This window comes from Simiduia aestuariiviva (assembly GCF_014192475.1).
GTDB lineage: Bacteria > Pseudomonadota > Gammaproteobacteria > Pseudomonadales > Cellvibrionaceae > Simiduia > Simiduia aestuariiviva.
Genome location: NZ_JACHXZ010000001.1, coordinates 693,914 through 751,584, shown reverse-complemented (window position 1 = coordinate 751,584; position 57,671 = coordinate 693,914). Strand labels below are relative to the sequence as shown.

44 protein-coding genes are annotated in these 57,671 nt (G+C 50.6%); 16 read left to right on the top strand and 28 right to left on the bottom strand.

What is annotated here, in order from left to right:
- Positions 1 to 334: 334 nt before the first annotated feature.
- Complete coding sequence (locus FHS30_RS03430; protein ID WP_183908323.1) at positions 335 to 769, top strand: nuclear transport factor 2 family protein; 435 nt, start codon at positions 335 to 337, stop codon at positions 767 to 769.
- A 16-nt stretch (positions 770 to 785) separates the two neighbouring features.
- Here the strand turns inward: FHS30_RS03430 and yfbR are convergent, their stop codons facing one another.
- Complete coding sequence (gene yfbR, locus FHS30_RS03425) at positions 786 to 1,463, bottom strand: 5'-deoxynucleotidase (RefSeq protein ID WP_183908321.1); 678 nt, start codon at positions 1,461 to 1,463, stop codon at positions 786 to 788.
- Between the two features lie 122 nt (positions 1,464 to 1,585).
- Between yfbR and FHS30_RS03420 the strand changes: the two genes are divergently transcribed.
- From FHS30_RS03420 to FHS30_RS03405, 4 genes are all read left to right on the top strand, one after another.
- Positions 1,586 to 2,791, top strand: coding sequence for an ABC transporter substrate-binding protein (locus FHS30_RS03420; protein WP_183908319.1), 1,206 nt, complete (start codon positions 1,586 to 1,588; stop codon positions 2,789 to 2,791).
- Positions 2,781 to 6,098, top strand: coding sequence for a response regulator (locus FHS30_RS03415; RefSeq protein WP_183908317.1), 3,318 nt, complete (start codon positions 2,781 to 2,783; stop codon positions 6,096 to 6,098). Before FHS30_RS03420 ends, FHS30_RS03415 begins: the two co-directional genes overlap by 11 nt.
- A 170-nt stretch (positions 6,099 to 6,268) precedes the next feature.
- Positions 6,269 to 6,736 carry an L-alanine exporter AlaE gene (alaE, locus tag FHS30_RS03410; protein ID WP_246341117.1) on the top strand — a complete coding sequence of 156 codons (468 nt, stop codon included), beginning with the start codon at positions 6,269 to 6,271 and terminating at the stop codon, positions 6,734 to 6,736.
- Positions 6,733 to 7,416 (top strand): aspartate/glutamate racemase family protein, encoded by a 684-nt coding sequence (locus FHS30_RS03405; RefSeq protein WP_183908313.1) that lies wholly within the window; start codon positions 6,733 to 6,735, stop codon positions 7,414 to 7,416. Before alaE ends, FHS30_RS03405 begins: the two co-directional genes overlap by 4 nt.
- A gap of 29 nt (positions 7,417 to 7,445) precedes the next feature.
- Here the strand turns inward: FHS30_RS03405 and FHS30_RS03400 are convergent, their stop codons facing one another.
- From FHS30_RS03400 to FHS30_RS03380, 5 genes are all read right to left on the bottom strand, one after another.
- Positions 7,446 to 8,483: a lipase secretion chaperone gene (locus FHS30_RS03400; protein WP_183908311.1), complete on the bottom strand. Its 1,038-nt coding sequence runs from the start codon at positions 8,481 to 8,483 to the stop codon at positions 7,446 to 7,448.
- Between the two features lie 91 nt (positions 8,484 to 8,574).
- Entirely contained in the window at positions 8,575 to 9,564 is a 990-nt protein-coding gene (locus tag FHS30_RS03395; protein WP_183908309.1) for a lipase family alpha/beta hydrolase, read from the bottom strand.
- 439 nt (positions 9,565 to 10,003) lie between these two features.
- Positions 10,004 to 12,283 (bottom strand): NADP-dependent malic enzyme, encoded by a 2,280-nt coding sequence (locus FHS30_RS03390; protein WP_183908307.1) that lies wholly within the window; start codon positions 12,281 to 12,283, stop codon positions 10,004 to 10,006.
- 226 nt (positions 12,284 to 12,509) lie between these two features.
- Positions 12,510 to 13,154 (bottom strand): glutathione S-transferase, encoded by a 645-nt coding sequence (locus tag FHS30_RS03385; RefSeq protein ID WP_183908305.1) that lies wholly within the window; start codon positions 13,152 to 13,154, stop codon positions 12,510 to 12,512.
- Between the two features lie 37 nt (positions 13,155 to 13,191).
- A complete protein-coding gene (locus tag FHS30_RS03380; protein WP_183908303.1) occupies positions 13,192 to 14,088 on the bottom strand; it encodes a hydrogen peroxide-inducible genes activator in 897 nt (298 codons plus the stop codon).
- Positions 14,089 to 14,250: 162 nt separating this feature from the next.
- Between FHS30_RS03380 and ahpC the strand changes: the two genes are divergently transcribed.
- The 3 genes from ahpC to FHS30_RS03365 all read left to right on the top strand — a co-directional run bounded on the left by ahpC (position 14,251) and on the right by FHS30_RS03365 (position 17,368).
- A complete protein-coding gene (gene ahpC, locus FHS30_RS03375) occupies positions 14,251 to 14,814 on the top strand; it encodes an alkyl hydroperoxide reductase subunit C (RefSeq protein ID WP_183908301.1) in 564 nt (187 codons plus the stop codon).
- A gap of 60 nt (positions 14,815 to 14,874) precedes the next feature.
- Positions 14,875 to 16,485 carry an alkyl hydroperoxide reductase subunit F gene (gene ahpF, locus FHS30_RS03370; RefSeq protein WP_183908299.1) on the top strand — a complete coding sequence of 537 codons (1,611 nt, stop codon included), beginning with the start codon at positions 14,875 to 14,877 and terminating at the stop codon, positions 16,483 to 16,485.
- A 133-nt stretch (positions 16,486 to 16,618) separates the two neighbouring features.
- Positions 16,619 to 17,368 carry a substrate-binding periplasmic protein gene (locus tag FHS30_RS03365; RefSeq protein ID WP_183908297.1) on the top strand — a complete coding sequence of 250 codons (750 nt, stop codon included), beginning with the start codon at positions 16,619 to 16,621 and terminating at the stop codon, positions 17,366 to 17,368.
- Between the two features lie 9 nt (positions 17,369 to 17,377).
- Here FHS30_RS03365 and FHS30_RS03360 read toward each other — a convergent pair whose 3' ends face one another.
- A complete protein-coding gene (locus FHS30_RS03360; RefSeq protein WP_183908295.1) occupies positions 17,378 to 18,703 on the bottom strand; it encodes a spinster family MFS transporter in 1,326 nt (441 codons plus the stop codon).
- A gap of 351 nt (positions 18,704 to 19,054) precedes the next feature.
- Between FHS30_RS03360 and FHS30_RS03355 the strand changes: the two genes are divergently transcribed.
- Together FHS30_RS03355 and FHS30_RS03350 are read left to right on the top strand one after the other, a co-directional pair.
- Complete coding sequence (locus tag FHS30_RS03355; RefSeq protein ID WP_183908293.1) at positions 19,055 to 20,914, top strand: DUF885 domain-containing protein; 1,860 nt, start codon at positions 19,055 to 19,057, stop codon at positions 20,912 to 20,914.
- 151 nt (positions 20,915 to 21,065) lie between these two features.
- A complete protein-coding gene (locus FHS30_RS03350) occupies positions 21,066 to 21,740 on the top strand; it encodes a UPF0149 family protein (RefSeq protein ID WP_183908291.1) in 675 nt (224 codons plus the stop codon).
- Positions 21,741 to 21,814: 74 nt separating this feature from the next.
- On the opposite strand, the gene FHS30_RS03345 is transcribed toward FHS30_RS03350, so the two are convergent.
- The 3 genes from FHS30_RS03345 to FHS30_RS03335 form a co-directional block, all read right to left on the bottom strand.
- On the bottom strand, positions 21,815 to 22,432 hold the full coding sequence (locus FHS30_RS03345) for a glutathione S-transferase family protein (protein WP_183908289.1): 618 nt from the start codon (positions 22,430 to 22,432) through the stop codon (positions 21,815 to 21,817).
- Positions 22,433 to 22,459: 27 nt separating this feature from the next.
- A complete protein-coding gene (locus FHS30_RS03340) occupies positions 22,460 to 23,785 on the bottom strand; it encodes an aminotransferase class V-fold PLP-dependent enzyme (protein ID WP_183908287.1) in 1,326 nt (441 codons plus the stop codon).
- A gap of 207 nt (positions 23,786 to 23,992) precedes the next feature.
- Positions 23,993 to 25,078, bottom strand: a complete 1,086-nt coding sequence (locus FHS30_RS03335) for a c-type cytochrome (protein WP_183908285.1) — start codon at positions 25,076 to 25,078, stop codon at positions 23,993 to 23,995.
- 296 nt (positions 25,079 to 25,374) lie between these two features.
- Here FHS30_RS03335 and FHS30_RS03330 point away from each other — a divergent pair, with 296 nt between their 5' ends.
- Positions 25,375 to 26,979 (top strand): ABC-F family ATPase, encoded by a 1,605-nt coding sequence (locus FHS30_RS03330; protein WP_183909226.1) that lies wholly within the window; start codon positions 25,375 to 25,377, stop codon positions 26,977 to 26,979.
- Positions 26,980 to 27,349: 370 nt separating this feature from the next.
- Here the strand turns inward: FHS30_RS03330 and FHS30_RS03325 are convergent, their stop codons facing one another.
- The 3 genes from FHS30_RS03325 to FHS30_RS03315 all read right to left on the bottom strand — a co-directional run bounded on the left by FHS30_RS03325 (position 27,350) and on the right by FHS30_RS03315 (position 32,318).
- Positions 27,350 to 30,805: a TM0106 family RecB-like putative nuclease gene (locus FHS30_RS03325; protein WP_183908283.1), complete on the bottom strand. Its 3,456-nt coding sequence runs from the start codon at positions 30,803 to 30,805 to the stop codon at positions 27,350 to 27,352.
- Positions 30,806 to 30,828: 23 nt separating this feature from the next.
- Positions 30,829 to 31,977 carry a hypothetical protein gene (locus tag FHS30_RS03320; RefSeq protein WP_183908281.1) on the bottom strand — a complete coding sequence of 383 codons (1,149 nt, stop codon included), beginning with the start codon at positions 31,975 to 31,977 and terminating at the stop codon, positions 30,829 to 30,831.
- Between the two features lie 74 nt (positions 31,978 to 32,051).
- Positions 32,052 to 32,318 carry a hypothetical protein gene (locus tag FHS30_RS03315; RefSeq protein ID WP_183908279.1) on the bottom strand — a complete coding sequence of 89 codons (267 nt, stop codon included), beginning with the start codon at positions 32,316 to 32,318 and terminating at the stop codon, positions 32,052 to 32,054.
- A 162-nt stretch (positions 32,319 to 32,480) separates the two neighbouring features.
- Between FHS30_RS03315 and FHS30_RS03310 the strand changes: the two genes are divergently transcribed.
- The gene (locus FHS30_RS03310; RefSeq protein ID WP_183908277.1) at positions 32,481 to 33,350 is read left to right on the top strand and encodes a helix-turn-helix transcriptional regulator; all 870 of its coding nucleotides are present in this window, start codon (positions 32,481 to 32,483) and stop codon (positions 33,348 to 33,350) included.
- A gap of 131 nt (positions 33,351 to 33,481) precedes the next feature.
- On the opposite strand, the gene FHS30_RS03305 is transcribed toward FHS30_RS03310, so the two are convergent.
- Together FHS30_RS03305 and FHS30_RS03300 are read right to left on the bottom strand one after the other, a co-directional pair.
- Entirely contained in the window at positions 33,482 to 34,651 is a 1,170-nt protein-coding gene (locus tag FHS30_RS03305; protein ID WP_183908275.1) for a lipase family protein, read from the bottom strand.
- Positions 34,652 to 34,676: 25 nt separating this feature from the next.
- Entirely contained in the window at positions 34,677 to 35,066 is a 390-nt protein-coding gene (locus FHS30_RS03300; protein WP_183908273.1) for a DUF6795 domain-containing protein, read from the bottom strand.
- A gap of 496 nt (positions 35,067 to 35,562) precedes the next feature.
- Here FHS30_RS03300 and FHS30_RS03295 point away from each other — a divergent pair, with 496 nt between their 5' ends.
- Positions 35,563 to 36,741, top strand: a complete 1,179-nt coding sequence (locus FHS30_RS03295) for a hypothetical protein (protein ID WP_183908270.1) — start codon at positions 35,563 to 35,565, stop codon at positions 36,739 to 36,741.
- Positions 36,742 to 36,820: 79 nt separating this feature from the next.
- Here FHS30_RS03295 and yghU read toward each other — a convergent pair whose 3' ends face one another.
- Entirely contained in the window at positions 36,821 to 37,681 is an 861-nt protein-coding gene (gene yghU, locus FHS30_RS03290; RefSeq protein ID WP_183908268.1) for a glutathione-dependent disulfide-bond oxidoreductase, read from the bottom strand.
- Between the two features lie 262 nt (positions 37,682 to 37,943).
- Here yghU and FHS30_RS03285 point away from each other — a divergent pair, with 262 nt between their 5' ends.
- Together FHS30_RS03285 and FHS30_RS03280 are read left to right on the top strand one after the other, a co-directional pair.
- On the top strand, positions 37,944 to 39,533 hold the full coding sequence (locus tag FHS30_RS03285; protein ID WP_183908266.1) for a polymorphic toxin type 46 domain-containing protein: 1,590 nt from the start codon (positions 37,944 to 37,946) through the stop codon (positions 39,531 to 39,533).
- 11 nt (positions 39,534 to 39,544) lie between these two features.
- Positions 39,545 to 39,838, top strand: a complete 294-nt coding sequence (locus FHS30_RS03280) for an immunity protein Tsi6 family protein (RefSeq protein ID WP_183908264.1) — start codon at positions 39,545 to 39,547, stop codon at positions 39,836 to 39,838.
- A 755-nt stretch (positions 39,839 to 40,593) separates the two neighbouring features.
- On the opposite strand, the gene FHS30_RS03275 is transcribed toward FHS30_RS03280, so the two are convergent.
- The 9 genes from FHS30_RS03275 to FHS30_RS03235 form a co-directional block, all read right to left on the bottom strand.
- Positions 40,594 to 41,823 (bottom strand): TMEM143 family protein, encoded by a 1,230-nt coding sequence (locus tag FHS30_RS03275; RefSeq protein WP_183908262.1) that lies wholly within the window; start codon positions 41,821 to 41,823, stop codon positions 40,594 to 40,596.
- A 113-nt stretch (positions 41,824 to 41,936) separates the two neighbouring features.
- Entirely contained in the window at positions 41,937 to 42,371 is a 435-nt protein-coding gene (trxC, locus tag FHS30_RS03270) for a thioredoxin TrxC (protein WP_183908260.1), read from the bottom strand.
- A 338-nt stretch (positions 42,372 to 42,709) separates the two neighbouring features.
- Positions 42,710 to 43,837: a 5-methylcytosine-specific restriction endonuclease system specificity protein McrC gene (gene mcrC / locus FHS30_RS03265; RefSeq protein ID WP_183908259.1), complete on the bottom strand. Its 1,128-nt coding sequence runs from the start codon at positions 43,835 to 43,837 to the stop codon at positions 42,710 to 42,712.
- Positions 43,837 to 46,296 (bottom strand): McrB family protein, encoded by a 2,460-nt coding sequence (locus FHS30_RS03260; protein ID WP_183908257.1) that lies wholly within the window; start codon positions 46,294 to 46,296, stop codon positions 43,837 to 43,839. The genes mcrC and FHS30_RS03260 overlap by 1 nt, the downstream gene beginning before the upstream one ends.
- Positions 46,297 to 46,342: 46 nt before the next feature.
- The gene (locus tag FHS30_RS03255; RefSeq protein WP_183908255.1) at positions 46,343 to 49,522 is read right to left on the bottom strand and encodes a type I restriction endonuclease subunit R; all 3,180 of its coding nucleotides are present in this window, start codon (positions 49,520 to 49,522) and stop codon (positions 46,343 to 46,345) included.
- Positions 49,519 to 50,205 carry an abortive infection family protein gene (locus tag FHS30_RS03250; RefSeq protein ID WP_183908253.1) on the bottom strand — a complete coding sequence of 229 codons (687 nt, stop codon included), beginning with the start codon at positions 50,203 to 50,205 and terminating at the stop codon, positions 49,519 to 49,521. The genes FHS30_RS03255 and FHS30_RS03250 overlap by 4 nt, the downstream gene beginning before the upstream one ends.
- Positions 50,202 to 51,605 (bottom strand): restriction endonuclease subunit S, encoded by a 1,404-nt coding sequence (locus tag FHS30_RS03245; protein WP_183908251.1) that lies wholly within the window; start codon positions 51,603 to 51,605, stop codon positions 50,202 to 50,204. Before FHS30_RS03245 ends, FHS30_RS03250 begins: the two co-directional genes overlap by 4 nt.
- A complete protein-coding gene (locus tag FHS30_RS03240) occupies positions 51,595 to 53,355 on the bottom strand; it encodes a type I restriction-modification system subunit M (RefSeq protein WP_183908249.1) in 1,761 nt (586 codons plus the stop codon). Before FHS30_RS03240 ends, FHS30_RS03245 begins: the two co-directional genes overlap by 11 nt.
- 132 nt (positions 53,356 to 53,487) lie before the next feature.
- Positions 53,488 to 53,793, bottom strand: a complete 306-nt coding sequence (locus FHS30_RS03235) for a BrxR family transcriptional regulator (protein WP_183908247.1) — start codon at positions 53,791 to 53,793, stop codon at positions 53,488 to 53,490.
- Positions 53,794 to 54,434: 641 nt separating this feature from the next.
- Between FHS30_RS03235 and FHS30_RS03230 the strand changes: the two genes are divergently transcribed.
- On the top strand, positions 54,435 to 55,493 hold the full coding sequence (locus FHS30_RS03230) for a zinc-binding dehydrogenase (RefSeq protein ID WP_183908245.1): 1,059 nt from the start codon (positions 54,435 to 54,437) through the stop codon (positions 55,491 to 55,493).
- A 392-nt stretch (positions 55,494 to 55,885) separates the two neighbouring features.
- Here the strand turns inward: FHS30_RS03230 and FHS30_RS03225 are convergent, their stop codons facing one another.
- From FHS30_RS03225 to FHS30_RS03215, 3 genes are all read right to left on the bottom strand, one after another.
- Positions 55,886 to 56,230 carry a hypothetical protein gene (locus tag FHS30_RS03225; protein ID WP_221197124.1) on the bottom strand — a complete coding sequence of 115 codons (345 nt, stop codon included), beginning with the start codon at positions 56,228 to 56,230 and terminating at the stop codon, positions 55,886 to 55,888.
- 448 nt (positions 56,231 to 56,678) lie between these two features.
- Positions 56,679 to 57,047: a helix-turn-helix domain-containing protein gene (locus tag FHS30_RS03220; RefSeq protein WP_183908243.1), complete on the bottom strand. Its 369-nt coding sequence runs from the start codon at positions 57,045 to 57,047 to the stop codon at positions 56,679 to 56,681.
- Between the two features lie 32 nt (positions 57,048 to 57,079).
- Positions 57,080 to 57,382, bottom strand: a complete 303-nt coding sequence (locus FHS30_RS03215; protein WP_183908241.1) for a type II toxin-antitoxin system HigB family toxin — start codon at positions 57,380 to 57,382, stop codon at positions 57,080 to 57,082.
- Positions 57,383 to 57,671: the final 289 nt, after the last annotated feature.

The window sequence follows — 57,671 nt, the reverse complement described above, 5'->3', positions numbered from 1 at the left end:
CTGTATTAAAACCCCGCACTAAGGTACCACTCAAGAGGACAGCGCCTGCTTATTCAGGCAATAGGATGGGAGATGAAAGGATGATTTATGCGACAGGCGGGCGCAAATTAATACTTAATCATTAATTGATGTTCGTGTTCCACATTAACTAAGACTCGTTAAGCTATTGATTTATATACATAAATACGAAAATCAGTCAAACAAGCGTTTGAAGCCAAACCTAATGCCTATAACGGCAGCCGTCGAACGCCCCACTGCATCGTGGTAGCGTATCGACGGAGCCACTACCTCTACCTCTACCTCAAATTTCATCAATCTTATAAAGCCTACTGCCATGAAAATACTGACTAGCTGTTTACTCCTATGCATGCTCGCCCTACCTGCCCATGCAGACGATCGCGCAGACCTCACCCAAATGCTCCATACATTTTTGCAGGGCGCCAGCGACGACATCGAACAACACCAACGCTTCTGGGCGGATGATCTGGTGTATACCAGCTCCAGCGGCCAGCGCTTTGGCAAGGCCAAGATACTGGCGGGCATGCAAGATACCCCAGCGACAGAACAGCAGACCAAAAGCCGCTATTGGGCTGAAGATATAGAAATTAAGCTGTATGGCACCACGGCCATCATCGCCTTTCGATTAATGGGAGAAATGACCGAGGGCGAACAGGTCCGCGTTCAGCAATATTTCAACACGGGCACCTTTCTAAAACGCGAAGGCCGCTGGCAGGCCGTGGCCTGGCAGGCCACAAAAATTCCGGAGTAACAGTGATCGAGTGGGCCTAGGCTCGCTCAGCCATCAAGGCTTGCTCCACATCGGACATTTTGGCGCCCTTGCCATCGTGGTTGAGCAACTCATCGAGCGTGAGCTGATAGCTGGGCGCAAATACCTGCAGAAAGTAGTCCACTTCAGGTAGGCCATAGGCGCCCAGACGCTCGCCGATATCCACTGCCGCTTTGCTAAATTCTTTGTTGCCCGTGGCAAGCTCTGCCTGACATTTTAAATAGGCCGACAAGGTATCTGCTGCCTTGATGAGCTGGCGGTGCTCGGCGGGCAATTGCGACTCCATCATCACCGCTGAAAAATCCGCCCGCAGCGGTTCCGGCAACAGGGCCACCAACTCTTGCTCCGCCTCGTGCTCAATAGCTTTATAGGCCGCCTGAATCGCCTTGGAGTGATACTTGATGGGCGACGGCATATCGCCAGTGATCACCTCACTGCAGTCGTGGTACATGGCCGCCGTCGCGATCGAATGGGCATCCACCTGCCCCCCGTATATGCGGTTGCGAATGACCGCCAAGGCGTGGGCGATGGTGGCCACCTCCCAGCTGTGCTCCATGACATTTTCCGCGATGGCATTGCGCTTAAGCCCCCAGCGGATAATCCAGCGAATTTTGCTGATGTAAGCGAAAAAATGGCTCTTACCAAACACTGTATATTCCTCCAGTAAAATGGACATTGTAGGCTGCTTCGCGACGCAGGAGAAGAGCCCATTTAACTTGCCTTACAATCAACCTTTGCTAGATTTAAATGGCGCTTTGCGCTTTCACTGTGGTGATCAATTCAGTAATTGGATCAAATGTGTCAAAACAACCTTCTCGACCGGACCAGAGGATCTCGCCCCGCAACCATAAATCAACACTAAAGCGACTTACCCAAGCGCTGCTGGTGGGCTTTTCGCTGACCACGCTCACCGCATTAGTGACGGCAACCTCGGTGGCCGCCAGCCAATCTGCCACCCCCTCTGGACGCACGCCGATCACCGCTGCCTACATACCCCTCGCCGACCACTACGCCGCCATCATTGCCTACGAACGTTATAGCCCCCAGATGCAACGGGCAACATTCCAAATCCGACAAATGAAAAATTGGAACTTGCTGCGCGCGCATTTTAGAGAAGGGCAATCAGACCTTGCGTTTGTTATGGCCCCCTTGGCAATGGCAATGTTTCAAGAGGACAGTAATTTCCGCTGGGTTGGATTGATGCACCGCGATGGCAATGCGCTCGCCATTAATGACGTAATGGCGAGCTGGATTGATCTGCCTACACAGCGCGAGGCGCGTAAACCAAAGGCCCAATTAGCACACTCAATTCAGCGATATCGCCAATCTACTGGGCGCGCGATTCCCGTCGCTGTGCCGCACCTTCAATCAACCCACGCCGTCGCGCTCTATCAATATCTTAAAAGTCAGGGGCTAACCTTAGCCATCACACCCAATGTCAACGCGCCAGTGCAAGTAAGGCCACTAGCACCGCCAAAATCTCCTCTTTTTCTACGTGAGAAAAGTCAACGCCAACAGCCAGCGGCCTTTGAGCAATCTTTGCCCTTTGCCGACGTTGTGGAGACCGAAGGTTTTGGCAAAATTGCCTGGTACTCAAAAGATGTACTCCCTTGGCCTAAGGGCCATGTGGAGTGCATAGCAGTGGCGTCAGATCAGGCTTTAAATGAAAAGCTTGCTGCGATACGTGAAGTCATGCATTACATTCAACGCGCAGCTCAAGATATTGAATCGGCCCGCCAACAAGGGGGCGCGGCAATGGAATCTATCATCACCGATATTCGCAAACACATCCCAGCACATTCGCCCGCAGCCATCACCGCAAGTTTAAATCCCAATTTGGCCGTTATTAATTACAACCACTTAGACATCGATAAACCGGGTCTAAAATACATTATGGATTTAGCGGTGGAGGCGGGAATTCTGACCCATGAAATAGATATAGATGCCTTTGCAATCCAACTTGGAACGGTTCCTTCCGAAGGGGAGGTAGGCGATGGAGACTAAACATATTCTAGCAACGAAGCAAAAAAAGCGCAGCTTACGACTGAAAATACTATCGGTACTTATACTATTAAGTTTGCTGCCGCTTGCATTTGTGGGCACTGTTGGCTTTCATTTTACCAGCGAAAAGCTCACTCTAGAGGCCTATGAGGCCTTGTTGCGAGAAACAAATAAGATCACGCGCTTCATCAACAATTGGTTTGACTATCGATACATGGATTTACAGCGGCAGGCGCGCATTCGGGAAAACGCCAACCTGTTAATAACACTGTCAGAAAGCCATATAGCCAGCGGTCAGTCAGTGCAACAGTTTACTCGTAGCTATGCCTGGGAAGAAATTTCGGCAATGCACAATGAGCACATTGAAAACCTAATCTTCAGCTACGACTATATCAATGATGTATATCTCATAGACTCAAGCAGCAACATCTTGTACGCCCACGGTCGCGCAAAGGATCTCGGCAGCAATTTAAAGACGGGAGTGCTCAAAGAAAGTCGGTTTGCCAAAACCGTAACGGCGACGCTAAACACGGGTGCAACTCGCTTTTCAGATTTAGAAAGGTATACGCCAAAAAATGGACAACTTCTAGGGTTTTTAGTCGCACCCTTAACTGACGACACAGGCGCACGCATTGGCGCTATTGCGCTGCAGATCCACCTCGATCGCCTCATCCAAACCTTACAGATTGATGAAAACTCACACACCAAACACCTCCTCGTCGGGCGAGACGGCTTGTTGCGCAGCCCGCTCTCTGGAGAGCTAGATTCTATCCTCAATCACACCGTAGACTCCCAACCCTTCACATTATGGCAAGCGAACGCGTTGAGCAGCGCCGCGTATGAATACACTGATGTCAACGGAAATACCGTCATAGGGGCTGGGCAGATTATTAAAACAATGGGCGTCGAATGGCTGCTTATCAGTGAGATTGATCGAACAGATGCACTAAAAGTCGTCAGCTGGCTCGGCGGATTTATTTGGATAATCTCTCTCGTCACTGCCCTGCTAGTGATAGCATCCGCGGCGTGGCTATCACAGCGGATTACTCGCCCCCTCGCAGAACTGGCAAACACTGCCCATAAAGCAGCGCAAGGAAACTCAACCGCCCGAGTTAACGTGCGCTCTAATGATGAAATCGGGCAACTCGCCACCACCTTTAATATCATGATGGACGCTCGACAACTGCACGAGGAAAAGCTAGTCCGCGCCAAACAGCACGCGGAAGCCGGAGCCAAGGCCAAGAGTGAATTCCTCGCCACCATGAGCCACGAAATTAGAACGCCCATGAATGGCGTCATTGGCATGCTGAAACTTTTATCACGAAGAAATTTAGACAACGAACAACGGCGCATGGTGCGTTTAGCTGAAAGCAGTGCCGACAGCCTGCTGTGCATTATTAATGACATACTGGATTTCTCTAAAGCCGAAGCTGGAAAAATAGACCTGGAATCAATTGACTTCGATTTACTGGCAATCATTGGCGATGTAGCCAGCCAGCTTTCCATAAAAGCAGAAGAGAAAAATTTAGAGCTCATCGTGAACCTGACCAACGTACAGCATGCAACATTGGTTGGAGATCCTGGAAGAATTTCTCAGATACTGAACAACCTAGTCAGCAATGCCATTAAGTTCACTGCCAGTGGCGACATAGTCATCTCAGCGCAAACCGAACGGCAGGGTGATTCCGTTAGGGTCGAACTGGCAGTTAAAGATTCAGGTATTGGGATAGCACCGGAACACGCAAAAAATCTATTCCAATCCTTTAGTCAAGTTGACAGTTCCACCACCCGAAAATATGGCGGCACAGGGCTCGGACTTGCCATTGTTAAAAAACTTGCAGAGGCCATGGGCGGCAGCGTTCGCGTTGAAAGTGAAGCAGGTCAAGGTAGCGTGTTTACTTGTGAATTAAACCTCGCCATCAGTGAGCACCAAGCGCGCATTGTGCCAGAAGCGACACTCCATAACCTGCGTGTACTTATTGTTGATGATAACGCCACCAATCGACTGGTATTGTGCGATCAATTGAAATCCTGGGGAATTTATACAGAAGAGGCTGCCAGTGGTGCAGCGGCGCTGGCATTACTTTCGTCAAAAATAGAAGCCGGCGAAGATCAACCCATTTTTAACATTGCCTTCATCGACATGAACATGCCCGAAATGGATGGTGCAGAGTTAGGCGAAAAATTGAAAGCAAATGAAGACTTTAAAAGTATTCGCTTAGTCATGATGACATCCCAAGGCTACCAAGGCGAACAAGCCAATTTCAAAGAAATCGGGTTTAGTGGTTATTTTCCCAAGCCGGTCAATACCCATGACTTGTTGGATACACTTTCTATTTTGGCTGAAACAGATTCACAAAGTCATGAACATGACATACTTACACAAAGTTACCTGCAAAGTTTCAAGGAGCGCTCGACGCTCCCTGCTAACAAACAAGGGATAATTTGGCCAAAATACACGCGGCTGCTCCTCGCTGAAGACAATGTCGTAAATCAGGCCGTCGCCGTTGGCATTCTCAAAGATTTAGGTTTGAACGCCACGGTCGTCGACAACGGCGAAGACGTTATCACGACATTGCAATCTGCTTCAGAACCGTTCACCGCAATTCTAATGGATTGCCAGATGCCAATTCTTGATGGTTATGAGGCGACACGGCGCATTCGCGCAGGCGCTGCTGGCACCATGAATAGCGGCATTGCCATTATCGGCTTGACAGCTAACGCCATGAAAGGCGATCGCGACAAATGCCTGACGGCGGGCATGAACGACTACCTAACCAAACCCATTGACCACAACCGCCTTCTAGCTTGCTTAAAGCTGTGGCTACAAGGTGAAAACAACTCCAAACGCGCCCCTGACGGTGAAAAAATCGATAGCCAACACGACCAGTCAAGTACTGCGGATGATCACTCAATAAACATGCATATGCCCCTTTGGGATACGGAGAAATTCTGGAAACTTTGTCGCCAAAAGCCCGACCTCGCCACTCGTTTGGTCACGCTCTTTGCAGAAGATGCCGAGCGACAACAGTTGGCAATGCACAACAACTTCAAGCAAAAGAAGCTCACCGAATTGAAAGAGCAAATTCACGCGATCAAAGGCATGGCAGGCAACGTCGCGGCTATGCGTCTCCATCAATTCTCATTTGAGTTGGAGTTATTACTTGAGCGAAGATCTACCAACGGTGACGAACAAATCATGTCCTTACGAGATCAGGACCTTAATACCTTGAGTGATTTAATCGATAAAACTGTGGAAGCCATGAGTGCATTCCAATGGCCTGCAGCGCAGGAGTCATCCAATCCATAACAGTCGGCACTGCCCGAGCGCCTGCGCCCTAGTAGATTAGGCGCTGTGGAGCGGGCTGTTTTAAATAACCCGCCCCACTTTATCGCGCAACAAATGTGCTCAAAAACTAGACAGATGGGCCACAAACAAGAATAATGCCGCCCCTTTTCGATGTCGCCCGGATTTGCCCCATGACCACCCGCACACACCGCCCTTGGCTGGCCACTGCCGTCGATGTCTGGGCCATGAATAGCTTTTCTTACCTAGTGGCACTGCCCATCGAAATCATCATTGCGGGTATGAGCTGGCGGGAACACTTGCAGGTGCGACTGGTAGCGCTGCTGCTCAACTCACTGGTGGCGCGCCCCTTTGGCCTTTGGCGCAGCTGGGTATTCCAGCGTTTTAACGCCCAAGAAACCGATGGATTCTGGAAACTCTACCTGCTGGATACGGGCGTTTTTCTGTCTTTCCAAATGCCCTTGTACGTCGGAAATATGATCTTGGGCGGTGCAGGAGCCGCCGAGATATTGAAGGCGGCAATTACGGTATCCCTGATTGCGGGATTACTGGGTCGCCCCTATGGATTTTATTTAGATTGGCTGCGGACCCGCGTAGGGTTAGCCGCTGCCACCGCGCCGGTTAAAGAGGTAATGGCATGATAAGCAACAATATCGACAGTGGTGAATTGGCAGTGGGCGTCATCGCTGGCACCTTAACGGATACCAAGTTCGGTCTTAACTATTTAGAGGCCCAACAGACTCGTGCGCTCGGCATTTCAATTTCACAAACACCGCAGGCACAGACCAATTTACAAGCACTGGATCGAGATGCGTTGACACAATTGGTGCTCAACGCCATGGATACCTTAGTGGCCGCAGGCATGAACGCCATCATGATCTATTGCAACTCGCTCAGTGGTGCCATCAATCTTGAGCGTGTGCATGCGCACAGCCAAGTAAAAGTCGTTACACCCATCGAGGTGTACCAACAACTCACTAAACAGTACCGAAACTTCGGCCTGCTCGCGGCGAATTGTCAAAGCACGGCCAATATCGAAAAAAACATTTTGGCATTCAACCCCACCGCAAAAGTCATCGGCATTGGCAACCTTCAAATTGTCGAGGACATCGAGGCCAATTTGCCGCCCGAGATGATCGTCAATTTACACGCGCTCAAGGAATTAACTAGCGCGTTGACCAAGAGTGGCGTGCAAATTTTAATTCTTGGCTGCACCCACTTTGACTATATCTTTGAAGCACTGGATAAAATTAGCAAAGACATTCGATTATTTCTGCCCTCGGAAGCCATGTTGAACATCCTGCGGCGGGAAGTTGTTTAAGCGGGGCAGCTAGGCCACCTAGGCGACGACTACAGGCCAAGCTCTATGCTATCCAATGCCGCAATGCGAACCTGCTCGGCACCAGTGAAATGGTAGCGGCGCAAATCAAATAACAACTGCGGGTCTATGGGCTTGCTAACCATCAACGGCTGCAAGTCCAACCGATAGGCCGCCACCCTCGCCCGCCACTGGGCGCGCTCTGCGTCTCGCGCTTGCAATCTCTGTGCAACGTCGTCGCCAAACGCGTCCACCCGTGCGCGATATGCATCTTCGGATTGCGCCACGAGCAGCGCATCCTGCGCCAATGTTGATTGAAGCACGCGGTTGCGCTCTGCCTCGATACCCGCTTGTGAGTGCAGGTCAATGCTCTGTAGTTTTTCAGCGCGCGCCTCTTGGCTCAAGCTGTCGTCCTGCAGCACGGCCAAGCGCGCAATTAGTGCATCCTCCGACATATCCTCCGGCCCGAACAAGGCCTCTGATTGCGCATCGGTAAAATACAATTGGCGCGCCTGCCGCTCTGCGTGCTTCATGGCGCGAATCGCTTGTAAATTGAATCCATCGGCAGCATAAAGCTGCTCATAGTCATTGCGAATCACACCTTGTTGATTGCGAAACTGTACGTAGGCCTCCAACAACGCCTCTCCCTTCGCCAGCGCATCCGCCGTCAATTGTTCCGACAATGCGTGCCGAATACGAATTAACACCAGCTCAAGCGGTTCCTCACCCAATGCTGAAAGATAGTACTCAAACAAATTTCGAAGCTGGATATCGACAATCAATTCGCCATTGCTATCGATATTGAGGAGTGAGGGGCGAGGCACATCGGCGAGGGATGCCGGCAATGTAGACAGCAATACCTCATAGGCCGCTTGCTGCTCTGATGATTTTTCAAAAACCTGCTGTAGCGCTGCGGGCTCAAGTGCACGATGAGTCGTCGAACCTGATTGCACTACCTGGTCTGGGTAAGTCACATCCGCGCGGTTATCACTCACAAAAAAAACACCGTAAATGGCGATTCCCATTAGCCAAATGGATAACAACACAAGCAACCAGGTCGATTTCATCATAATCACGCTTACGTCACGCTTTCATCACGTTTAAGGTAACACCAGAGTCACGCGTAAATCGGTGGAACAATTAAGTCCCACCGCGTGGCGCTTATAGCCCTGCAGCCTTTAATCGGCGCGCATGGGAAACATATAACTGCACGGGATTGGTGGACCACAAACCCCGCAAACCAAACAGACCATTGATTTCGTCCATATGGTTCAAGGTGTAGTCATCGCGAATCACCTGCCCCATGTGCGACGAACAACGCCCCACAAGACCATCATTCGCCTCACCTATGGATAACCACGTCAAACCTAAAAACGCATCGGTTGGGTCTAGCACATTTGAGTCAAAGGCTGGCGTATAGGTGCCGCTCCAAGAGTAGTAACGCACGCCATTGACCACGCGTGGACCATCGTTAACCGAGTAATCTTTAACATAGTTTGGCCACCACCAGGAACCTGCATTATAAGTAGGCGTTTTCTTACAGCTGCCCTGGCGCAAGCCCTGTGGAAACTGTGCATTAAATGCATGCGCGCCCGCAGTGTTTAAAGAAGCAAGCGCACCCATGGCATTTTGCTGCTGCGAGCCGTCGCCAGAAAGCGCAGCCAACAGCGCACCCACTGCGTTGCCAATGGCCAGTGCCGGCCCTTCCAATGGCGAATCTTTAATAAGATCCGCCACCGGTGAACCAAAATGCGGGGAGCCCACAGAGGTAACCGATGCCACTAGGTCTGGCCGCACAGAGGCCACATAGCGGGCGGTAGGGCCACCTTGAGAATGACCGATTAAATTAACCTTTTGGGCGCCGGTCACGGCCAACAAATCTTCCACATAGGCTAACAACTCCTCGCCTCGTGCTTCATTGCTGGCGAATGCAGTTACTTGCGGGGTATACACAGCGGTAGCGCCCACATTGCGCAATGCGCCTTTCACACCGTAAAAATAATCGGCAAGAATGCTATCAAAGCCAGATAAACCATGGACCAAAACGATCGGGTGCTGAGTGCGGCCCGAAGTGTCGGCGGCGTGTGCAGAAGAAAAAGAAATAAACGAAAAAAGTATACAGGCGAGAGACATCGATAAGATGCGCTTCATGAGGGTGTCCTTATTTTTTTGCTTTTATTATGTTTGGCACATCGCGCAGACAACGGCGCGATATGTCATTGCTCACCTCCAATACAGCCTTGGATTGACATCATCCGAATTTCCGTGGTTTACCCCATTGTGGCTGGCCAAGCACCAGCACATACATCTACACAAACCATCCACGGTGGCCGCGAGAAAGTGAAAACACCATAGTCAGCGCAACTGCGCTTTACAATCATCTGCACGCACCTATTTGTGACGCATGAGTCACTGTTACCAAAGGAAACTGTGACTTTCGAGTCATCAAAAACGCTGCCCACATCACCGGTGACAAGTAACACTATTTTCATACGCGTGTACAAACTTACACTGAAAAATAAAAAAGGGCCCACGCGGCCCTTTTCTATTTTCGCAGTCAACACTGCTATTAGTGCAGATCGCGAAAGTATTACCCGTAATTGTGAACCGGCGTGCCCGCCAAGGCGGCGATGTTGAGGAGTCCACGGGCAGTAATCGTAGGCGAAACGATGTGCGCCTTGTTACCCATGCCCATCAAAATCGGCCCCACTTCCAATCCATCGGCACACACTTTTAAAATGTTGCGTGCGGCACTGGCTGCGTCGGCATTAGCAAACACCAACACATTGGCAGGATCGGTGAAACGCGCATTGGGAAAAATGCGGTTGCGCAAGTCAGGATCTAGCGCCACGTCTAACGTCATTTCACCTTCATAACTAAAGTCCAACGCCTGCGCATCCAACAAGGCAATGGCTTCGCGCATGACTTCACCCGAGCGAGACTGCATATTGCCAAATTGCGATTGCGAACACAGTGCAATACGCGGCGTCAGTCCGAAACGGCGCACATGGCGCGCCGCGGCAATGACAATATCGGCCACCTGCGCAGGTGTAGGCTCAGGGAACACATGGGTATCGGCAATGAACAGTGGTCCCTTTTCTTGTAGCATCAGCGATAAAGCGCCCACCGGTCGCAATTTGTCAGTGCCGATAATTTGCTGCACATAATTTAAGTGCCACAAATATTGCCCGAAGGTACCGCATATCATGCTATCGGCATCGCCGCGCTGAACGGCCACCGCGGCAATGGCCGTGGCGTTGGTACGCATGATGACCTTGGCGAGATCCGGCGTCACGCCTTTGCGTTGCATGAGCTCGTGGTAGCTGGCCCAATAGTCAGCGTAGCGATCGTCGTGTTCAGGGTTAATTAATTCAAAATCGCGCCCCGGTTTAATGTGTAAACCAAAGCGCTCCAACCGGCTTTCCACCACCTCGGGGCGACCAATCAGAATCGGCTTGTGATTCATTTCTTCGGTAATGGCCTGAGCCGCGCGCAGCACTCGCTCATCTTCACCCTCGGCAAAGATAATACGCCGCACCGCACTGCGGGCGACCTCGAATACAGGACGCATGATAAGTGCCGATTTAAATACCGAGCGATTCAGCGTTTCTTTATAGGCGGCCAAGTCGTCAATGGGTCGCACTGCCACACCGGTTTCCATAGCGGCCTTTGCCACGGCACAGGCCACCGTCGCCAACAGGCGCGGGTCGAAGGGCTTGGGAATTAAATAATCGGCGCCAAATTTGAGGTTCTCGCCTTTGTAAGCGGCGGCGGCTTCAGCGCTGGTAGATGCACGCGCAAGCGCGGCAATGCCTTCGACGCAGCCGATTTCCATGGCGTCGTTAATTTCTGTGGCACCCACATCCAGCGCACCGCGAAAAATAAACGGAAAGCACAGTACGTTGTTAACTTGGTTCGGAAAGTCGGACCGGCCTGTGGCGATGATCGCATCGGGACTAACGGCACGGGCCTCGTCGGGCATAATTTCTGGTGTGGGATTGGCCAGCGCAAAAATAATTGGGCGCGCCGCCATCTGCTTAACCATGTCTGGTTTTAACACGCCCGGGCCGGATAAACCTAAAAACAAATCGGCGCCCGCGATCACGTCGTCAAGCGTGCGCAGATCACTCGCCTGGGCAAATGCCGCCTTTTGCTCGGTCATTTCTTTGCTGCGCCCCTGATAAACCAGCCCTTCAATATCACACAGCCAGATATTTTCGCGGTTCACCCCCAGCTTCACCAACATGTTCAGGCACGCTATGCCCGCGGCACCGCCACCGGTGGACACCACTTTGATGTCGCCAAAATTTTTACCTGCCACATGCAACGCATTGGTGACTGCGGCACCCACCACGATGGCCGTGCCGTGTTGGTCGTCGTGGAACACGGGAATATTCATGCGCTCGCGGCACAATTTTTCCACAACAAAGCAGTCGGGCGCTTTGATGTCCTCCAGATTGATGGCACCGAAGGTGGGTTCAAGCGCCGTCACAATATCCGCCAATTTTTCAGGATCGGATTCGTTCACTTCAATATCAAAGCAATCGATGTTGGCAAACTTTTTAAACAGTACCGCCTTGCCCTCCATGATGGGCTTAGACGCCAAGGGCCCTATGTTGCCAAGCCCCAATGCTGCTGAACCGTTGCTTACCACCGCCACAAGATTGCCGCGCGCCGTGTATTTCGCCGCCGCCGCTGGATCTGCGACAATTTCCATACACGCCTCTGCCACACCGGGAGAATAGGCGCGCGCTAAATCGCGGCCGTTAGCCAATGGTTTAGTGGCGCGAATTTCTAGCTTGCCGGGCTTTGGAAACTCATGGTAATCCAGCGCGGGATGGCGGCTGGGCGCTTGGCGATCGTCAGACATGAAAACCTCTGTATTAGCAAATGGCAGCGCTGCAGTTGGCGCTCGAACCACCCGACGGGCGGTGCGGAAAAATAGCCGTACAGAATAGCATTTACCAAGGCTCAGGCTTAGCCCTTCTATTGGGCCAATTGGCCATTTTGGGTGGGTCCAGTGGTAGTGCGCGAATCAGAAGGCATCGCGCCAGTAACCGTCGAGAGCAAGGCACCGGTTGGTGCCACGGCGCGGTTTAGCGGCCAAAAACCTCGGGCGGCGCACCGGGTACCCAAGGGGTATATTTCTTCATGCACTGTAAGAATAACGAGGCGGCAAGCCAGTGATCCAACCAGCGTCGAACATGGTGGTAGGGACTGTGATCAAACCAGGTGCGATCCACGTGCGCAAACTGACGAACAAAGGGCATAACACCCAAATCCAACCAGCTGGGGTCCGCGCCCAATAGGTATTCACCTGCGGACTGCTTAAGCTGAGCCTCAAGTCTGGCTAAAAATTGTTCGCCGCGCTCACGATAGTAAGCCGCCGACTGGTCCGGATAACGGTCCGCGTATTTATAGCGATCGAGCCAATGCTTAAACTGCTGATCGTTGTCATCCAACCAATCCTGCAAGAGCGAATCCGCTACGCGCGCCATCGGATGGTCCGGGCGCTGTGCAAAGGCCCATGCCATGATGTCTCGACTCTCATCAATCACCGCGCCATCGGGCAGTATCAGCACCGGCACAGTGCCCTTAGGTGACGCCGCCAACAGCGCCTCCGGTTTGTTGCGCAACACCACCTCGCGCAATTCCACCGCGCACTGTGTGGCCAGCAGGGCGAGCCGCGCACGCATGGCGTAAGGGCAGCGACGAAAGGAGTACAAAACGGGAAGGGTCATAGAAAAATCACACGCAATCTCAACACATTATTTACCACTAGCGAGCCATCAGCGCGCTCTTGCAGACAGCCATCAGTGCTTCGACACTGGCCAAACGCGAATAATTCGGGCGCACGATAAACGCAATTCGCCGATGAGGGCTGGGCTCTTTTAAGTGCACGGCCGATAGCTGATCATTGTGCGCTATCAGCGATTCCAGTGCCATCGCCGGCACGAGGGTGGTGCCCAGCTGCCCTATGACCATCTGGATCAGCGTGTTTAAGCTGGTTGCGCCAAACCCGTGATTTGCCGTTTGATTACCCAACTTGCACGCCTCGAGAATGTGGTCCTTTAAGCAGTGGCCTTCCTTTAACAACATCAATTTCGCTTGATCAAGTTCTCGGCTGGCAATTTCACGCTGGTTACTTTTCACCTGACTTTTGTGGGCCACCCAGTAGAAGTCTTCCTCCCAAAACTCAAATGCCAGCAGGCCTTCGTGGGGAAAGGGTAAGGCCAATACCGCGGTATCAATCTCGCCAGTGCGAACCATATCCACCAACTGGTGGGACTGCTCCTCTACCACACTGAGCGAAAACGCTGGATAGGCCGCATTCAGCTCCGACAAAATCTTCGGCAATAGATAAGGTCCGATGGTCGGGATCAAACCCACCGACATGGGGTAGCTGAGCGGCGCCTTTTGAATATCCGCCAAGCGCTCCAATTCGCGGGTTTGCTGCACAATGCCCTGCGCCCTGCGCAGCACCTCCTGGCCCAGCGGCGTCACCAGCACTCGCTTGTTATCGCGCTCAAAAATCTGCACTCCCAACTGCTTTTCCAGCTCGGTCAATGCGGTACTCAAGGCCGATTGACTGACGTGGCAAGCTTCCGCAGCCCTTTTGAAATGCAGCGTTTTTTCCACGGCCAGCGCGTAGGTCAATTGTTTCAGCGAAATCATCTAGCACTCCGGTCTTAATCGTGGGCGAATCCCAAGAAACCCATAATCAGTTTTTTAGAACATAAAGTACAATTTATTAAATTATACTAATCGATAGCCTCTACCTATAGTTGCCTCCGTTCCCAAACAAACCCTTTGAACATACCAACAAGGAGGCGCCTCATGGCCCTGATCAACACTAAAATCAAACCCTTCCAGGCTACCGCGTACAAAAACGGCGAGTTCATCGAGGTATCCGACACCGACCTGCAGGGCAAGTGGTCAATATTTTTCTTTTACCCCGCCGACTTCACCTTCGTGTGCCCCACCGAGCTCGGTGATGTAGCCGACCACTACGACGAACTGCAAAAGCGCGACGTTGAAGTCTACTCAGTCTCAACGGATACCCACTTCACGCACAAAGCGTGGCACGACTCCTCAGAGACCATCGGCAAGATCAAATACACCATGATCGGCGACCCGACCGGCACAATTACCCGCAACTTCGACGTCATGCGCGAATCCATGGGCTTGGCCGATCGTGCGACCTTCGTGGTTGATCCAGACGGCATCATTCAGGCCATGGAAATCACCGCCGAAGGCATCGGTCGCGATGCAGAAGATTTGTTGCGCAAAGTCAAAGCGGCGCAATACGTGGCCGCCAACCCTGGCCAAGTGTGCCCTGCCGCGTGGAAAGAAGGCGAAGCGACACTCGCCCCCTCTTTGGACCTGGTCGGAAAAATCTAAATCGACTTTTGGGCTTCTTCGGGAGCCCACACAATTTTCACGCAATACAGGAGCGCCACCGTGTTAACACCCGATCTTTTAAAGGCCCTTACGCAATACACTGCGTCAATGCAGAAATCCATTTCCTTCGTGTTGCAGTCCGGTGAGCACAGCAAGCGCGCCGAGTTGCTAAAGTTTCTATCCGATTTCAGCAGCGTCAGTAATAGACTTTCGGTGCAAGAGCGCGACGCCAATCTACGCAGTCCACTCACCTTCGCCCTTGAGGTAGACGGCGCAGACAGTGGTATTCAATTTTCAGGCATCCCCGGTGGCCACGAATTTAATTCTCTGGTATTGGCTGTACTGCAGGCCAGCGGTTCCGCCATAAAATTAGACGCCAGCTTGCAAAACCTGATTAAAAACGTGCAAGACACGCTGCACTTCGAAATCTTTATTAGTCTAAGCTGTCACAACTGCCCCGACGTTGTGCAGGCGCTTAATCAATTCGCACTGCTAAACGGCAACATCAGCAGCGAAATGATTGACGGCGGACTGTATCAAGATCTGATCGCGTCCCGCGACATTCAAGGTGTGCCCAGCGTTTATCTAAACGGCGAATTATTTGCCAACGGTAAAGTAGACGCCGCGCAATTAATCGAGAAACTAATCGCCCGCTATCCCTATCTGGCTAAGGCCAACAATGAGGAACAATTGCCCCTGCAAGATGTGACTGTCATCGGCGGCGGCCCCGCGGGCGTAAGTGCAGCCATTTACAGCGCGCGCAAGGGATTAAAAGTCACACTGATTGCGGATCGCATTGGTGGCCAAGTAAAAGACACCATGGATATCGAAAACCTCATTGGCACGCGAAAAACTACGGGGCCCGAGTTGTCGGGTGCCTTACAAGCACACATGCATGAGTACGACATTACCCTTAAAGAACACTTAAAAGTTAATGAGATCAGCGGTACAGAAATAAAAACCGTCACGCTTTTATCCGGCGAAACCATTCACACCAAAACCGTGATCGTAGCCACCGGTGCCAAATGGCGAGAACTGGGCATACCCGGAGAAAGGGAGAATATAGGCAAGGGCGTCGCCTACTGCCCACATTGTGACGGCCCCTTTTTCAAAGGCAAGGATGTGGCTGTTATTGGCGGTGGCAACTCGGGTATCGAAGCGGCTCTCGACTTAGCGGGCATCGCTAACTCCGTCAACGTATTCGAATTTATGCCGACACTTAAAGCCGACAAGGTATTGGTCGACAAGGCCGAAAGCAAAGCCAACATCACCATTCATCGAAACGTCGCCACTAAAGAAATAACCGCCAGTGACGGCAAGGTCAATGCACTGGTGTACACCGATCGCGGCACCCAAATAGAGCACTCGCTGCCACTACAGGGCGTTTTTGTTCAAATTGGATTGGTGCCCAACAGCGCATTTCTAGGTGACCTGGTAGAGCGCACACGCTTTGGTGAAATAGTTGTAAACGAGCGCTGCCAAACATCAGTGCAGGGCGTCTACGCCTGCGGCGACGTAACCACGGTGCCCTATAAGCAAATCGTTATCGCCATGGGGGAAGGCGCGAAAGCTTCACTGTCGGCCTTTGAGTATCTACTCAAGGAAAGCGACCGCCTAGAAACGCTCCATCAGCCTGAGGACAAGGTCGCCCCCACCGCACTTGCGTCTTAAATTGGATAATTCATTGGCCGGGCTTTGCCCGGCCCTGTCTTGCAAATAACTGTACTAAATCGGCGCCTGCCCCTTTTGCCTGCTAGTCTTAAGCTATCTCAGTTGTCACGATTTGGTTGGGACTCAAGGCCTTATGGAAAAACGCTACTTAGTGGCTATGATCGGCTGCTTGATGGTTGTAGCCAGCGCGTTTGCGGGGCCGGCACATCGACTAGACCAACTTACCTACCTGTCGGAAAACTCTCCGCCCATGAATTTTTTGGATAACGGCGAGTTCAAAGGCATTGCCGTTGACCTGTTAGAGCGGACCACCCGCGTGGCAGGCACACCCGTGCACCGCGACAAAGTAAAAATACTCCCTTGGGCCCGAGCGTATCGCGCGGCAATCAGCGGCCCAAATAAGGTCATTTTTGCCATTTACCGCACCCCCGAACGCGAAGCGCTTTTTAAGTGGGCGGGCCCGTTTGATGCCAACAGTCTGGTATTGGTGGCCAAAAAAAATCGTAAAATTAAAATCACTCAGCTCAGTCAGCTCAATAAATTTGTGGTGGGAGCCCAACGTGAAGACGCTGCCGAAATTCACCTCCGCAATCTGAGTTTAGATGAAATGGTACTCACACTAACGGTCTCACCACTACAGCTTGCGCGCATGATGCAGGCTGATCGCATCGACATATGGGCCGGCGGCGTTCACGGTATCAATGCTCACCTCGCCATGATTGGGGCCGCGCCGGAAGATTTTGAGGTGGTCGGTACGTTACACAAAGCAGACCTCTACTTTGCCTTCAGTCGCGATGTTGATGACGCCTTAGTAGATCGCTTTCAGCAATCACTTGAAAAAGTGCTTTCCCAGCAAGCAGGCGCCACCAAAGCATCGCACTGACATGAATGGTCACTTACTTTTCATATTCGCAAGTTCTATTGGGTAAGTTCGGCTCGCCAAATAAAAACACAATGCAGCGAGCGAACCACAGATCACAACCGCGCAGAGCATCGCATAGCGCAAGCCTTCTAGCCCTAGGCTTGCTCCGAACACATCGCTCAAACCACCAATAATAACTGGCCCCATCCCCAAACCAACGATATTGATCACTAAAAATAACAACGCAGATCCCATTGCTCGCATCCGATTGTCGGCCAAATTATGCGTAACCGCGATCGCAGGGCCCATGTAGCCCGTCATAATACTGCCGGGCACAATGTACATAAGCAGCGCATTCAATTTGGTTTCAATTAGCAGGGTCATCGACAACAAGGGTACGCATAACAGTAGGATGCACATGGGAATCCAGAGCGACCAACGGACATTTTTTTGACTGAGTCGGTCGGCGATAAAACCGCCAGAAAAGGTGCCCAGCGCACCACCCACACCCGCGATTAACGCTAGCCAACTACCGATTTCTCCGGTGCCCATTCCATGACTTCGCACCAGAAAGGACGGCATCCAATTTGCCAAACCGTAGCCAACAAAGCTACTCAAACCCGCACCTAAAGCCAGCCAACGCACGGTTCGAGAACCCCAAAAATGCTTAATAACCTGTAGCATAGGAATGCTGATCGCGACTGCATTTGTATCGCCTGCGCTCGACTCTCCCCCCGCCGCGCTATCCGCACCGCCACGCCGAGGCTCTGTCACCGTATACTTCAATAGTAAGGCGACCACTAACCCCGGTGCCGCCACCGCCCAAAGCGCAACGCGCCAACCGTACAGTTCATTGAGCCAGCCCCCCATCAGCAATCCGACGAGTATTCCAACATTGATCCCCAGCGAATAGGTCGCCATTGCGGTAGCCCGTCGCTCTTGAGGAAAGATATCCGAAATCATCGAATGGGCCGGTGGGCTGCAACCCGCCTCGCCGACGCCTACGCCAATGCGCGCCGCCAATAACTGCCAATAATTTTGCGCGACACCACACAACGCCGTCATCGCACTCCACAAGGTGATTGCCCACGCAATAATATTGCGCCGCTTGCCACTATCGGCCCAACGCGCAATGGGGATGCCAAACCCCACATAAAATATGGCAAAGACAAACCCGTTCAGAACGCCCAACTGGGTATCAGACAAGCCAAATTCCAGCTTAATAGGCTCCTGGAGTATCGAAATAATTTGTCGGTCGACAAAATTAAACACATAAGCCAAGGTGAGCAAGGCAAGCACATAGAGGCGGTAATTAGGATTTTGATAGCGTAATTGATTAACAGATGCACCAGGCATAGGAAGCTAGATCCCTTAGGTATTATCTAATTATTGTGATTCACGCACCATGTAGCTTCTGCACTGCAACCACGGCCACTGATTCAATTCTAGTTATATACCACAATCATTTAAGTAAGTCTGTGCAATAAGCAGCCTGCCGGCGCCTCAATATCAAATGCGTTTCGAGTGCGTAGGCCATCCATCGCAGGTGCGCCTCAGGACAATACCCGTAGCGTCACAAGGACATCGCAACCACGAGCAATGGTCAGTATTTACCCACGTGACTCGTCAGGACATCTCTATTAGGCTTGATGGCAAGAAAGCTAACCGTCTATCAAGGACGCAATTCAACAACTCGAAGGAATTGACATGGGCTCGCTAAAACTAACTTTTACCCTCACGTGTCTACTCGCCCTCGCCGGCTGTAACGACAAGGTCGCAGATAGCGCCGAGCAAACCGCCACTCCAAGTGCACAAACAACACTCGATGCGCTATATGCCAAAACCAGTGAGCGACTACTCCTAGCCAGCCCACTGCTGGCCACACTACTGGGATTGACGCCGGAAGAGGCAGGCCACTATTACGCCGACAAGTTAGACCGATATGATCCTGCGACTGAGGCAGCCCTGCGCAGCGACTTGCGTAAATTGTTGAAGGCGATTGAAGCTGTGGACACGCGCACCGCGAGCGCGCAAGTAAAAGATAACCAACAAGTGATGGCCTCTATCGTTAGATACTTTGCCGGCCATCCTGATTTTCCCATTGGCTATATCGACACTTGGATGGGCCTATCGCCATACGTGGTCAACCAAATTAATAGCCCATTGCTTAAAGTGCCGCGCTTTATGCAGATCGGTAAGCCACTTCGAAACGAACGAGATGCGCTTGACTACATCGCTCGGCTGAATCAATTCGATGCAATGGTCGACTCAGTGTTGGCCAAATTAGACGCCGATGTTAAGCGCGACTGGATCGCACCCAAAGTCACGCTACAGGGCGCGGTTAATTTCCTACATAATTTTCAAAAATCACCACCCGCCGACCATTCGCTTGTCTCCAATCTGCGCACTAAGCTCGCGGATGTTGAAAGCATAAGCGAACAACGACAACGCGAACTCGTTGATCAAGCTGTTGTCGCCATGACTAACGTGGTCTATCCCGCCTACACCAAAGCCGCCCAGCGCGTCGCCGAGCTGCTGCCAAAAGCACGTGAGGAATCCGGTATTTGGGCACAGCCCAACGGCGATGCCTACTACCAAGACGCGATCCGAATGCTGGGCGACAGCGACCTCACCGCAGAGCAAATTCACCAGTTAGGTCTGGACGAAGTCAACCGCATAAGCACCGCTATGGATCGCATTCTCCGCGCCAACGGCTACACCGAAGGTAGCGTCGGCGAGCGCATGAACACGCTCAATGAAGAACCGCGTTTTCTGTACGCCGATAGCGATGTAGGTCGAGCCGAACTGATAGCATCTCTCAATAGCTACATTGCTGATATCACTGAAAAAATGAAGCCATACTTCAACACCGTGCCACCCTATGCGGTAGAAGTGCGCGCATTTGCTAAAGAAGATCAAGAAGGTGCACCTGGCGGTCAATACAGTCCGCCCTCTGTTGATGGCAGTAAGCCCGGCATCTATTGGATTAACCTGCGAAATATGAAAGAGAACCCCAGCTATGGTTTAAAAACACTGACCTATCATGAAGCCTTGCCTGGGCACCATTTGCAAATTGCGTTAAATCTTGCTCAAGATGAACTGCCATTTTTGCGGCGTATCGCCCCCTACAACGCCTACATAGAGGGATGGGCACTGTACAGTGAGCGGGTGGCTGCCGAAATTGGCATGTATGAAACCGATCCCTTCAGTAATTTAGGCCGCCTGCAGGCGGAACTGTTTCGCGCGGTGCGTTTAGTAGTCGACACCGGCATTCACCACAAACGCTGGACTCGCGAACAGGCCATCGACTACATGGCCAAAACCACCGGTACTGCGGAGTCCGATGTGATTGCGGAAATCGAGCGCTACATGGCGTGGCCCGGACAGGCCTTAGGTTACAAATTGGGGCAACTCAAAATACTCGCATTGCGTGAAGAAGCTAAGCAGGCACTGGGTGAAAAATTTGATTTAGCAGAATTTCACGACCTTGTGCTTTTAGGCGGCGCCGTACCCATGAGCGTACTGGATGCAAAAGTGAACGCGTGGATTGTGACTAAGCAGGGCTAAGACCCAATGCGCAGGCCGTCATCTGTACCATTAACGCCCCTTTGATAGGGGCTTTTCTATTCGTATAAATACACAATCAAGAACATCTCACGCACAGATAGCTGCGCTAAATTGTGTACAATAGCCGGCAAACGCTCCAAGGGATAATCCAGTGCTCAACGAAAACCTTACCGATGCCGACTTAGCCTTCATCGATGACATGCTCGAAAAATACGGCTGCGACGATTCCATCGGCAATTTTTCCGAACTCGATGGCTTTTTGACGGCACTGGCATCTGGGCCTGACATGCTACTGCCAAGCCAGTGGATGCCATGGATTTGGGGCGACGAGGAGGATCAACCCACCTGGCAATACGAACACGAAGCCACACAATTTTTTGAAATTTTGATCAATGCCATGAATCGCAATAGCACCGCCTTGATGGACAAGCCAAGCGAATTTCAACCCATGTTTGAAAGTATTGCCGGCACTGAAGAAGGCGGCGATCAATGGTTTTTGGCACCTTGGTGCTTAGGCTATTTACGCGCAGTATTTATTAGCGACTGGCCAGACCTGCCCGAAGACTTCGATCATTGGCTTGCCTTAATTGAACAGCAAAGTTTCCAGCAACACGCGGAAGAACTGGCGGCACAGGACGAGGACGCGCAAGCAGAAATGGCCGGCGAGCTGACCATTGCAGCATTAATGCTACACCGCTATTGGTTAGAGCAACGCCTGCCTGTGGACTCGCCGACAGAAACCTTACGCAGGGGCCCGAAAGTCGGCCGCAACGACCCCTGCCCCTGTGGCAGCGGAAAAAAATTCAAACAGTGTTGCCTGCACTAGCGTTCGGGCAATTGCTTAAATCAATAAAAAGCCGCCAACTTGGCGGCTTTTTATTGACAGCTAGGCTATCAACGTTAACTTCGCGACTGATAATACCCGGCTACTTTTTCTAAATGGCTGATACGCTCAATATGCGCCGCCACCCGTGGCGCCACTTCCTGCACCAGCATTTGTGGCACGTGGTCTAACTGACCAGAACTCAGCCATTTAGCAAATACGAATACCTTTAGGTCGGCAATGGTGACGCGATTATCCGCAAAATATTCACCGCCTTGTTTAGCGAGTCGATCGTCCAACCATTTTAAGTAGGTGCTGAAAACACCCGCTACCAATTGCTCACGAGCGGTTTTCAATTCATCGCCACTCATCCCAAAGGTTGCCACGATCTTGTGGCTAACATCTTCAACCGCATCCATCACCTCATCACACAGAAGCGCTTGATAGTCATCCTTTGGATACAATCCTGCCTGCTTTCCGAAATATCGACACAACGCGTTGGATTGGGTAATTACTTCGCCATCTATGGTCACCGTTGGCACTTGGCCAAACGGTGTTTGTTTACGCACTTCGGCAAACTCGCTAAAGGGAAAACGGTGGTCTTCGAAGGCTATACCTGCGAAGTGTAACGCCAACCGAATGGGTTCTCCCCGACCACCGTTAACATCGAAATAAGTCACCTTGATTGTTGACATACGCATATCCTTTTGTTGATAGAAACCTTAGCCTAAGGTCGAAATTTCCTTAAGCGCCACATCAATTTCCTGCTCATTATTAAGCAGCGATGGCGCAAAGCGCGCATAGCTATTTCGATATGGTGTCGCGCTCATGATAATTCCCTTTTTGTGCATATGCTCTACCACCGCTTCGGCCGGCATGCCTTGCACATCAAAACACACCAAACCAGAGGACAACGCTGACGCCAGAGGCGTATACAGGGTCACATGCGGCATGGCAGACAAGCCCTGTTTGGTATAGGTGTTCAATTGGTGAATGCGCTTTTGCACATTGGCTTTACCCAATTGCAAATGCAGCTTAAATGCTTCGGGCAATGCCCACCGGTGTTCGAAAGAATGAAAGCCGCCAGGCGACATGTGTTCGCCCATGGGCACTTGATCTTGCGTCAGGTTGCCGAGCCAAACATCGTAAGAGCCGCTAAAACTGGGAATCACCGGTTCACTCTGGCTCCATGCACGCTCGTTGCCCCAAATAACTCCAGTGCCGCGCGGGCCAAATATCCACTTGTGCGTGCCCGCTACAAAAAAATCGCAGCCAAGGGTGGTCACATCGATATCTTCTATGCCAAAACCGTGCACACCGTCGACACAAAAAATAATTTGCCGATTCGCTTTACGCTTTTTATTGAGCGACGCAATGGCGTCGGCCATGGCTCGAATGGGCAATTTAACGCCAGTCGACGAGTGCACCCAGGTTGCCGCCACTACCTTTGTCTGCTGATTGACCGCCGCAGTTAATCGCTTAACCACATCAGCCGTATTGACCAACGCAGGATTATCGTAGAGTGCGATGCGCCGAACGCTACCGCCGCTGCGCTTAGCTCTGTGCGCCAGCGACATATCCGTGGAGTAGTGGTCGTGTACCGTTTGTAGAATTTCATCGCCCGATTCTAATTGTAGGCCACTGTAAATCAGCCCAAGGCCCATGGTAGTGCTATCCGTCAGCGCTATCTGCTCGGCCTTTCCGCCCATGTAGTCGGCGGCCGATTGGCAAATGTCGCGGTCGATAGTTAAAAAATGTTGGTGCCAATAGTCAGAGGGATTTTCATCAAAGGCGCGGCGGTGCTTTTCAATGGCATCGCTCACAGGCCTGGGGTGCGAGGCCAACAAAAATGTCGATAATTGAATGTATTTTTTTGTCAGCGGAAATAAATTTCGCAGTGCAACCCAGTCAGCCGGCTTAATCATCGCCGCTGGGCTTCCAGCCGCTAAGGGGGTCGTGCCTGTGGCGCTGGCCGCCGCCAGCTGCGGCGCGATGACGCTCGCACCTACACCCAATCCCAGCCCCGTTAAAAATTGACGTCGTAGCATGTGATTCTCCTTTTCACTCAAAACGGACGCCAGTCAAGCCCCAAGTGCAAGCGCCCACACGCGCATCAGTATAAGGTGATGCCAGAGAATCCAAACCTCTAAATTTGCTATATGTAGGTCAATTGTTAGCGCTGAGTGAAGTATCTCGCAACATTACTTTGCATAGATCTAAGAATTTTGTGTGAGCGCGTTCGCACTACAGCACCGCTACTCACTCGCCTCTTTGACATCGCCGCGCATTACGGGAAAACCCAATTCCATCCAACCAAAAATGCCTTCATATAACACGGCCGTTTTGGTAAAGCCCCGATCGCGCAATTTGCCAATCACATAATCTGCCGCAGCACGTGGGCATGAGCAGTAGGCGACGATTTGCACATCCCTGGGCAGCAGTTCTGCAATGCCATCAAAATTAGAGTAATACGGCATAGGGAAAGACCCTTCGATGTGCGCCATCTGCCAGACGGATGTCACGCGCGTGTCCAGCAAAATCATGCGCTGCTTGGCCGCGAGAGCGGCATTTAGATCCGCCGCCGACACATAGAGATCGTCGGTCAACACAAAGCTCGGCTCATCACCTTCGGGATTGATAACAAACTGATCGGGGCTGGGCAGTTGCTTTAACACCGGCGCCGTTTGTTGCCAGCCGCCGGCACGCGAACGCAAAAAGGCGGTGACATTGTCGATATCAGCTGCAGACAGGCGATCTTTAAAGGCCACCATAGGCGTACCATCGCGGCCATGGGTAATCGCGTAGCGGTAGAATTCATCTGAGTTGTGGGCCAGTGCTGAAGGGTTGCCCAAGGCCGGCGCATTCACACCTTCACCTTCTTTGCCATGGCAGTCGGCGCAATGTTGTTGATACAGTTCGCCACCGCGCGCCACATCGCCATGCACGGGTTTGGTACTGATCGGCACTCGGGTGGCACCGGATTGCTCAAACAACCAGTAGGTTAAGTCCCAGGTTTCATCCAGCGTCAGCGGCCCGCCCATTTCATCCAGATAGCCGCCCATGGCGGTGCCCTGCCGACCGTAAGACAGCGGCCGCAATACCGCGTGCGGGATGCCCGATTCGAACAAGCTTTTGCTGCGTAAAGACGGCGCGTGATCGTTGACGTAACCCTGCCGATCGGCACCATGGCACAACACACAGTACTTCTGGTAATTCGCCGCCGCCCGCTCGCTCTGCTCGGGGGTTAAGGTGCGGATGCGTGGCAGGTCGATGGCGAAGAGGCCTTGAACCATGAATAAAGTCATCAGTGCCACCCATAGGCGATGAGTGCGTAACGCCATAACCTGTTTTCCTTGCGCGCTGGGGTGACAGGCTAGCCACCCGTTCGTTAAAAAGACGCAGCATTGCCTATGGTGGCGGGCAGGTCAACGCCAACTAGCCCGTTTCACCGCCCCTACACCGCTTTTGCACCCTCGTGACGGCCCCAAATCCCGCCATGGCGCGTCCATCTATTGCTCATTAATCAACCAATTTATCTCGACTTAACACCACCAACTCTATATAGTGCGCCCCCTTTGTGTCGCAGGGTCGCCCCGCATTCGACATGACCCACCCGCTCAGTTCAGGTAGCTCCCTTTTGATATCCACCGCAAACATCACCATGCAGTTTGGCGCCGAGCCATTGTTCGAAAACATCTCTGCCAAATTTGGCAACGGCAACCGCTACGGTCTGATCGGGGCCAACGGCTGCGGCAAGTCCACCTTTATGAAAATTCTGAGCGGCGCCCTTGCCCCTACCGCGGGCAATGTCTCGATAGCTCCAGGCTGCACTGTAGGTACCCTAAGCCAAGATCAGTTCGCCTTTGAAGAGTACAGCGTGGTCGATGCCGTGATCATGGGCGATGTGGCGCTGTGGAAAGTCAAACAGGCGCGCGATGCCATCTACGCCAAAGCCGACATGACCGAAGAAGACGGCATGGCCGTGGCTGAGCTAGAAGTAAAATTTGCCGAAATGGACGGCTACAGCGCCGAGAGCCGCGCCGGTGAAATTCTGTTGCAGGCAGGCATAGAAGAGGCCCTGCATTTTGGCCCCATGAGCCAAGTGGCCCCCGGCTGGAAGCTGCGTGTGCTATTGGCCCAGGCGTTATTTGCCAACCCCGACATACTGTTGCTGGACGAACCCACCAACAACTTGGACATCCACACCATCAGCTGGCTTGAAGGCATGCTCAACGCCCGCTCCAGCACCATGGTGATCATCTCGCACGACCGCCATTTCCTAAACGCCGTGTGCACCCACATGGCCGATATCGATTACGGTGAATTGCGAATCTACCCCGGCAACTACGAAGCCTTTGTGGCGGCCTCTACCCTGATTCGCGAACAGCTACTCAGTGAAAACGCCAAGAAGAGCGCAGAAATTGACGACCTGCAAGCGTTCGTTAATCGCTTCTCTGCCAATGCGTCTAAAGCCAAACAAGCCACTTCACGCGCGAAGAAAATGGAAAAAATCACGCTGGACGAAGTTAAAAGTTCCAGCCGCATGTCGCCCTACATCCGTTTTCAACAGCATCAAAAATTGCACCGCCAAGCCCTGGTGCTAGAAAACCTCAGCCACGGATTTGACGGCGAAATACTGTTCGATAAGGGTGAACTCATTTTAGAGGCCGGTGCCAAGCTCGCGGTCATCGGTGAAAACGGCGTGGGCAAAACCACCTTCCTGCGCTGCTTAGTCAATCAATTGCAAGCCAGTGGCGGTGTCATCAAATGGGCGGAGAATGCTGCCATGGGCTACTGCCCGCAAGACAGCAACGCAGATTTTGATTGTGACCTCACACTGTTCGATTGGATGTCCCAATGGCGCACACCCAAGCACGACGACCTTAAAGTGCGCGGTATTCTAGGCCGCCTGCTATTCACTGCCGACGATGCGCACAAAAAAGTAAAGGTCTGCTCGGGTGGTGAAAAAAACCGCTTGCTATTCGGCAAATTAATGATGATGGATATCAACGTGCTGGTGATGGACGAACCCACCAACCACTTGGACATGGAAGCTATCGAATCACTCAACACCGCACTTAAATTGTGGGATGGCACGCTGATTTTCGTAAGTCACGACCGCGAATTCGTTTCTTCACTGGCCACACGAGTGATTGAAATTAAAGACCAAAAGCTAATCGACTTCCAAGGTACCTACGATGAGTACCTAGCCAGCCAGAGCGAAAAACGCAAAGTGGCATAGCGGGAAGTCCTAAATCGATACGTTTGTTTTTAATTCTGCATACAAAAAAGCCGCTCTAACTTTGAGCGGCTTTTTTGTGTACATCAATTAACTACAAGGGCACTTCCCACTGGGTCAATGAGCAACCGTAGCTTCAAGCTCGCCAGCGCGCGAGGCCATTTCACTGGGAATGTTTAGCGACTTAATCGACGCCTTTAATGTGGCATAGTTGGTAATCATTTCTGTCACCTTCGCCATATTGCGCTCAGCGTCTGAGCAGTCCACTCAATTCTTGCACCGCCACACTAAGCACCAAGCCAATAAACTCATAGCATACCCGCTTGTTCATACGGTTTAGCATTTACAAGACAGCAGCTATTGGCGCAGCCCGTCAACACGAGGCTTCACTCATCAATGCATTCATTAAGTTCACGCAGGGGATTTGCTCAACGCGGCTGGCGCGGGTTTGTGCCAGCGCCGGATTGCCAACCACCACTGCCAAACATTGCGCGCGTGAGATGGCGACGTTGATTCTGTGCCGGTCGAACAGAAATTCCAGGCCGCGGGGCGATTCATTGGCATCGCTGGCACACAAACTTAAAAATACGATGGGCGCCTCCTGGCCCTGAAATTTATCCACGCTGCCCACCCGTGCTTGCGGACCTAGCGCCTGTTGCAGTTGCCGTACTTGTAAATTGTAGGGCGCCACAAACAGCATATCGCGCCATTCGATGGAGCGCGTGGGGCATTGCGCATCGCCGGTATGAAATCTACGACCCAACAACTCGTTCGCTAGCGCGACGATAAGATCCACTTCCTCTAAGGCTGCTTGCGTATTGCCCTCATGATGCACGGGAATGTATATCAAGCCCGCCGTTTGATCGAGCGGACCACGATAATCGGTCGGCACGTCGATGAAGCGCGAATCGTTGTGTGCATGGGCCGCCAATTTTCCCTCGTAGATATGCTGGCTAATAAATTGATTAACCCGCGAATGCATCCGAAAGGTGGTGCCTAAAAATACGCCCATGTGCGCTGGAATGGTGGGCGTGTCGTGCAGCAAATAATCCAGCACACTCAAGCCCGATTCGCCGGGATGCGAACCCTGTGACGGCTGGCCCAATTGCATTTGATCACCCATCAACACCAAGTTGCGCGCCGCGCCACTCATACCCACTAAATTCGCAACAGATACCTGCCCCGCCTCGTCTACAAATAAATAGTCGAGCTGGCCAAGCATATCCGGCCGCGCAAATCCCCAGGCGGTAGTGCCCACCACTGAACTGTCTGCCAACCAATCGGCCAGCGCGCCATTCCCCAACTCCACCACACCCAATGCTTCAAACTCAGGTTCAGGATGTTTAGTGCAGGCGAACTGCGCGGCAATGCCCTCGACGCGGCAATGTTTTGCAACACCGAGTAACAAATTGTTGATTGCCTTGTGGCTGTTGCTGGCAATGCCCACACGCGCGCCGCGGCGCATTAATTCCGCAATCACGTGCTTGCCCGTGTAGGATTTTCCGGCGCCCGGCGGGCCTTGCAACGTCAGGTAGCTACTATCAAGTGTCAATACGCGATCAATGATCTGTGCGAGTCGTGCGCTCGGCTCTGTCGCCGTAACCAGTGGCGCAGTAGCGGCATTGGTCGGCGAATCGCCTGTAAAGCGCGGCCGCGCACGGGTCAGGAAATCCACCATGGCACTGTGTGCCAAACTTCCCTCTAAATAGGCCCGCACCTGCGCTTCAATCGCCGCCGGAATGGGTTGCGGATTCACAAATTCGTCGGGCACTAAACTCAAGCGCTCAGGCAGCTCATGCTTGCACTGCAAGGCAATTAGCCCTTGGCTTAAATCGCTCTCCTCTTCCGGCAGAGTCACGCGAATGGATTTACCCTCGGCATCTTCTTCGCCTAGCACATAAAAGTTTTTCTGAGCACCTTTAAATGCCTGCTCGGGATTAAAACGGTATTCGTAGGTTAAATTGCGCGCGCGCGGCGAATGTTTATAGGGCGGTTTTTCCGTGCGCACGCAGCCCGCCAAACAATCTAAGTCATCCACCAGTTCCAACTCGCTCAATCCCAAACGATCAAACAATCGCCAAAAGACGGGCTTGGCGTCGCGCCGATGAAATTCCAATAATCCCGCCAGCGTTGCGTGCAGAGCGCCCGCCGCCGCATCTTGATCACGCAGCTGTTCCGCTTTTTCCAGCAAGCGATCACGCAGTGTCAAGGTGGCCGATTGCGCCTCGCTGACTTCGGGCTCCACCACATCGCTGCGCCCAACATAATCGATGCCATGCTGCTGTTGCTGCGCCCGCAGCCAATCCACCAGCTCTTGGGTGGAGTCGCAATCGTCAATATTGTAATCGCGAATACTTTTCAGAATGGCCGAGTTCTGCCAACTATCGCCCTCGACACCCTGTTGATTGAGTGCCCGCCACTGCTCGTAGACCACCACGGAATCACCGCCAGTACCCACCGCCGTGTCGCGTTTAGACCGGTAGAGGTGCTCAACATTTTTAATGGAATAGCGCGGCTCACCCAACACCAACGCACCCTTGACCACCGTGTACAAATCTACGAACACGTCATTGCGCAGTAGCTGATCCACTTGGTGTTCACACACGCCATAGCGGCCCATCAATTTTCTGCAGGCGGCAATTTCGTAATTGGCGTAGTGGTAAATATGCATGGTCGGGTCGCGGTGCCAACGCTCATAGACCCAGCTAATAAATTCAATAAACGCCCGCTTTTCCTGCTCGGCATCGTGCGCCCAGAAATCGCGAAACTGACGCCTACCCTCTGCATCGAAAAAGCTGGCGCCCCACAAGTATTCCAAGCCGCCCTGCACCAGCGGAAATCCCTCGATATCAAAAAACACATCCAGGGGCGACGCCGGCGGTAGTAACGCCAGGCCCGCTTTCTCGCCAGCGGCGGGCCGCAACACCTTGAACCAGGGCCGAATTTCACCTTTCGCCTGCTGCGCTTTGGTGTGCAACTGCGCCTGGGCCTGAGCTTTCAGGCGCGCGAGCATTGCGGGCTGTACACTGGCGATGTGTGCAGCGTCCAATTCCGCCAACTGAGTTAGGGTATGAACACCGGCACGATTGAGTTTTTTAATTTGGCCTTTGGTGATGTTGGCCACCTGAAACAAGTGATCGCGCTCCAGCAACGCAGCCTCTGCCGCGCCGCTCCAATCGCCCCAACTGTCAGACTCCGCAGGGTCAGGCCTTTGCGCGGGGTCAAAGTTTTCTTGCTGCGTTAAAAACCCATCGCGCAACGCCCGATAGTAAAAGAAATAGTCATCGGTACGAAACGAATGTTGCACACCGTCGCCGGTCACCACCACCAAGGTCTCTGGGCGCACGCCTTGCAATGCACTTAGCATGTGGGCATAGCAACACAGTTGCACCAAGTGCGCGGGCTTGGGGGCGCCCGACAATTTAGTGTCCCACACGGTGTAGTGAAAATCGCCGAGCTGACTGGGCCCCGGCACCTTCACCAAAAAGTCGGCAAAACCCGCAAAGGGGTGTTGGCGTAAATAGCCCTGAAAAATAACATCCACACCGCTGCGCATGGCCTCGACTGTGCGCGCTGCGCGCTCATCGTTGTCATCGGCTTCAATGGTAAAAACCGACAAACCCTGGGCGCTGAGCTCGTCGACAATGCGCGCTTCATGGGCGTAACCTCGCTGCTGCAACACCCCCATTAAACCATCGGCGGGGTCGCGCGCGGGTGCGTCATTCGGATAGGCTTTGGCTAACCGATTCATCCAACTCGCATAGGGGCTCGCTAAAAATGTCGTGAGGTCCGACGGCGAATACACCCACTGGCCCTGTTGTTGATACATGTGCGCTCCCGCGATTGTGATTATTAAGCGACGTTTAGCACGGTCTCTTCGGTAAGCTGCGCAACCACGCGTTGCGAATCATCCACGGTAAGGTAAATTGTTGATACGGCATCTTTCATGGTGGCAATGCCCGAAAAATAATGTTGTGGTTGAGTAAGCTGGATTTTAATGTTGCAGGGTTTGCGACCAATAAATAGCCCCTCGCTATCATCCTCAAGGCTCCAACTGCCACGCTCGCAGCGGGCAATCACCGTGCGATCAATGGCACAAAACCCCCACCACCCATTGTTGATCACCAGCGAATTTCCGCTCAGGTACAGCGAGTAATAGCGACTCACCCGATAATTGGCCACGAACATCACGCTGCCGTAAGCGATAAAGGTGGCGACCAATGTCGCAGCGGTAACACTCCAGTCGGCCAGCAATACATAGCTGCCCACAGCTCCGAGTAGCAGGGCGGCGAGCACCATGAAAAAGTGGCTGCGGGTCGCCGAGCGCAGCACAATATTCGCCAGCGCCGGCGTATGGTTGCGCGTCAATCGAGGAATGGCGTAATACCAACTGGCCGGCTCGTGGGCAAAGGTCAATGCCAGCTCTAATTGTTTTGCCGCCTTGGCCGATGCTTTCTGCTCGGTTGAATGGGATTCGCTCGTCGCGTCTACTTTCGCGTCAACGCCATCAACTTTTGCGTCAGCACCCTGAGCAATGTCGCTATGTTCAACCTGATATTGCGCCAACATGTGCAAACGCGGATCGCCCGTTAGATTGCGGGCGGCCCACAAGGACCGGCAGATGGTCACCATTAAATACAATTCCAGTGCCAATAGCACTGCGATAATGGGGTAGCGCAACCACGTAATAAATTCGAAATACTGGGCGATATCTTCAGGATAGGTATAGCGGGCAATCAAACTGCTCAGTGAAAAAATCAGTAGCAGCTTCCACCATGCCTGCTGGCCCATACGAATGACGCAGTACCAATAGAGCAACGGCATGACCCCAAAAAACAGGCCGGTCACCGCCAACAATCGCTGCCATTCGGCGTGTTCCACCAGCAGTGACATCGACCAACTCTCGGCGCTGATGTGCTCAGGGAGTAGATGCGCTCCCACAACGTAGATCACGAGGGCCGCAACCAAAAATAGCAGCCGAAATTTCACCGGTTTACGCATAACCTAACACCGTCCTGGTAGAGCAATTTAAAGAAGCGGCATCATAGCAAATTCGCTCCACCATTGAGGCGCACCTAGCACGCCCACTTCAAGGGCACGGCCGGCTCGGGGCGATACTCGGGTTCGGGGGTGTTGCACCAGGCCACACACAGTCCCGCGGCGGTCATCTCGTTTAGCTCCTGCACGGTAACAGCGCGATGCACCGACTTACCGCAGTTGTTGCAGTAGCGCACACTGGCGTCGGTGGTGCTGGTGAGATCATCCCAATTTTTGCTGCACGTAAAAGCGCCTTGGCTGGTTTCACAAGCGATCATCATTTTACCGCGAATCGGATTTTTCATGGTTGAGCTCCAATGGCTGTGGGTGAGTGAGGGCGCTCGCTGCGGGGCTTGCGTTTCCCTACCGATGTGGCCATATTAGTCGCCAGCCGCGACATGTCTACACTGGCTACATATTCATGTCGCCTTTTCAATCACATACCCAACACCACGGATGCGCACACTATGGCCGACACCCACCAATGGGACATTCGCTGGGACCTGCTGGCCCGCTACCGACTGATTGAAATCATCGCGCTGTGGGAGGGCCGGCTCACCACCAACCACCTGTGCGACACCTTTGGCATGGGCCGCCAGCAGGCCAGCAAAGACATCAATACCTACCTGCGCGACATTGGCCCCGGCAATCTGGTGTTAGATCGCTCCATCAAAGGCTATGTGCCCACGGCCGCGTTTAGCCCACAGGTCACGCGGGGCGTGGCCGACGAGTACCTACAGCTAATGGCGCGCAACAACGACCTCAACCTGCGCTTTGAAAACCTGCCACTGACCGTGACCAATACCGAGGTGCTGAGCCTGCCCATTCGCAACGTGGAGCCGCGGGTAATCCGCACCCTCGTGCGCGCCGCGCGCGAGCAACGGCGCGTCGAAGTGGACTACGTGAGTGTGCACAATCCCAACCGCGAGGGCCGCATTATCGTGCCCCACACCTTGGTATTCACCGGCATTCGCTGGCACGTACGGGCGTGGTGTGAAAAGAATCAAGGCTTTAGGGACTTTGTCTTGAGTCGCTTTCGCGGCGAGCCAGAGCTGTTGGATATGTCGCCAAAACAGGCAGATGATGACACCGAATGGCACACGCTAGTGCCCATCGAGATCACCCCAGACACCCGCTTAGCACCCGAAAAGCAAGCCGTGGTGGCCGCAGACTACGGCATGACCGACAACCGCCACACCTTTACCGTGCGCGGCCCGCTGGTGCACTACGCCCTAAAGTTGCTGCAAATTGATTACAAGCACATGGAGCCCACGCCCGAGGCCCAGCAAATCGTGCTGGCCAATCGCGACGCACTGCGCCCGTGGCTGTTTGATTAGCCGACGTAAGTGATAGGAGTAGTGTAAGAGTACAGCGTGCTTGCGCGAAGATAGAAAATCAGGCCGGATGCAGAACGATCGATAAAGCAGAACCCGAGGCAGCGCGCTCGCGCCCTGCCCCGGTTGTCAAATCACTCAGAAAACACAAAATCCACCGCAGTTTTTACCATGCGGTGGACTTTTTCGAGCAGCGCCGTTAATAAAAATTTAATTAATTGCGCGGTCACCTCAAGATCTTTCTTAATTTTCATGCCCAGCGCCACCATGATGCGTTTCATCAAGCGCAGCACCCAAATCGACGTGTCTTTGGCGAGGTTATAGCCCTTGGCCAGCGCCATGGCCAATTGGTCCAACAGCGTAATGCCTAAACCCACCGAGTTCTGCACCAGCACACCGGCGCCGTACAGCACTTTTTTAATCACATACACCAGCGCGCTGTTAATCATGTTGAGGGAATTAATGGTCAGTGCATAGACGCCGTCACTGGCGAGCCACTTTTCAATGGCACTTTCAGAAACGGGCGGCTCCAAATCCACCAGCGTGCCCCAATCTTTAGACTTCGACAGCGACAACACGTAATTTTTCATTTTGTGAAATTCACCTGAAGGCAATGAGCCGGGGCTGTTCAAGCAATAACTATGGTTCTTCAGTGGCACGTGAAAAAACGGCCAGATGGGCACCATGGGTACCACGTCGGTCTTGTGAAACACGCGGTAGATATCGGTGCCCAAATCCAATTGATGGGTCAGTTTTTTGGCAAAGCCTTCGGTGCCCACGCGCGGGCTGCCAAAAGTGTACAGCTGCACTTTGCTCTGACCTAACAGGTTGCTGGTTTGCAGCCAGTTGGCACACAAGGACGCCAGCGCCCCACCCAAACTGTGGCCTACGCAATGCACGGTGCGAATCTTGCCCTTGTATCGGCTAAGCTTCTGCTCCAACTCCGTTTTCATGCTTAAAAAGCACTTGTAAAAACCGGTGTGCACCTTGTCAGACGCCTCCGTCCACGAAATGCCCGCTGTGGCATCGGTGGCCCAATCAAATGTGTTGTCAGTGCCACGCAGCAAGATCAACAAATCGCCACCAAATTGGTCACCGCGCCCTTCGGCCACGATACCGAAACCGGTTTGCTTTTTGATCACCCACAAGGTGCCGGACTTGCCATCCACCTTGGCCTCTGGATGCGATAAATCCCAACTGTTTTTAAAGCGATCAATGGTTGCGCGGTTAAAAAAACTGTCTTGCAGTTGATACACCACCTGCGCTAGCGAGGCGGCCTGAAGCGGGGGGATAGTGACACTCATGCAAAATTCCTTTTTATACGGTAGGTTACCAGTGGCAACGGGTTTCGATGGAATTCAATAACAAATGAACAAAGCGGGGCTCCTCATTCAATTCACAGGTGAAGCGCAAGGCTTCGCCCTCTAGCTCCCCGTTGCTGACGGGGTCGGCCTTGACGGTCTCCCACAGCAAAAACGTTTCATTGTTGTGTTTGACGATAATTTTCTGAAACGCATTAAATTCACTCGGCAATACCGACAGGCTGCGGTCAGACATCAAATCGGGAAAGCTAAAGTTGCCGTCGGCATCCGTGGCGGTGCTGTCCTGATGATTCTCATCGCGCCAGCGCACTGTGCGAATGACCTCGGCGTTTTGCAAAGGTGCACCTGCCAGAGTAATCACACCTTCTGTGGCAGAGAAAAGATTGGCTTTATTCATTGCGACCGCATCTCCTTGCGAGTTAGAGCAGGCTGCTAAACAAAGTAGAAAGCAGACACTTAAAAAAATCAGATTGGTGGGAACAATCTTGTTCAACATAGGGCTTCCAAAAGTTGCCAATGGGCAGCGCCACCAGCGGTACACAGCGATCGCTGCAACATTAAAGGGCGCATGTGAACATGCGAGCCCTGCATTCATTGAAGACTGCAACGTTACACCAACAGGCCACCGATTCTAGCCACTCGCGCACAAATGTCGACGAAATAGCGCCTGCGCGTGCGTCAACTGGTACGCTAGCACCGCACCTGGAACCGGGGCAAAGGGCAATGCGGCGGCGCGGCCTTGCTCACAACCGGCAGCTAAACCAACACCCCAAAAGCGCCGAGACCGGCAGCGCTCGGGTTAAGGCCCAGCTGACAGGCCCGCGGCCGAGCGGTACACTCGTTGCACATTGACGTATCCGCCCACTACCACACCCAAAGGCTCAGAATCCCCCATGCGGCAGCTCACTCTCGGCGCACTCACAATGGTCATGCTCTTGGCCGGCTGTGCCACACAAAATCAATACACCCAAGTGGCTCCCCCCGCCGTAGCGGGCCAGCCGTCGCTGCCAGCAATTGAAGTGTTTAATGATCGGCCAAGCGTCGTCATGCGCCAGCAATGTAAGGCTTTTGATCAACAGTCGGTGCTGCACCACTGCCAACTCAATCGCATCAACGCCCAAGACGTACAGCGCGCGCTCTTTAAAAGCGAACAATTCGCGCCCAATGAAGACACGCGCTTCACGCCCGACTACACCCTGCAATTGGCCACTGCTAAATATCTCCAGGAAGACATGGAAGGCTTCGGTAATGCCTTGGTGTCCGGCTTGTCATTAATGCTCATCCCGTTGCACCAAACGTTTACATTGAAGGCCGAGGCAACCCTGCGCTGGCGCGGTCAACTGCTAGATACCTTTGAGGTGGAGGCCCCCTTCACCCAAAGCGTAAACCTCGCCAACCAGCAACTGGATCTACACGCCCAAATGGCTGAAGCCATAGGTGCTGCACTGCTCACCGAACTTCAGACCCGCGCGCTGTTTACCCCAGAATTTTTAGCCCAGCAGATCAAGGCCTCCGATTATCAACGGGATCTGGTGGTGCCCGAGCAGGTGGGCAACTACCAGCTGGAGCAACGCCTATGGCTTCAACACCCCCTACAGGGCAGTTATCTCACCTTCGTCGATAAAGATTTTCAATTCGATCAATTCAATCTAAGCGTCTACCCCATTCGCCGAGCCGACTGGCACGACACCTACGCCGCCCTCGATATGGAAGCAGTCAACCTGCAAACCGACATGACCCAAACGGCCAAAGAGTACAACGCCGCGCTAAACTTTCAGCCCCGCGCGCAACTCACATGGCCAACCGACAACGGATCGCTACTGGTCATGCAGTTGGCGGCCAAGCATCACAGCGACGAGGGCGAGCCACTCAACACGCGCATCTTTCTATTTGTGAAAGAAGATAAAGTGGTGGTGGCCAGCAGCACGCTGGCGGGCGAAAACCCACCGTTAGAGGCCTTCGAAATGGCGGCGCAACAACTGGCGCGGGAACTGGTGGTGCCGGTCGAGTCGCCGTTCATGGCCGCCTTGCGCCAAGAGTGGCGCGACAAAAGCATCGACCAAGGCAATTAACGCGCATAAAAAAGCGCCCGCAGGTTTACCCCGCGGGCGCCGCCTGGCGCTTGCCCTATAAAGGCAAATTCACCAGGTGTTAGTAAGCTTGCAATACCGCATCAATATCAGCCGCACTGTGGCGCTCCTTAAGTTGACGCGCCTCATCACCCCACGCTTTATTCACCAAGCGCCCGCGCTGCACCGCCGGACGCGCCTTAATCGCATCCGCCCAGCGCTGCACGTGGGTGTATTCATGCACCGATAAAAATTCTGCCGCGTCGTACAAGCCGCCCTGCACCATCAATCCGTACCAGGGGTATACGCCCATGTCGGCGATGGTGTAAGTGTCGCCCGCCAAAAATTCGCGCTCGGCCAAATGTTGATCCAGCACATCCAATTGGCGCTTTACTTCCATGGCATAGCGGTCGATGGGGTACTCGTATTTTTCCGGTGCATAGGCGTAAAAATGCCCAAAGCCACCGCCCAAAAACGGCGCCGCGCCCATCTGCCAAAACAACCAATTCAACACCTCAGTGCGGATGCTGTGATCGTGCGGTAGGAATGCATCAAACTTTTCAGCCAAGTACAACAAAATTGCGCCCGACTCAAACACCCGTGTGGGTGTGGCGGTACTGTGATCCATCAACGCCGGAATTTTTGAATTGGGATTTGCCGCCACAAAGCCCGATGAAAACTGCTCACCTTCACTGATATTCACCAGCCATGCATCATACTCAGCGCCCGTGTGCCCCAGTGCCAGCAACTCCTCCAACAGGATGGTCACCTTCACCCCGTTGGGCGTGGCAATGGAGTAGAGCTGCAGCGGGTGTTGGCCCACGGGCAAATCCTTTTCGTGGGTGGCGCCGGCGATGGGCCGGTTAATGTTGGCGAACTTGCCACCACTCGCCTTATCCCAATGCCAAACGCTAGGGGGCGTGTATACGGGTGATTCAGACATGCAACTAACTCCTGGCGCAGTGCGCGTGTGTGCAAAGGGTCGAACAATCAATGCTCTGGTAGAGATTTAATGCAGGCACTGCGCGCGAACACAACCCCCAGCGCGATCACAAGTGCGCTGCGCGCGCCGTGCCGGTGGTACGCCTGCACCAAATGCGCAGCCACAAAGGCCGAAATCGGCCTAAAAAACCGTCAAAACATGCGCAAACCCATAAAACCGAAGAGAATACCCAGCTCTGCGCTTTTCCGATTAGGACAAGGATATGTCACTGAGCCTTACCGACCCGCAAGGTCGACGATTTCGCATTGTGCACGGCTGGGGCACAGGCCCCTGCAAAAGCAAAAACCTGTACCGCAGCCACCCAGAGGCAGAAGCCTTTGTGGAGCGCCTGTCGAGCGAACAACTCTCAGACATCGTACGCTGCTTTTTCGGCGGCAGTGATCATCGTCCACGGCACCTACGTGAAACCCCGGTAAACCGAACCGCCACCTGCCGCCAGCCAGTGCCCACCAAGGCCCACACCGCCGCCGATCGCATTGCCGCCGCCATCTGCAATGCCCACCTAGTGGTTCAGCCCGACACCCGCTTGCAGCCAGTGGACGATCCGCGCAGCAAGCTGCGCATGGAAATTCGCCAAACCCTCAGCGCCATCCTATTGGACGAGCGCCAAGAAGCCGCTCGCCACCAAGCGCTACTCGACCAGGAAAGCGCCATCAACAAAGGCTTGATCTACACCGGTGCCGCCATGACCGGCCTGCGCGATGCCGCTTGGGGACTACTGTGCTGGGCCAAAGAAGTCTCCGACCTGGTCAACCCCGCCGTGCGCCTGCAGCACCGATTCACTGCCCTAACCACCGCCGCCGCCGCTGACAGCGACAAACTCCAAGTCTTCGCCGACACCCTCAGGCGTGAAGAGTGGCGCGAAGTGGTGGAAGTCATCGGCTTCGACCCCAGTAAAATCACCGATGAACACATGGCCCAAGCCATGGACGCCTTGGACCTCGTCATGTCCGACGCCTCCCTGCGCCAGAGCCTAAAAACCTTTTCGTGGGACTACATCAAAGCCCAGCACGCCGTAGAACTCACCAACGCCGGCGGCGCAGCGGTATTCGAAATCGCCCTCACCGCCATCCTCGCCGCACTCACCGGTGGCATAGGCGCCGTGGCCTCCATCGCCAGTAAAGCCCGCCACGTCACCAAATTTAAAAAATTGGGCGAACTGCTGGTAGACTTCGCCAAAGCCAGCAAAAAACTCGCCGCCCACGCCAAAGCCCGCGCCAAACAAGCAGCACAGACGGTGGCGAAGAATTTTGATGATTTGAAGACGGATATGCCGGCGGTTGATCGGAAGGGGGAGAGGCCGAAGGGTGAGAAAGTTAAGTCCCTTACAGATAGAGAGTTAGCTGCAAAGAAAGGTACATCTCCAACTATAGTAAAAGCTCGAAAAAAGGTTGCATATGATTTTTATGTGAAACAGGGAATGCCAAAACATAAGATATCAAGCCATTTGGCAGGTATTGATTTTGACAAGCCAGTTGAAATATCCAATATAAATGTAAATACAACCGTTCATCAGTATCAATCGCCAGGCAACCCACAAGGCGGGTACTATGCACCACCGGGCTCAAAAGCAACAAATCTTGGAATTTCTGAATATGCACTTGATCGCGGCACCAACACAATTGTTAAAAAACAAGTGAACGTGTATACAACAAATCAAAATGTTGAAGTTTTAAAGTCCACTGCGGCAAAAATAGATGACGACTGGTCAATACCGAACAAAGTTATTTCAACGAAAGGCGGGGCGACTCAATATTTTACGTTCGAAGGAACTAAATTCACTAAAATTTAGCCGGAATTTATATGAGTACTTTTAATAAAATAGAAAACGCAAAACGACAAATAGACTCACTACTATTAAAAAACCCAAACTACCAATTGCTGCAATCTATACATAATCAGCTTTTGTTTATAATAGGTGATTTTGACGAAAATGGGAAAATCCTCAAAAAAAATAAAAAAAACGACGTGGAAAAACTAATTCTCGGAGTTCAGGCTATCAGAGAACTTGACACCAGCTTTCCGGAACTTTCCGATCTACTGTGTGATATAGATTTTGAATATAAAGGTGAGTATGGAATATCCAATTTGCCGTAGCACATTTCGAAACCAAGTAGATTCAAATATTTATTTTGGGTCTACGTAATACCACGCCCAATATGCCTCCCCCTAAAACGGCGATTACGATTCTTCTGCCCTCATCACTCAGCCCTAAACACGACACCAAAGGAAATAATTTTTACACTGCCCCCAAACTCGCCAGCCTTAGGCGACGCCGTTGCAAGTGGAAAAGCCCTAGAATTTACGCACGACCCAAGAACAAATGGTGGCCTCCTACCTGAAGAATGGGAATATCTACAAACGAGTCACGGATACACAAGGCTGAAAGAAATTAATGGAGTATGGTATGCAAAGTGATCACATAGAAGATTTAGTTATTGACAATATAAAAAATCACTTCGGAAACGCCGTGAAAGATTTTGTGATTAAGTCTTCCACAGACATTCCGTTCACGAACATTATCATTGAAATGTCTCTTTACAACTATTGCGTAATCAATATTAATGTGGAAAAAAGCACCATTTTTGCATCAATAATGCAATCTGGATTTCGCTTTAGCATTTTTAAAGACCAATTAACGGAGTCGAATCTATTACAACTTCCAAAGCACCTTGAACATGAAATTAAGTTGAGGATTCCCGACAAATATCTAAAAGCTAAAGGATGGATCTAGTTGAGTCAGTGCAATCTCATCTAAATCGTTTTTTCCAAAACAATTTCAAAAAAACATCATGAAGATTATGTTTGCTGCATAAAAAACACAGCAATTTCTACTGGTTAGGCACGAAAAATCAAACCGAAAAATAACCATCCCAGCGCCGATCTAATTCGGCCATGGCGGGTTGGAGTGGTAGTGCAGAGTATTGGTCGTCTTGAATTTCAACCAACCCCAGCCGCACCAACTTATCCAGTGCATCATCGATTTCAAAGTCTATGGTGCAATCCCACTTTTCAGCCATCCACAGCTCGATGCGGCTATCGAGTTCTTGGCGGGTCAGGGGTTTTGGGCTGACGAGTAGAAAGTAGTACGCCAAAATCGCTTCTTTACACTCTTCCTCCTCTGCATCATTTAGCAGCCGAAAAATAACGCCGGCGTTGTTATCCAAATTCTTAAAATAGAGGTTTTGCGTGAGCTGTTGCATAAAGCGCAGTTTGCGGTTTTTGAAATTGGAAAATTGCTTCCAGAGATAGGCACCCAAGGCACCTAGGCCCACAAACAGCACGGTGAGGTTGGCAGCATTGAGCTCTACCGGTTGTTGGCTCAACCCAAACCAAAACCCGAACATAGATGCCAATAGTAAGAGGGTGGCGCCCACCTTGGTACTCAACACGATGCCACCACTGATCACGGCGGGCACACCGATCAGCAACTTATCCTGGGTGCGCATGCGCAACTGGGTATTGGGGAATAGCATTTCCAAATCGGCCTTAGGCACATTCTGAAATAGCTTCAACATTGCCGCACCCGCCTTCGCCTGTGCCCAGTCGCCTTTTTCTGCAACATAAGATGGCTTGAAGCGAATATAGAGTACTACCCGATCGTAATTCACAAACTCTACGGTTTTTGAAGACAGACCAAACCAGCGGGGCACTACTTCCTGCCGCTGTGATTGCCCCCGACAAAATAACAACACCTCAGAGAAATCATCGAAGTCCACATGCAACCGCAAATCAAACAATGAAGACTGCGTCATTGCCTGATTGAGCTCTGCCTTAGTGATCGCTTCGTAATTAGCTTTTTCCAAGGTGCCTTTTAACAAGGCGACAAACTGGTCGGTAGAATCTTCGTCTTCAGGGAATACCACGCGTGTATCTGCGTCGGGGTCTAAGCCGGCATAGGCAGCCTTTAGGGAATCTAGCTCACCCTTAAACTCATAATGGAAAACATGAGCCAACAGCTTACAGAACTGCTGAAAATCCGCGCATTTGTCAGCCAGCGCATTGTCGCGTAAACACATAGCGATAATGTCACTCGCCCGGAAGGGGATAAATCGAAACGCGTCGCTATTATTATTTTTCATGGAATCACCAATAAATAGAATCTCTAATAAATAGTATCTTTAATAAATAGAATCTCTAATAAATAGGTTCTGAGGAATTGCTCTTTCTGCCTAATCAGAATACTACAACATGACTACACGCCCTGCTCTGCCAACCACTTCTTCAACTGCTGCAGGGGCACCGCACCCGCAAGCCGGCTCACTTCTTTGCCCTTTTTAAATAATATCAACGTAGGAATTGACCGAATCTGCCAGCGCCCCGCAATCTGTTGATTGCGCTCAGTATCCAGCTTAGCCAAGCGAAGCTTTGGCTCCAGATCACGCGCGGCCTGCTCAAAGGTGGGCGCAAATTGCTTACACGGCCCACACCAATCCGCCCAGCAATCCACCAACACCGGAATTTCATTGTGATTCAACACCGCCGCCACATTCGCCGCACTTAAATTGATCGGCTTACCGATAAACAACGCCGCTTTACACTTGCCGCACTTAGGCCCGTCTTTCAGACGATCCGTGGGAATACGATTGGTGGCATTACACTTGGGGCAGGTGACGTTGCTGGTAGACATGGGGCCTCACGGGTTGGGTTAGATGGGCTCGCATCTAAAGGTAGATAATAGGGTTGGGAGTTATTCTATCACTCGAAAAGGGGAATGCGGGCGGCTAGCGCTGCACGAGGTAATTTTTTGGCCGGTATCGACCGGAACGAGTTACCTTTCTTTGATGGGCGAAGAAAGGTAACCCAAAGACAGCCCACCCATGCTCTTGTCAAAAGGCATCGTCCTGCGGGAACCTGATTTACCCCCAACTAACGGCCGCTGCGCAACTCATCGAATTTTATAATTAATCAATATAGGCTCAAACAATCCTCGCTATTAGTGCCGTTAGTTGAGCGCCAGATCAGGCATTATTTTTTCTCCTGAGAGCTCTTTTGTAAAAGAGCAAGTAGGCGCTCTCTGATTGAAATAGCTGACTCACCTAAATTAACAGTGCAAAACCATATTGGGTGACCTTGAATTGTTACCATCTCAGCGACCTCTTTATCTACTGTCGGGTGAAGTAACATGCCAATGCTTTCAAGTGATGTGGGGTCTGAAGTGTTTTCCTGGCTTCTAAGGTAAGTATACATTTGGTAGATATAACCACTGCGAAGAGTCTCTTCCCTATGCCAACCTTTGGTGGTCACTGAATTGAATTTTGTGTCGATTACCAATCGCCTGCCTGATGAACGATTATCAATAATTATATCTGTTTTCATGCTGGGAAGAATTTCGTCGATCCCTGAACTTTTAACTGATATTTGCCAATCAAACTGTTTGCCAGCCAATACTCGCCATTCTCTTTTATCTAGTGCTACGGCATAGAAACCCGCTACAGCTTTTTCAAACAATTTTCTAAGCCACTCTTTTTGAGTGTAAGGAGCTGTTAGATGAAATTGACCGTCAAACTCTGTGGGTAAAGCGAGTGAAAAAGCCAAATCGGCTGCAGCAACCATCTTCTGATCGCTAATATCATGGCGACCAAATCTTTCCGACTTTCCGCTGTAATTTATTGGCTTTGCCTTGCTCACGCCTAGACGTTCTAAACTCAGCATTAAGGCTCGGCATTTATGCGAAAGAGATGTTTTAATATTTAGCTTTGATAAACGCTCTAATGCTGATCTAACATAACGATTACGGGGAGTATCTACCGTTAACTCATCAAAGCGACAGCATACCTTTCCCTTTTCAAGAAGCCTTTGCCGCTCGGTGGTTAGGGTATCTATGCGCCCACGAACTCGACTGATTACAGCAACTTTCGATTCATACCCATAGCTTAGATTTCGCATCATGCGTTCTTCAACTTGATGGCAGAGAATCTCGGCAACCAAATCCGCTATGTCTTCTGGGTTGTCTTCTACGTCGACTTTATTAGTGCCTAGGTGGCGATAAAGATCTGAAGCATAGAGCATCAACAACCACAGGTTACGAACAGGAATCTTTCCTAATCGTCTCGACGAAGTGGTTTGGCTTTGTGCTTCAATAACGGCAAACATTAGATGCCTTCAACCAAAGCGTTTTTGGATTTGATAGCGCGTTCTATATCGTCAAACCAGTATTCTTCAAGAAGCGGCCCAATTTCAGTTTCTACGACACCTTGAAACCATGCTGCAGCATCTTCAATCTTTGTATTTAACGGTGGTGTTACATAACTGTGGCCGATTTTAAACTGAGGACCCAAGTTACGATCTTTTGAAATCTCGTTATTTAGTGAAACTATGCGCTGTTCAATTAAGTGCAAAAAATCGTTATCAATACCAGCCTTACTATGAACCCAATTGCGCCATACTTCACCGAGCGTTGGCTTAAGATCAAAAAATGCGAATCGGCGACGTAGAGCAAGGTCAACAAGTGCTAATGATCGGTCGGCAATATTCATAGTGCCAATAACATAAAGGTTGGCGGGAATATGGATTCTTTCGCCTTCAGCTCGACGATAACTAAGCTCCAAAGCTTCGCTTGGTGTGCGCTTGTCAGCCTCTAATAATGTTAGCATTTCGCCAAAAATCTGAGCAGGGTTTCCTCGGTTAATTTCTTCGATAACGACTACGTGTTTGATACTCGCATCTTTTTTGGCTTCATTAATCATTTCCAGAAATGGGCCATCCACGAGAGTTAGCTTGCCTTCGCCTGATGGTCTCCAACCACGCACAAAATCTTCATATGATAGATTGGGGTGAAACTGAACAGCACGTAAAGAGTTTTCGTCCTTTTGGCCCATTAACGCATATGCAAGTTTCTTTGCGAGCCATGTCTTACCAGTGCCCGGAGGTCCTTGGAGAACTAGGTTTTTCTTATGCCTAAGCTGAGTAATTATCTTTGCGATACTTTCTCTTTCAAGAAAACAACCATCAGCAACGATGTCATCAATTGTATAGGGTTCAATAGGCGCAGTCTGAACAGCAACTTCGTTTTCTTCTGCCGATAGCTCCTTATCGTCAAGGTCAGTAGCATTCGGGTGCGCGGATGTGTCTGTGTCTTTAAACAGCCAGGCCGACAGCGACAGTTCTGGAAAAGAGTGTACGGGGTAGGCGTCCTCTTGAAATCGTGTTTCTAGATCATCAATCAGTCCGAAGTAATCTTTTGAGCTACAGCGGCCTTTTTCGCCATTCTTGCCTATTTCTAAACCCAACTTTTTAGTGATGTATGTCTGTGATTGGCCATCAAGTGTCAGATACTTCCATGGTCGAATCCAATAGAGGCCCATTGAAAGGTTCCAGCCGGTTCCCCAGCATTTAGTCGCAGTTTCATAAGCGTCGTAAAGTGCCTCTGCGGTATCAGTTTCTGAGTTATTAGCGTGTTCTATGGCGGCCTCAAAAAGGTTCCATAATGTATCAATGTCGTGTTCACCCCGTCGGTATTTGTATCCAAAAAACCAAGAGTGCTGATTATTAACAACAGGGATACCTTCAAAGGAATTAGGAACTGGCGTTTCAACTTTCAAAAAAGCAGCAAGCTCGCTTGCGATGGCTATTCGGTTAGCATCAGTTATGCCTCGGTTAAACAGGCCGAAGACGGTAAATGGGCAAATATCACTTAGCAATTCCTTTGAGCCTTCCTTTGGCTGATCTTGAAGGACAGAAATGCTTTCAATTTTGTTCGGTAAATCGTGGATGGCTGCCATTAAAGAAGCTCGATCATCCTTGTAAGCTAATAGCTTGTCGGCAAATTCCTCGTAAAATTGGGTCCATTTAAAACGCTGTTTATCGACAGGGGTATCACCGAAGCGCTCCTTCCAATAGGGTGCATTGCGAAAACGGTCTATATCCTGCAGCTTATTGTTGAAAGTGAAGTCAATAAGGCCCTCTGTCATCCAATCATCGGGAGAAACGCGCCAAATCGTGCTGCGATTGGTATAGAAATACCACTCATTAACAGACTCAAAGCGTGGTTGCCATTCAACGTCGACAAACCGGCCATCACCATGATTACGGGTGATCACGCCAATAGCTTTGATCCCCATTACTGAAACAGTCTGGCCTTTATTATCAAAAGGGAGCTCTCGCTTTCGTGTATATGACGATTTAATGGCAATCTTGTCACCCGGCTGCATACTGCGGACTACATCGAGATATTTATCTTCATAGCCATTTTGCCAAACGCCATCGTTGAGAAAACGTTCTGTTTGATCTTCACTCTCTTCGCCGTAGGATGCACCCACAAACCAAAATGACCTAGGGCTGCCAGCGGTGCTTTTTGCCCTGGAGAGAACCTCATCAAATACTTCATCGATAATAGGCAGTTGATGCTTATCCAGAATCGAACGTAAGCGTATTTTCAACTCTGCATGAATGTTGCTCTTCACTTCCCAGTCGGTGTATTGAGATGCATCCGATACAGCAGCATTGACCTGCTCAATGATTTGTTCAACCCTCGAATCATCTAGACTAATCTTCTTACTGGAGAGTTGGTTTAAAACAAAACCTCTCATGTCATATTTAGCTTCATTAATCATTTCTGGATACGCCTGTTTTCAATCACACCTTAAAGTCACTTTGTTATTATTTTGTCCAGGAATTGGACAGGGTTTCAGCTTGCTTTAATACAAGCTCTACCGCTTCGGCAGCCTTGTCAGGCGGGTACTTCCATCGCTGTAACGTGCGGCGAACGAGTATCTTTAATTTGGCTCTGACGCTGTCTCTAACTTGCCAGTCTACAGTCGTCGATCGTCTTAGCTTTTCGGTTATCTCGACCGCAATTTTCTTGAGTATTTCATCACCCAATTCGCGCACTGCGCTTTCGTTATTTGCTAGCGCATCGTAGAAAGCGATCTCATCTGGATTTAGCCCGAGGTTTGCTTCACGCTCCATTTCCTCTTGAAAATCTTTGGCCATTTGAATGAGCTCTTCAATGACCTGTGCCGTTTCAATAGCCCGGTTGTTATATTTTCGAAGTGTCTCCTGCAGTCTGTCTGCATACTTCTTTTCTTGAACGACGTTGTTTCTTGTTTTGGCTTTGATGTCGTCTTTGAGCAGTTTCTCTAATAATTCAACCGCCAAGTTTTTCTCTGGCATCTGGCGAACATCTTCGAGAAATTCATCCGACAGCAAGCCGATATTTGGCTTTTCCAAACCACACAAGGCGAATACATCCGCAACACCTTCTGCAATGACTGCATTGTCTAAAATTTGCTTTAGTGCGGAGTTTTTCTCTTCTTGAGTTCGTTTTTTATCCACACTGGTGAACTTGCTGATGGCCGCTTTAATTGCCGAGTAGAAAGCAATTTCTTTGCGCAGATCTTTCGCTTCATCCAATGTGCTACAAAGCGAGTATGCCTTGCTTGTGGCTAAGACAAGATCAAGAAAGCGTTTTTTACCATCTTCCAACCCGAGCACATAGTTGGCAGCGGGTACCAGTATCTTATGCGCTTCTGATTCGAAGCCTGATATGTCTAGACCATCTGCTTTGGGTGTCTTGGCAAACATGCCTCGAATGGCATCGAGTTTTTCAAGAAAAATCGCAAAGGCTTCTTCAGCATTAAGTGTGGGTTCGCCTTTACCTTTGGAGTCTGTATAAGTTTTCAAGGCCTGTTTAAGTTCATTGGCAATGCCGATGTAATCAACCACCAAGCCGCCAGGCTTGTTCTTAAACACCCGATTAACTCGGGCAATTGCCTGCATGAGGTTATGGCCCTTCATAGGCTTGTCCACATACATGGTATGGCAGCAAGGTGCATCAAAACCGGTAAGCCACATGTCGCGCACGATAACGAGTTTTAGCGGGTCGTTCACATCTTTAAAGCGTTTCTCTAAACGTTTTTTCGTTTTCTTGTTGTATATGTGAGGCTGTAATAACGGCTTATCAGAAGCGCCACCTGTCATCACAATTTTGATGGCGCCTTTTTCTGGATCGTCTGAATGCCACTCAGGCCGTAGTGCAACAATTTCGTTGTATAGATGCGCACAAATATCTCGGCTCATCGCTACGATCATGGCTTTACCATCCATGGATGCATTGCGCGACTCAAAATGATCAATTAGGTCGGCGGCTACCTGGCTTAAACGAGGGGTTGCACCCACAAGTTTTTCAAGTCGACTCCATTCGCCCTTGGTTTTTTCACGCGAGGTGACATCCTCTTCATCTTCCACAACCTCATCGACCTGATCAGACAAAGCGGCAATTTCATCGTGGTTCAAGTCGAGCTTGGCAAGTCTAGACTCATAGTAAATGGGTACCGTCGCGCCATCGTCGACAGCATCTTGAATGTCGTAGATAGAAACATAGCCACCAAAGACCGCGCGGGTATCTTTATCCTCCTGGGATATAGGTGTACCGGTAAAGCCGATAAACGAAGCAAAAGGTAAGGCATCACGCATATGTTTGGCGTAACCAAATTTATACTGACCCGTATCTTTGTTTAACTGGGCCTTCAAGCCATATTGGCTTCGGTGCGCCTCATCTGAAATCACCACAATATTATGTCGATCATTAAGAATGGGGTGGTAGTTTTCATCATCTAGCAGTGCAAACTTCTGAACGGTAGTGAATATAATGCCGCCTGACTCTCGCTCCGCTAATAATTGCCTAAGCGCGTCACGGTCACCCGCTTGTACCGGGTTTTGCTTGAGCAGCTCTACCGCATTGCAGAAAGTGGCGTACAGCTGCCCGTCTAAGTCATTCCTGTCGGTCACCACAATGAGGGTTGGATTGTTCATTGCTTGCTGCTGAAGTAACTTGCCTGCATAGCAGCACATCGAAATACTTTTACCGCTGCCCTGGGTATGCCAGACAACACCTGCTTTTTTGCTACCGGGGACAACTTCGTCACCATAGCTCGCCCGCTGTTCTTCAATAGAGAGACCAACACCTTGAATGTTTTGGGCCGCGATAACGGTTGCCTTTACTGCTTCTCTTACTGCGTGGAATTGATGATAGCCCGCAATTTTTTTGATAATTGCTTCGCCATCCGTTTCAAATAGTACGAAAAAGCGAATGTAATCAAGCAGCAGCACTCGATCAAAGAAACCGCGCACCATGGTTTCCAGCTGCCATTCAAGTAAGGGCTTGTCATCTTCATGCTTAATGGTGCGCCATGGCATAAAGCGTTCTTGGTTGGCGGTTAACGAACCAACTCTGGCTGTGTAGCCATCACTGACGACCAGTGCCTCGTTGAAAATGAAAAGGTCGGAGACCTCATCTTTATAGGTCTGTAATTGATTGAACGCATCCCAAATATCAGCGTTTTCATCGCTTGGGCTTTTCAATTCCAGAACGGCAATGGGCAAGCCGTTGATGAAGCAGATTACATCCGGTCGGCGCGGCTGCTTCGTGCCCGATATCGTGTATTGGTTGACGACCGCAAACTGGTTGTTTGCGAGATTTTCAAAGTCGATTAAAAACGCGTGATCTGAGACTGGCTCACCATCGTCTTGTTTGAATTCAACGGGTACGCCTTCAAGCAACAACCGATGAAAGGCTCTATTATTAGTGATCAAATCCAGGCTTTCGGGCTTAAGGGCAATCGCTTTCAACTGCTCATAGCAGCTGTCAATTTGGTCTGCAGGGATATGTTTGTTGATTCGCTTAAATGCATCAAGTAAATGTCCATCCAGCACTACTTGCGCATAATCCGAGCGCATCGGTGTTGCGCCATCGGGAGCAATGTCGGGCCCATGCAGTACATCCCAGCCGCCTTCCCGGAACCAGTCTAAGCAGAGGTTTTCTAATTGTTCTTCGTTCATAAGTTGTCGTCCTCTTGCTCTTCCTCTTCCGTTGACAAATATTGCAGTAACATCTCTCTATATGCTTGTTCGTCGGTACTAAATAGTATCTTGCTTGCTGGCATATTTAGCGTCTGGTTTTCTCCGAGAGGAAGTTCATACCCATCCCATTGTCCGTCAACAAAATCATTAAACTCTGGGTAGTCGTTATAAAAAATACGTGCGGCGATAGCGGGGTCTTTGTCAGCCTTGTGTTTAAAAATTAACAACCCAGAAAGCGCATCTACCATCTTCGCAACCATTTCTACTTCCGGTATTTCTATTGGATTTTCGTAAAATCCATCATCACCATGTGAAGCTGCGCCATAACGGTTCCGAAGTTCTGAAACTTGATGCACTAAGCTACTGCCTATACGTTTGAATATGGCATCTGCATCAGCATTTCGGTTGAGTACTAAAGAATCCTTCACACTACGAAAAAGAGGATTCATGTCCTGGTCGATATTTGGATCAACAACTCGGTCTATTAGAATCGTTTTAAAAACACTTTCTAATAGAGATTTGGACGTGTCCAACGCTAGCGGAGCATCACCAGAAACAATTGCTTGTTCAACTCTTTCTTTCTGTTCAATAAGGTGCACAGCATCACCCATTCCCACAATGGCACTTGTTACACTTCGCAATCGAAATTCTGGATCGATCATGCTATGTGCTCTTTTAATGATTTATTGCCAGACAATAGCTGAGGGAGAAGGGTATCTCGTATACTTGATAAAGCTCTGGTTTCTTCGACTGCAGCATAAATTTTCTCATAGAGAGATTGAGCTTGGTCGCTGTATTTTTTTATGATGCCTTCGGTCGGTACTACCACTGAAATTGGCCTAAAGTTCTTTTTGCTTATCTCGGCAAATGTGGTTCCACTAGCACGCTGTTTTATTTCATCCATATTTGATACCGCCCACTGTAGAGTGAACTCAGGCGATAGCAGCTTTTCACATCGCATGGCAATGTACCCTTGGTTAATTGCTACAGGTACTTTTGCCAGAGCTAAGTACCCAACCGGAGCTCTCGATGACATTAAAACTGTATTGACCGGGAGCAATCCTGAGCTTATTTTTTCCAAGCCTGCTTCAGTTATTTTACGTTCTGTATCTGCCAGCACTTTATCTCGCAAGTTGGATAGATCTTTTGGCGTAGTCCAGTGAATTGAGCCGTTCTCCCAGAAATCCTTATTTTTAGTTGAAGGAGTGCCTCCTCCACTAATATGAACCTCTTCTCCAATAGTGCTGACACTCCAACCCTCCGGAATTTCCCCAAGCTCAGACTCCTGCATGGCAGATGGAAAGAGCGCAGCGGTTTGGGCTAGTTGTTCATAAGTATCAGGCTTTGATTGCTTTAACTCAGCTAATTGTTCGGAGCTTTTGGCTGCAATCATGCTCATTGCGGCAAGCTCTGCTTCTTCAGTTGTTCCGCCAGCCTCTAGAACCGAAATTTTTGCTTTGACCGGATCAAAATCGACAATCCAGCTTTTAAACAATGCTTGGGCGATTTGTTCTAGGGTTTGATTGGTTTTAGCGTTAGTGCTTATCTTTCCAGTAACTGAATCTAAGATTTTGACGGTTCTATCTTGTTCATCCTTGTTAGGAAGTTGAACTTCAATAGATTTCAACGCAACGATAGTTATAGCTTTTTGGGTTGAACCAATTGATATTTCATCAATTTTTCGTTGACCTTCAGGGGAGTTGAGCCAATAAAATATCCATCGCGGGTTGACGCCTTTGCTAAACTGGCTAAGCCAAGTCAGATTCCCATCTTTAAAGTAAAAGGGTAATTGAGTTTGTTCCACCTGATAAGCTACACCAAGAGTACCTACAGAAGTTATGAGTATATCTCCAACATCCGGGCTCCCAAACTTCTCATTGATTTGATTATATTGCTCCTTGGAAATAAACAATTCTGTGGAAATCGAGTTACCTTTTGACAGTTCAATAATTTCTTTGGAGCGAAAAAAAGGAATTCCTTCTTGAACGTAATCAGCCCTCTTTATTCTTTTGCTAGAGCCAATTCTGCAAATCTCTCCCAGCTTAACGAGATTAGAACTCATAACCAATCCCCGCTAAATTGTCCTTAATCGCTTTTTCTAATCGATCGGATTCTTCAAATTGGGACTTAAGCTGCACTGTCAAGCGCTGCATTTTTTCTGGGAAGGGTTCGCTATCTTCTTCTGCATCAGCCGCGCCTACATATCGACCAGGTGTTAATACAAAGTCGTGTTTTTTAAGGTCATCCAAAGATGCGGAATAACAGAAGCCCTTAATATCTTCGTACTGTTTCTCAGAAGAGTCACCTTTTTTCCAGGCGTGGAATGTGTCGGCGATTTTCCTAATGTCTTTTGGTTCAAAGTCACGCAGTACACGATCTTTCATGAAGCCTAATTTTCTAGCATCGATAAATAAGGTTTCGCCGCGACGGTCGCGTTTGCCATTGCCGCCTTTTTTGTTTTTAGTTAAGAACCAAATGCAAGCTGGAATTTGTGTGTTGGTAAATAGCTGTCCGGGTAAAGCCACCATACATTCAATAAGATCACCGGGGACGTTATTTTCTGTATTACCTAAAATTAGAGATTTTCTGATTTCACCCTCATTGTTGGTATTCGAACTCATGGAGCCATTTGCCAACAATAAGCCCATCGAGCCGTTATCGTTAAGGTGATGCAGCATATGCTGGATCCAGCCGTAGTTGGCGTTGCCAGCAGGTGGTGTACCGTATTTCCAGCGAATATCACCTTCAAGCTTGGCATGCCACCAGTCTTTGATATTGAAAGGTGGATTGGCCATCACATAGTCAGCACGGAGGTCTGGATGCTGATCATCTAAGAAGGTATCCGCATTCTTTTTACCAAAATTAAAGTCAATGCCACGAATGGCCATGTTCATCGCAGCTAGCTTCCAGGTTGTTGGGTTACTCTCCTGGCCATATACAGAAATATGCTTTCGTTGTTCGGCAGCGTTATAGTGCTTTTCGGCGGCATGGGCTTCGATAAATTTATCGTTGCTGACAAAAAATCCACCGGCTCCCATGGCGGGGTCATACACGCGGCCTTGATAGGGCTCTAGCATTTCAACAATGAGCGTAACGATGCTCTTTGGGGTGTAGTATTGGCCGCCTTGCTTGCCTTCTGCTAATGCGAACTGCCCAAGGAAGTACTCGTACACATGACCAAGAATATCTTTGCTATGAAGGTCTAGCTTCTCACCGTTATGCACCGGATTATGAAACTGGGTCTTGGAAAACTCATTAATCAATGCTGTTAAATTTTCATTTGATACTTCATAGCGTCCAACCCTCGGTAAAACACCTTTTAGCTTCGGGTTGGCGAGCTTGTCATCAATCTTGTAGGTTTCGATGGATTCTAGGGCGTTGTCTATCAGCTTCGAGATAGAGGTGAGTTTGAATTTATCGCCGCTTTCTAATTCTATTTCGGTGCCAATTGGAAGTGCAGCAGAGCTTTTTAAAAACTCCCAACGCGCTTGCTTGGGTACCCAGAACACATTTTTTTCTTGGTAGTATTCGTGTAATTCAAGCTCCGTGTTGACTGCCTCGTTATACTCTTCGTCAGACTCGTAATCTTCGCGAGGCATGTAGTAGATGTTGTCGTCGCTGTCATCTTGCGTAAAAAGATGTCTAAGCTCTTCCTGGCGCTCTTCAAATGCGTCTGATACATATTTTAGGAAGATAAGACCCAGTACAACATGCTTATAGTTGGCAGCATCTAGGTTGTTACGCAGCCGATCGGCTGAGGCCCAAAGCTTTACATCAAGCGCCTTTAAAAACTGCTGTTCTGCATTGTTCATGTTCTGTTTTTCCTCTTACCGCTTACCGTTATAAAAACGGTGGTTGGTGTGTAGTAAAAATTAAAAATCTGTTCAAAATGTTTGTTGATAACGCTTTTATTTGCCGCTGGGTCTGTCATTGGTCTGCTTGCCTCAGTCATCAGGCTTATAGCCCGGTGCGAGACTCAAGTTATCGACCCCGTATAGGGTGGGAGTGTTCTTCAACCAGAGGTGGTATTCCGACCCCGCAAGCGTGTGCTCTTTTGAGCAGTCTACGTTCCATTTCCTTAATACATACCCGGCAAGCGCCGCTCGAACGCTAAGATTCAATAAACCGCTATTCATGACATATTCGGCTTTAATCGTTTCGGGGTGTTTTAGCTTTGGATGCGGAACAATATGGAGTTCAACTATGCGATTCCAACGATTATCGGCTGCCTTGGTTTGCTCTTCAATCACTAGCGGGACACCCACCGCACCACTGCGTACACAATACGCAACTGACCGAGATTACATTACAAAAGGAGTTATTACTTAGTGCAGGAGGCACGCTTAATCCTTAAACCGTTTATATCCGCTTCCGTGAGAAGTCAAAACATACCCGATTTAATACGGATGTACCAGACCATGCTGGTAATGATTTATGCGCCTTGGCGCGAGCATCTTTGTCTGGCGTGTGGCTCCACTTTTACCACGCACCGTTAGATTAGTTGCCCTCAACAGCGGCACTCAAAAAGTAAGTGTTCCCTTACTCAGAATCCATCTAAAAGCTTAGTTCAACTCGCATTTCGCTAACTCCCTAACGGGACACCCATCACAGCCCCCCCTTAACGGGACACCCACCATAGGACATTGCCACAGCACCCCCTTAACGGGACACCCACCATAGGACATTGCTAACTGGACACCCATCATAAGACGTTGGGGTTAAAACGTTGAATTCCAGCTTTTCGAATACTGAGAAGGTCAAGAACGGGCCTTACAATTGCTATTGTTGTAAAACTTCTGGCCTAATCCCTACCAATAGGCATGGGTTGATCTCACTTTAACAGGCCCGCCTAGCAGTAAATCTGCATGACAGGGTTTAGGAATTGCTGGTTATGGACATACAGAACACTCCGAGCACGACTAAAAAGGCATCGAGTGAACGCCAAGTTTGGCGCACTAAAAAAGCGGGGGCCATTAGTCACCTACAGCTTGTTAGCGAGCCTTTAACTGAGCTGGCGGACGACAAGATCCGTGTTGAGGTGCGGGCGGTCGGTCTTAACTTCGCAGATATCTTTGCCCTTACCGGGCTTTATTCAGCAACCCCAAAGGGCAGTTTTATTCCCGGGCTGGAGTTCGCTGGGGTAGTGGTGGCAAAGGGCGACGCCGTTGCATCGGCACTGCAAGTAGGTGATCGGGTTTACGGGTGTATTCGCTTTGGCGGTTACGCCAGTTGTGTGGATGTCGATCCGGCCCATTGCCGCGCGCTGTCAACAGATTGGAGTTTCGAGCAAAGTGCTGCGTTTCCCGTTCAAAGTTTAACGGCCTATTACGCGCTGCACCATTTGGCTGCGGTGCAGCCAGGGCAGCGCGTTCTGATTCATAGCGCGGCCGGCGGAGTGGGGCTACAAGCCATGGCGATGGTTCGGGCGCTGGGCGCTGAGCCCATAGGTACAGTGCGCAGCGAGTCCAAGCGTGATTTTCTAAAACACCTTGGCTATGAAAATGTGATGGTGCGCGAACCCGATTTTGCGAAACAACTCGCGCAACATTTGCAGGATCGCCCATTGCACGCCGTCTTAGATGGGATAGGTGGCGACGTGCAAAAGGCGTCTTTCAAACAACTGGCACCCATGGGTCGGCTGGTGGTTTTTGGCGCTGCGGAATTTACGCCGGGCAATCGCCCCAATTGGCTGACCTTGGCGTGGCGTTATATGCGCCGCCCACGCTACGACGTCATGGAAATGATTTCCAACAATACATCGGTGCTGGCATTTAATTTGATCTGGCTTTGGCAGGAGCAGGCGCTGTTTGAAAACCTGCTCAACGGTTGCGAAGCCTTGGCGTTGCCCGCGCCACACGTGGGCCACACCTTTCACTTCGATTGCGCCCACGATGCCATCGATTGTTTGCGCAGCGGCAATTCGGTGGGCAAGGTGATCTTGAGTCTATAGGGCACAGCGACGCGCCATTCTCCCAAAATTCCACTTGCGCGATGCTGTGGGTTCCCTTTCCACTGGATGGAGAAGCCAATGACGCGCCGCTTGACTGGGTTTTTGCTAGCAGCACCCTGCTTCCTGTTAATGCTCACCACCGCTCATTTGGGGCACTAACAGGACACCCGCAGCATCAACCAGCCAACAGCACTCTTCAAGAACCCACGACAGATATTCCCAACACAGAAACAGCGCGGTGACACTAGCTGGCGTTGTGTTCAATAAGTCTGCGATCACTAACATGTTGCGCAGCGTAAAACTGGCCTTTGGACTTGGGGATGAATAGCCTTAGCTAGCCCTATGGAATATTTAGAAGGGATTAGACGGTTTGTCTTCCCGGTCGCTAAGATTCACTCCGAAAAGTATTCCCCCATCCATTGATACAGCTGATCGGCGGTAAGCGCATTGAGTGCAATCTCTCGGTAGGCTTTTTCGGGGTCTCGGTCGCGTTTACCGAATTGGTAGCGCGCAACATCGGGCGTTGAATCGTGCAAAATGATTAAGATGCGTCTGTTTGACGTCAGGCAGTCAATAGTGATCACGTCGGCAGGTATGCCACTCGCCCGCATTTGCTGGTTAATCCCCACCACTGGGTTGATGGTTGTGAAATTCTGCTGAATACGCGCGTGCGCCTCAGATAGAAATTCGGAGATAGCATTCAACTGTGGGGTAACTGGAAATGTGTACTGGCTCATAAGGTATCTGCAGTTCGAGAACTATTCGCGACAATATACATGTGTTTAATGAAGTTGCTGAATCCCACCACACTAAATGGCTGGATCGCTCGAATCAACTTAACTTGCACGTCAACCCAAAGGGGGATTACCTACCCACTTGTTATTGCAGGAAACAGAGCAACCACTGCGACCTTGTTTGTTTTGCCAGCGCTTAGCAAAATATCGGTTCGACCCCGAAATAATCCTCTGAATATGACAATCTTTTGGTCTGGCGAATATAGGGGTGAGTCTGATGTATTCGGTGAAGGTTGCTGGAGTTGACCTCTAATAGCTAGAAGTTGCATTTTCTCCTGCTCAAGCTCTGCGAACCGAGAGTCACCGCTCCTTTGCAACCATGCATCCATGCAACCGCGAAATTAGAACATCCCTGTTCGTCTTCTCGGCAATACACTGGAAACCCTCTTGTTTAAGCATGTGCTTGCGGTGGTTTGATCAGAGACTCAGCCGGAATACCCAAGCCCTCATGCAGCCTCCAGATCATTTTTAGCGTGAGCGAGCGTTTGTAATTGAGAATCTCATAGACTCGGTTGCTTTTACCAATCATGGGCTCGAGGTCTTTCACTGTTAAACCTTTACGTTCCATCTCAAACTTGATGGCTTCAACAGGATCAGGCAGATCCATAGGGAAATGCTTGGCCTCATAAGCTTCGATAAGCGTGACCATTACATCCAGTTTTTCACCTTCTGGAGTGTCAGGGCCTGCCATCATCAGGCTTTCAATTTCTTTTAATGCCGCTCGGTAGTCGGCATCAGTTTTAATCGGTTTGATGTCCATTGTAATTCCTCTTGTTTCTACCTTTGGGGCAATTAAATAGTTTGTATGTCAATTTTTTCGTATTGCGCATGGATGCCGATGAACCGGATGTACACCACGCGATAGGCGTAGTTGGTCCACACGACTAGTCGGTACTTGTTGTCCGCAATATTGAAAACCGCACGCCCACCTTTGAGGATGCTGGCATTTCTGAAGTCCTGCTTAATATCTGCTGGTTCGCTCCAGTCAGCCGCTAGGGCATGTCGATACCAAGCAAGCGTAGGCTCTTTAGCACCCATGTACTCTGGGTGCTCTTCCCAGAAAGCTTTCAGTGTCGATAAGGCAATGATTCTCATAGAGCCAACCCTAGTCCCAATTTGGGACTTTTTCAACTACAACATACAGGAGAATCGATATGAATGAATATCAAGCACTTATGACGCAAAGAGAGCTATGTAATCGTTGACGTGCATCCCTGCACGTCAACCCAAGGGGGTTCTCCATACCCCCTTCTTCCAGCCAATAAAAAACCCCAGTCCCGAAAAGGACTGGGGTTTTGTATTGGTGGGGCGGGGGATTTCATTCGGGCCGTCCTTGGCCCTCACCCCTTTGGGGCGCCTTTGGCGTGCAAAGCGGCTGTCCTGC

Excerpts from the sequence above, each read along its gene's own strand:
- FHS30_RS03430 (WP_183908323.1), top strand. The coding sequence starts at position 335 with ATGAAAATACTGACTAGCTGTTTACTCCTATGCATGCTCGCCCTACCT.
- yfbR (WP_183908321.1), bottom strand. The coding sequence starts at position 1,463 with ATGTCCATTTTACTGGAGGAATATACAGTGTTTGGTAAGAGCCATTTT.
- FHS30_RS03415 (WP_183908317.1), top strand. The coding sequence starts at position 2,781 with ATGGAGACTAAACATATTCTAGCAACGAAGCAAAAAAAGCGCAGCTTA.
- alaE (WP_246341117.1), top strand. The coding sequence starts at position 6,269 with ATGACCACCCGCACACACCGCCCTTGGCTGGCCACTGCCGTCGATGTC.
- FHS30_RS03405 (WP_183908313.1), top strand. The coding sequence starts at position 6,733 with ATGATAAGCAACAATATCGACAGTGGTGAATTGGCAGTGGGCGTCATC.
- FHS30_RS03400 (WP_183908311.1), bottom strand. The coding sequence starts at position 8,483 with ATGATGAAATCGACCTGGTTGCTTGTGTTGTTATCCATTTGGCTAATG.
- FHS30_RS03395 (WP_183908309.1), bottom strand. The coding sequence starts at position 9,564 with ATGAAGCGCATCTTATCGATGTCTCTCGCCTGTATACTTTTTTCGTTT.
- FHS30_RS03390 (WP_183908307.1), bottom strand. The coding sequence starts at position 12,283 with ATGTCTGACGATCGCCAAGCGCCCAGCCGCCATCCCGCGCTGGATTAC.
- FHS30_RS03385 (WP_183908305.1), bottom strand. The coding sequence starts at position 13,154 with ATGACCCTTCCCGTTTTGTACTCCTTTCGTCGCTGCCCTTACGCCATG.
- FHS30_RS03380 (WP_183908303.1), bottom strand. The coding sequence starts at position 14,088 with ATGATTTCGCTGAAACAATTGACCTACGCGCTGGCCGTGGAAAAAACG.
- ahpC (WP_183908301.1), top strand. The coding sequence starts at position 14,251 with ATGGCCCTGATCAACACTAAAATCAAACCCTTCCAGGCTACCGCGTAC.
- FHS30_RS03365 (WP_183908297.1), top strand. The coding sequence starts at position 16,619 with ATGGAAAAACGCTACTTAGTGGCTATGATCGGCTGCTTGATGGTTGTA.
- FHS30_RS03360 (WP_183908295.1), bottom strand. The coding sequence starts at position 18,703 with ATGCCTGGTGCATCTGTTAATCAATTACGCTATCAAAATCCTAATTAC.
- FHS30_RS03355 (WP_183908293.1), top strand. The coding sequence starts at position 19,055 with ATGGGCTCGCTAAAACTAACTTTTACCCTCACGTGTCTACTCGCCCTC.
- FHS30_RS03345 (WP_183908289.1), bottom strand. The coding sequence starts at position 22,432 with ATGTCAACAATCAAGGTGACTTATTTCGATGTTAACGGTGGTCGGGGA.
- FHS30_RS03340 (WP_183908287.1), bottom strand. The coding sequence starts at position 23,785 with ATGCTACGACGTCAATTTTTAACGGGGCTGGGATTGGGTGTAGGTGCG.
- FHS30_RS03335 (WP_183908285.1), bottom strand. The coding sequence starts at position 25,078 with ATGGCGTTACGCACTCATCGCCTATGGGTGGCACTGATGACTTTATTC.
- FHS30_RS03325 (WP_183908283.1), bottom strand. The coding sequence starts at position 30,805 with ATGTATCAACAACAGGGCCAGTGGGTGTATTCGCCGTCGGACCTCACG.
- FHS30_RS03320 (WP_183908281.1), bottom strand. The coding sequence starts at position 31,977 with ATGCGTAAACCGGTGAAATTTCGGCTGCTATTTTTGGTTGCGGCCCTC.
- FHS30_RS03315 (WP_183908279.1), bottom strand. The coding sequence starts at position 32,318 with ATGAAAAATCCGATTCGCGGTAAAATGATGATCGCTTGTGAAACCAGC.
- FHS30_RS03310 (WP_183908277.1), top strand. The coding sequence starts at position 32,481 with ATGGCCGACACCCACCAATGGGACATTCGCTGGGACCTGCTGGCCCGC.
- FHS30_RS03305 (WP_183908275.1), bottom strand. The coding sequence starts at position 34,651 with ATGAGTGTCACTATCCCCCCGCTTCAGGCCGCCTCGCTAGCGCAGGTG.
- FHS30_RS03300 (WP_183908273.1), bottom strand. The coding sequence starts at position 35,066 with ATGAATAAAGCCAATCTTTTCTCTGCCACAGAAGGTGTGATTACTCTG.
- FHS30_RS03295 (WP_183908270.1), top strand. The coding sequence starts at position 35,563 with ATGCGGCAGCTCACTCTCGGCGCACTCACAATGGTCATGCTCTTGGCC.
- yghU (WP_183908268.1), bottom strand. The coding sequence starts at position 37,681 with ATGTCTGAATCACCCGTATACACGCCCCCTAGCGTTTGGCATTGGGAT.
- FHS30_RS03285 (WP_183908266.1), top strand. The coding sequence starts at position 37,944 with ATGTCACTGAGCCTTACCGACCCGCAAGGTCGACGATTTCGCATTGTG.
- FHS30_RS03280 (WP_183908264.1), top strand. The coding sequence starts at position 39,545 with ATGAGTACTTTTAATAAAATAGAAAACGCAAAACGACAAATAGACTCA.
- FHS30_RS03275 (WP_183908262.1), bottom strand. The coding sequence starts at position 41,823 with ATGAAAAATAATAATAGCGACGCGTTTCGATTTATCCCCTTCCGGGCG.
- trxC (WP_183908260.1), bottom strand. The coding sequence starts at position 42,371 with ATGTCTACCAGCAACGTCACCTGCCCCAAGTGTAATGCCACCAATCGT.
- mcrC (WP_183908259.1), bottom strand. The coding sequence starts at position 43,837 with ATGTTTGCCGTTATTGAAGCACAAAGCCAAACCACTTCGTCGAGACGA.
- FHS30_RS03260 (WP_183908257.1), bottom strand. The coding sequence starts at position 46,296 with ATGATTAATGAAGCTAAATATGACATGAGAGGTTTTGTTTTAAACCAA.
- FHS30_RS03255 (WP_183908255.1), bottom strand. The coding sequence starts at position 49,522 with ATGAACGAAGAACAATTAGAAAACCTCTGCTTAGACTGGTTCCGGGAA.
- FHS30_RS03250 (WP_183908253.1), bottom strand. The coding sequence starts at position 50,205 with ATGATCGATCCAGAATTTCGATTGCGAAGTGTAACAAGTGCCATTGTG.
- FHS30_RS03245 (WP_183908251.1), bottom strand. The coding sequence starts at position 51,605 with ATGAGTTCTAATCTCGTTAAGCTGGGAGAGATTTGCAGAATTGGCTCT.
- FHS30_RS03240 (WP_183908249.1), bottom strand. The coding sequence starts at position 53,355 with ATGAACAATGCAGAACAGCAGTTTTTAAAGGCGCTTGATGTAAAGCTT.
- FHS30_RS03230 (WP_183908245.1), top strand. The coding sequence starts at position 54,435 with ATGGACATACAGAACACTCCGAGCACGACTAAAAAGGCATCGAGTGAA.
- FHS30_RS03225 (WP_221197124.1), bottom strand. The coding sequence starts at position 56,230 with ATGAGCCAGTACACATTTCCAGTTACCCCACAGTTGAATGCTATCTCC.
- FHS30_RS03220 (WP_183908243.1), bottom strand. The coding sequence starts at position 57,047 with ATGGACATCAAACCGATTAAAACTGATGCCGACTACCGAGCGGCATTA.
- FHS30_RS03215 (WP_183908241.1), bottom strand. The coding sequence starts at position 57,382 with ATGAGAATCATTGCCTTATCGACACTGAAAGCTTTCTGGGAAGAGCAC.